Source organism: Streptomyces sp. NPDC001450 (assembly GCF_053597295.1).
Genome location: NZ_JBSFHY010000012.1, coordinates 57,578 through 114,238, shown reverse-complemented (window position 1 = coordinate 114,238; position 56,661 = coordinate 57,578). Strand labels below are relative to the sequence as shown.

General features: G+C 71.2%; 51 protein-coding genes and 1 riboswitch (1 of these 52 running past the window's edge). Of the genes, 37 read left to right on the top strand and 14 right to left on the bottom strand.

Features of this window, described 5'->3' with window-relative positions; all coding sequences use genetic code 11:
* From ACWC5O_RS15810 to ACWC5O_RS15785, 6 genes are all read left to right on the top strand, one after another.
* Positions 1–1,132, top strand: partial view of a DNA gyrase/topoisomerase IV subunit B gene (locus ACWC5O_RS15810; RefSeq protein ID WP_450586956.1) — the 3' portion only. Its footprint begins 992 nt before the window's first position; only the last 1,132 of its 2,124 coding nucleotides appear in the window; its start codon lies off the left edge, out of view; its stop codon occupies positions 1,130–1,132.
* A 286-nt stretch (positions 1,133–1,418) separates the two neighbouring features.
* A complete protein-coding gene (locus tag ACWC5O_RS15805) occupies positions 1,419–1,940 on the top strand; it encodes a DUF1453 domain-containing protein (protein WP_450586958.1) in 522 nt (173 codons plus the stop codon).
* Positions 1,937–3,088 carry a sensor histidine kinase gene (locus ACWC5O_RS15800; RefSeq protein ID WP_450586960.1) on the top strand — a complete coding sequence of 384 codons (1,152 nt, stop codon included), beginning with the start codon at positions 1,937–1,939 and terminating at the stop codon, positions 3,086–3,088. Before ACWC5O_RS15805 ends, ACWC5O_RS15800 begins: the two co-directional genes overlap by 4 nt.
* Positions 3,085–3,786, top strand: coding sequence for a response regulator transcription factor (locus ACWC5O_RS15795; RefSeq protein WP_450586962.1), 702 nt, complete (start codon positions 3,085–3,087; stop codon positions 3,784–3,786). The genes ACWC5O_RS15800 and ACWC5O_RS15795 overlap by 4 nt, the downstream gene beginning before the upstream one ends.
* A gap of 69 nt (positions 3,787–3,855) precedes the next feature.
* The gene (locus ACWC5O_RS15790; RefSeq protein ID WP_450586964.1) at positions 3,856–4,410 is read left to right on the top strand and encodes a DUF485 domain-containing protein; all 555 of its coding nucleotides are present in this window, start codon (positions 3,856–3,858) and stop codon (positions 4,408–4,410) included.
* A complete protein-coding gene (locus tag ACWC5O_RS15785) occupies positions 4,407–5,999 on the top strand; it encodes a solute symporter family protein (RefSeq protein WP_450586965.1) in 1,593 nt (530 codons plus the stop codon). The genes ACWC5O_RS15790 and ACWC5O_RS15785 overlap by 4 nt, the downstream gene beginning before the upstream one ends.
* Before the next feature lie 48 nt (positions 6,000–6,047).
* Here the strand turns inward: ACWC5O_RS15785 and ACWC5O_RS15780 are convergent, their stop codons facing one another.
* Positions 6,048–6,740 carry a response regulator gene (locus ACWC5O_RS15780; protein ID WP_450586967.1) on the bottom strand — a complete coding sequence of 231 codons (693 nt, stop codon included), beginning with the start codon at positions 6,738–6,740 and terminating at the stop codon, positions 6,048–6,050.
* A 159-nt stretch (positions 6,741–6,899) separates the two neighbouring features.
* Here ACWC5O_RS15780 and ACWC5O_RS15775 point away from each other — a divergent pair, with 159 nt between their 5' ends.
* From ACWC5O_RS15775 to ACWC5O_RS15765, 3 genes are all read left to right on the top strand, one after another.
* Positions 6,900–7,715, top strand: coding sequence for an ABC transporter ATP-binding protein (locus ACWC5O_RS15775; protein WP_450586969.1), 816 nt, complete (start codon positions 6,900–6,902; stop codon positions 7,713–7,715).
* Positions 7,705–8,583, top strand: a complete 879-nt coding sequence (locus tag ACWC5O_RS15770) for an ABC transporter permease (protein WP_450586971.1) — start codon at positions 7,705–7,707, stop codon at positions 8,581–8,583. The genes ACWC5O_RS15775 and ACWC5O_RS15770 overlap by 11 nt, the downstream gene beginning before the upstream one ends.
* An 84-nt stretch (positions 8,584–8,667) precedes the next feature.
* Positions 8,668–9,729: an ABC transporter substrate-binding protein gene (locus tag ACWC5O_RS15765; RefSeq protein ID WP_450586973.1), complete on the top strand. Its 1,062-nt coding sequence runs from the start codon at positions 8,668–8,670 to the stop codon at positions 9,727–9,729.
* An 18-nt stretch (positions 9,730–9,747) separates the two neighbouring features.
* On the opposite strand, the gene ACWC5O_RS15760 is transcribed toward ACWC5O_RS15765, so the two are convergent.
* The 4 genes from ACWC5O_RS15760 to ACWC5O_RS15745 form a co-directional block, all read right to left on the bottom strand.
* Positions 9,748–10,428 carry a response regulator gene (locus tag ACWC5O_RS15760; protein ID WP_450586975.1) on the bottom strand — a complete coding sequence of 227 codons (681 nt, stop codon included), beginning with the start codon at positions 10,426–10,428 and terminating at the stop codon, positions 9,748–9,750.
* Entirely contained in the window at positions 10,425–12,137 is a 1,713-nt protein-coding gene (locus tag ACWC5O_RS15755) for an ATP-binding protein (RefSeq protein ID WP_450586977.1), read from the bottom strand. The genes ACWC5O_RS15760 and ACWC5O_RS15755 overlap by 4 nt, the downstream gene beginning before the upstream one ends.
* Positions 12,138–12,258: 121 nt before the next feature.
* On the bottom strand, positions 12,259–13,200 hold the full coding sequence (locus tag ACWC5O_RS15750; protein WP_450586978.1) for a sucrase ferredoxin: 942 nt from the start codon (positions 13,198–13,200) through the stop codon (positions 12,259–12,261).
* 54 nt (positions 13,201–13,254) lie between these two features.
* Positions 13,255–14,511 (bottom strand): citrate synthase, encoded by a 1,257-nt coding sequence (locus ACWC5O_RS15745; protein WP_450586980.1) that lies wholly within the window; start codon positions 14,509–14,511, stop codon positions 13,255–13,257.
* 113 nt (positions 14,512–14,624) lie between these two features.
* Here ACWC5O_RS15745 and ACWC5O_RS15740 point away from each other — a divergent pair, with 113 nt between their 5' ends.
* Together ACWC5O_RS15740 and ACWC5O_RS15735 are read left to right on the top strand one after the other, a co-directional pair.
* Positions 14,625–15,788, top strand: a complete 1,164-nt coding sequence (locus ACWC5O_RS15740) for a citrate synthase/methylcitrate synthase (protein ID WP_450586981.1) — start codon at positions 14,625–14,627, stop codon at positions 15,786–15,788.
* A gap of 122 nt (positions 15,789–15,910) precedes the next feature.
* The gene (locus ACWC5O_RS15735; RefSeq protein ID WP_450586983.1) at positions 15,911–16,975 is read left to right on the top strand and encodes a CobW family GTP-binding protein; all 1,065 of its coding nucleotides are present in this window, start codon (positions 15,911–15,913) and stop codon (positions 16,973–16,975) included.
* Here ACWC5O_RS15735 and ACWC5O_RS15730 read toward each other — a convergent pair.
* Positions 16,972–19,431, bottom strand: coding sequence for a DNA gyrase/topoisomerase IV subunit A (locus tag ACWC5O_RS15730; RefSeq protein WP_450586985.1), 2,460 nt, complete (start codon positions 19,429–19,431; stop codon positions 16,972–16,974). The genes ACWC5O_RS15735 and ACWC5O_RS15730 overlap by 4 nt on opposite strands.
* A gap of 270 nt (positions 19,432–19,701) precedes the next feature.
* Between ACWC5O_RS15730 and ACWC5O_RS15725 the strand changes: the two genes are divergently transcribed.
* The 4 genes from ACWC5O_RS15725 (at position 19,702) to ACWC5O_RS15710 (ending at position 24,556) form a co-directional block, all read left to right on the top strand.
* Complete coding sequence (locus ACWC5O_RS15725) at positions 19,702–21,105, top strand: M16 family metallopeptidase (protein ID WP_450586986.1); 1,404 nt, start codon at positions 19,702–19,704, stop codon at positions 21,103–21,105.
* Positions 21,102–22,505, top strand: a complete 1,404-nt coding sequence (locus tag ACWC5O_RS15720) for a M16 family metallopeptidase (protein ID WP_450586988.1) — start codon at positions 21,102–21,104, stop codon at positions 22,503–22,505. Before ACWC5O_RS15725 ends, ACWC5O_RS15720 begins: the two co-directional genes overlap by 4 nt.
* 224 nt (positions 22,506–22,729) lie before the next feature.
* Positions 22,730–22,894: riboswitch (cyclic di-AMP (ydaO/yuaA leader) on the top strand.
* Between the two features lie 12 nt (positions 22,895–22,906).
* Positions 22,907–23,662 carry a M23 family metallopeptidase gene (locus ACWC5O_RS15715; RefSeq protein WP_450586990.1) on the top strand — a complete coding sequence of 252 codons (756 nt, stop codon included), beginning with the start codon at positions 22,907–22,909 and terminating at the stop codon, positions 23,660–23,662.
* 198 nt (positions 23,663–23,860) lie between these two features.
* Positions 23,861–24,556, top strand: a complete 696-nt coding sequence (locus ACWC5O_RS15710; protein WP_450586992.1) for a GntR family transcriptional regulator — start codon at positions 23,861–23,863, stop codon at positions 24,554–24,556.
* A 183-nt stretch (positions 24,557–24,739) separates the two neighbouring features.
* On the opposite strand, the gene ACWC5O_RS15705 is transcribed toward ACWC5O_RS15710, so the two are convergent.
* Positions 24,740–25,021, bottom strand: a complete 282-nt coding sequence (locus ACWC5O_RS15705) for an HPr family phosphocarrier protein (RefSeq protein WP_071381868.1) — start codon at positions 25,019–25,021, stop codon at positions 24,740–24,742.
* A 177-nt stretch (positions 25,022–25,198) separates the two neighbouring features.
* Between ACWC5O_RS15705 and ACWC5O_RS15700 the strand changes: the two genes are divergently transcribed.
* The 9 genes from ACWC5O_RS15700 (at position 25,199) to ACWC5O_RS15660 (ending at position 35,806) form a co-directional block, all read left to right on the top strand.
* Positions 25,199–28,072, top strand: coding sequence for a bifunctional acetate--CoA ligase family protein/GNAT family N-acetyltransferase (locus tag ACWC5O_RS15700; protein ID WP_450586994.1), 2,874 nt, complete (start codon positions 25,199–25,201; stop codon positions 28,070–28,072).
* Between the two features lie 16 nt (positions 28,073–28,088).
* Positions 28,089–28,502 (top strand): hypothetical protein, encoded by a 414-nt coding sequence (locus tag ACWC5O_RS15695; RefSeq protein ID WP_450586996.1) that lies wholly within the window; start codon positions 28,089–28,091, stop codon positions 28,500–28,502.
* Position 28,503: 1 nt separating this feature from the next.
* Complete coding sequence (locus tag ACWC5O_RS15690; protein ID WP_450586997.1) at positions 28,504–29,100, top strand: DUF5998 family protein; 597 nt, start codon at positions 28,504–28,506, stop codon at positions 29,098–29,100.
* Positions 29,100–30,344, top strand: coding sequence for an alkaline phosphatase family protein (locus ACWC5O_RS15685; protein ID WP_450586999.1), 1,245 nt, complete (start codon positions 29,100–29,102; stop codon positions 30,342–30,344). Before ACWC5O_RS15690 ends, ACWC5O_RS15685 begins: the two co-directional genes overlap by 1 nt.
* 45 nt (positions 30,345–30,389) lie before the next feature.
* The gene (locus ACWC5O_RS15680; protein WP_450587001.1) at positions 30,390–31,040 is read left to right on the top strand and encodes a thymidine kinase; all 651 of its coding nucleotides are present in this window, start codon (positions 30,390–30,392) and stop codon (positions 31,038–31,040) included.
* A 227-nt stretch (positions 31,041–31,267) separates the two neighbouring features.
* Positions 31,268–32,476 carry an ROK family transcriptional regulator gene (locus tag ACWC5O_RS15675; protein WP_450587003.1) on the top strand — a complete coding sequence of 403 codons (1,209 nt, stop codon included), beginning with the start codon at positions 31,268–31,270 and terminating at the stop codon, positions 32,474–32,476.
* 395 nt (positions 32,477–32,871) lie between these two features.
* On the top strand, positions 32,872–33,075 hold the full coding sequence (locus ACWC5O_RS15670; RefSeq protein WP_450587005.1) for a lasso RiPP family leader peptide-containing protein: 204 nt from the start codon (positions 32,872–32,874) through the stop codon (positions 33,073–33,075).
* A 17-nt stretch (positions 33,076–33,092) separates the two neighbouring features.
* On the top strand, positions 33,093–34,976 hold the full coding sequence (locus ACWC5O_RS15665) for an albusnodin/ikarugamycin family macrolactam cyclase (protein WP_450587007.1): 1,884 nt from the start codon (positions 33,093–33,095) through the stop codon (positions 34,974–34,976).
* Positions 34,976–35,806, top strand: coding sequence for a lasso peptide biosynthesis B2 protein (locus ACWC5O_RS15660; RefSeq protein ID WP_450587008.1), 831 nt, complete (start codon positions 34,976–34,978; stop codon positions 35,804–35,806). Before ACWC5O_RS15665 ends, ACWC5O_RS15660 begins: the two co-directional genes overlap by 1 nt.
* A gap of 197 nt (positions 35,807–36,003) precedes the next feature.
* Here the strand turns inward: ACWC5O_RS15660 and ACWC5O_RS15655 are convergent, their stop codons facing one another.
* Both ACWC5O_RS15655 and ACWC5O_RS15650 read right to left on the bottom strand, forming a co-directional pair.
* Entirely contained in the window at positions 36,004–36,162 is a 159-nt protein-coding gene (locus tag ACWC5O_RS15655; protein WP_450587010.1) for a hypothetical protein, read from the bottom strand.
* A gap of 498 nt (positions 36,163–36,660) precedes the next feature.
* Positions 36,661–37,449 (bottom strand): VOC family protein, encoded by a 789-nt coding sequence (locus ACWC5O_RS15650; protein WP_450587012.1) that lies wholly within the window; start codon positions 37,447–37,449, stop codon positions 36,661–36,663.
* 317 nt (positions 37,450–37,766) lie between these two features.
* On the opposite strand from ACWC5O_RS15650, the gene ACWC5O_RS15645 reads away from it, so the two are divergent.
* Positions 37,767–38,618 (top strand): sulfurtransferase, encoded by an 852-nt coding sequence (locus tag ACWC5O_RS15645; RefSeq protein ID WP_450587013.1) that lies wholly within the window; start codon positions 37,767–37,769, stop codon positions 38,616–38,618.
* Between the two features lie 60 nt (positions 38,619–38,678).
* Here ACWC5O_RS15645 and sepH read toward each other — a convergent pair whose 3' ends face one another.
* The 3 genes from sepH to ACWC5O_RS15630 form a co-directional block, all read right to left on the bottom strand.
* Positions 38,679–39,719, bottom strand: coding sequence for a septation protein SepH (gene sepH, locus ACWC5O_RS15640; protein WP_450587015.1), 1,041 nt, complete (start codon positions 39,717–39,719; stop codon positions 38,679–38,681).
* A gap of 879 nt (positions 39,720–40,598) precedes the next feature.
* A complete protein-coding gene (locus tag ACWC5O_RS15635; protein ID WP_450587016.1) occupies positions 40,599–41,927 on the bottom strand; it encodes a D-arabinono-1,4-lactone oxidase in 1,329 nt (442 codons plus the stop codon).
* Positions 41,887–43,125, bottom strand: coding sequence for an MFS transporter (locus ACWC5O_RS15630; protein ID WP_450587018.1), 1,239 nt, complete (start codon positions 43,123–43,125; stop codon positions 41,887–41,889). Before ACWC5O_RS15630 ends, ACWC5O_RS15635 begins: the two co-directional genes overlap by 41 nt.
* Before the next feature lie 169 nt (positions 43,126–43,294).
* Here ACWC5O_RS15630 and ACWC5O_RS15625 point away from each other — a divergent pair, with 169 nt between their 5' ends.
* Positions 43,295–44,416 carry a ferrochelatase gene (locus ACWC5O_RS15625; RefSeq protein ID WP_450587020.1) on the top strand — a complete coding sequence of 374 codons (1,122 nt, stop codon included), beginning with the start codon at positions 43,295–43,297 and terminating at the stop codon, positions 44,414–44,416.
* Positions 44,417–44,652: 236 nt separating this feature from the next.
* Complete coding sequence (locus ACWC5O_RS15620; protein WP_450587021.1) at positions 44,653–45,468, top strand: inositol monophosphatase family protein; 816 nt, start codon at positions 44,653–44,655, stop codon at positions 45,466–45,468.
* 87 nt (positions 45,469–45,555) lie between these two features.
* Here ACWC5O_RS15620 and ACWC5O_RS15615 read toward each other — a convergent pair whose 3' ends face one another.
* On the bottom strand, positions 45,556–45,729 hold the full coding sequence (locus tag ACWC5O_RS15615; RefSeq protein ID WP_186581674.1) for a hypothetical protein: 174 nt from the start codon (positions 45,727–45,729) through the stop codon (positions 45,556–45,558).
* 413 nt (positions 45,730–46,142) lie between these two features.
* Here ACWC5O_RS15615 and ACWC5O_RS15610 point away from each other — a divergent pair, with 413 nt between their 5' ends.
* From ACWC5O_RS15610 to ACWC5O_RS15595, 4 genes are all read left to right on the top strand, one after another.
* Positions 46,143–46,796, top strand: coding sequence for a response regulator transcription factor (locus tag ACWC5O_RS15610; protein ID WP_130438183.1), 654 nt, complete (start codon positions 46,143–46,145; stop codon positions 46,794–46,796).
* Positions 46,797–46,802: 6 nt separating this feature from the next.
* The gene (locus ACWC5O_RS15605) at positions 46,803–48,071 is read left to right on the top strand and encodes a sensor histidine kinase (RefSeq protein WP_450587023.1); all 1,269 of its coding nucleotides are present in this window, start codon (positions 46,803–46,805) and stop codon (positions 48,069–48,071) included.
* A 393-nt stretch (positions 48,072–48,464) separates the two neighbouring features.
* On the top strand, positions 48,465–48,761 hold the full coding sequence (locus ACWC5O_RS15600) for a DUF4193 domain-containing protein (RefSeq protein ID WP_005481602.1): 297 nt from the start codon (positions 48,465–48,467) through the stop codon (positions 48,759–48,761).
* 13 nt (positions 48,762–48,774) lie between these two features.
* Complete coding sequence (locus tag ACWC5O_RS15595; RefSeq protein WP_450587025.1) at positions 48,775–49,695, top strand: hypothetical protein; 921 nt, start codon at positions 48,775–48,777, stop codon at positions 49,693–49,695.
* Positions 49,696–49,711: 16 nt separating this feature from the next.
* On the opposite strand, the gene ACWC5O_RS15590 is transcribed toward ACWC5O_RS15595, so the two are convergent.
* On the bottom strand, positions 49,712–50,200 hold the full coding sequence (locus ACWC5O_RS15590; protein WP_450587026.1) for a DUF3093 domain-containing protein: 489 nt from the start codon (positions 50,198–50,200) through the stop codon (positions 49,712–49,714).
* Positions 50,201–50,312: 112 nt separating this feature from the next.
* Here ACWC5O_RS15590 and ACWC5O_RS15585 point away from each other — a divergent pair, with 112 nt between their 5' ends.
* The 6 genes from ACWC5O_RS15585 (at position 50,313) to ACWC5O_RS15560 (ending at position 56,518) form a co-directional block, all read left to right on the top strand.
* The gene (locus ACWC5O_RS15585) at positions 50,313–50,897 is read left to right on the top strand and encodes a PaaI family thioesterase (protein ID WP_450587027.1); all 585 of its coding nucleotides are present in this window, start codon (positions 50,313–50,315) and stop codon (positions 50,895–50,897) included.
* Between the two features lie 23 nt (positions 50,898–50,920).
* Positions 50,921–51,472, top strand: a complete 552-nt coding sequence (gene dut / locus ACWC5O_RS15580) for a dUTP diphosphatase (RefSeq protein WP_390855243.1) — start codon at positions 50,921–50,923, stop codon at positions 51,470–51,472.
* 1 nt (position 51,473) lies between these two features.
* Positions 51,474–52,235: a DUF3710 domain-containing protein gene (locus tag ACWC5O_RS15575; RefSeq protein WP_386575855.1), complete on the top strand. Its 762-nt coding sequence runs from the start codon at positions 51,474–51,476 to the stop codon at positions 52,233–52,235.
* 192 nt (positions 52,236–52,427) lie between these two features.
* A complete protein-coding gene (locus ACWC5O_RS15570) occupies positions 52,428–53,120 on the top strand; it encodes an ABC transporter ATP-binding protein (protein WP_450587028.1) in 693 nt (230 codons plus the stop codon).
* A gap of 126 nt (positions 53,121–53,246) precedes the next feature.
* Positions 53,247–55,805 (top strand): ATP-binding protein, encoded by a 2,559-nt coding sequence (locus ACWC5O_RS15565; RefSeq protein WP_450587030.1) that lies wholly within the window; start codon positions 53,247–53,249, stop codon positions 55,803–55,805.
* Positions 55,799–56,518 (top strand): response regulator, encoded by a 720-nt coding sequence (locus tag ACWC5O_RS15560; RefSeq protein WP_450587031.1) that lies wholly within the window; start codon positions 55,799–55,801, stop codon positions 56,516–56,518. Before ACWC5O_RS15565 ends, ACWC5O_RS15560 begins: the two co-directional genes overlap by 7 nt.
* The last annotated feature ends 143 nt before the right edge of the window (positions 56,519–56,661 follow it).

Below are 56,661 nucleotides of genomic sequence, written 5' to 3'. Positions count from 1 at the left end.
CGCCACCCCCAAGGGCGGCACCCACGTGACCGGCTTCGAGCAGGCCATCACCCAGACGCTGAACGACGTGCTGCGCGCCAAGAAGATGCTTCGGGTGGCCGAGGACAACATCGTCAAGGACGACGCCCTGGAGGGCCTCACCGCCGTCGTCACCGTGCGCCTGGCCGAGCCGCAGTTCGAGGGGCAGACCAAGGAGGTCCTCGGCACCTCGGCGGCCCGCCGCATCGTGAACAACGTGGTGACCAAGGAGCTGAAGGCGTTCCTGACCGCCACCAAGCGTGACGCCGCCGCCCAGGCCCGGGTCGTCCTGGAGAAGGCGGTCGCCGCCGCCCGTACGCGCGTCGCGGCCCGCCAGCACAAGGACGCCCAGCGGCGGAAGACCGCTCTGGAGTCCTCGTCCCTGCCGGCCAAGCTCGCCGACTGCCGCAGCGACGACGTCGACCGCAGCGAGCTGTTCATCGTCGAGGGCGACTCCGCGCTCGGCACGGCGAAGCTCGCCCGGAACTCCGAGTTCCAGGCGCTGCTGCCGATCCGCGGCAAGATCCTCAACGTGCAGCGGTCGTCGGTGACGGACATGCTCAAGAACGCCGAGTGCGGCGCGATCATCCAGGTCATAGGAGCCGGGTCGGGCCGTACGTTCGACATCGACGCGGCCCGCTACGGCAAGATCATCATGATGACCGACGCCGACGTGGACGGCTCCCACATCCGGTGCCTGCTGCTGACGCTGTTCCAGCGCTACATGCGGCCGATGGTCGAGGCGGGCCGGGTCTTCGCCGCGGTGCCGCCGCTGCACCGCCTCGAGCTGATCCAGCCGAAGAAGGGCCAGGACAAGTACGTCTACACGTACTCGGACCGTGAGCTGCGCGACAAGCTCATGGAGTTCCAGAGCAAGGGCATCCGGTACAAGGACTCCATCCAGCGCTACAAGGGTCTGGGCGAGATGGACGCCGACCAGCTGGCCGAGACCACGATGGACCCGCGCCACCGCACCCTGCGCCGGATCAACCTCTCCGACCTGGAGGCCGCCGAACAGGTCTTCGACCTGCTCATGGGCAACGACGTGGCACCGCGCAAGGAGTTCATCTCCAGCTCGGCGGCGACACTGGACCGGTCCCGGATCGACGCGTAGCCGCTGCGCCGGGCTTCGGCCGACCGGGCCGCTCACCAGGAGCGGGCCGGTCGGCCGGTGCGCGGGGCCGCTCCGTGCACCGGCACATCGCACTCGGCCGGCCGCCCCGACGTCGCGACCAGCGCCCCACCACTGGTCTCTCCACCCGTAGGTGGAGGTGGGCCGGTCGCCGGATTCCACCCGCGATCCACCCCTGCTCCGATCTCCTGACGTGCGGATTTCCGTAACTTCGAAGGCGTCGGCAGCACTCGCTCCCGACACCACCTTCTCGCTTACGGAGGCTGTGATGTCCGGGCTCGTCAACGTGTTGATGATCGTGGCCGTCGTCGCCGTGGTGCTCGTGCGGCAGTTCCGTGCCCGCGCGATCGACACCGACCGGCGCTGGTGGCTGCTGCCCGTGATCCTCGCGGTCGTGGCGCTGCGCGAGCCCGGCATACTCGACGCCCACCACCGCGCCGAATCCGCGGTGCTGCTCGCCGTGGAGGTGCTCATCGGCCTGGCCACGGGCGCCGGCTGGGCCTGGACCACCCGGATCTGGACGGCGTCGGACGGCGTCGTGTGGAGCAAGAGCACCAAGGCCAGCGTCATGGTGTGGCTCGTCGGCATAGCCCTCCGGGTCGGCGTCTTCGTCCTCGGCAGCGCGTTCGGCGTGCATCAGGACAGCTCGGCGCTGATGCTCGGCCTCGCCGGCACCCTGCTCGTCCGCGCCGGGGTCCTGGCCTGGCGGGCCCAGTCCCTCGGCTCCACGAGCCGCCCGGCCCCGGCGTACGGTGACGAGATGCGGTCGGCGTGGAAGGAGCGGGTGTGAAGGACAGCGCTTGGACGCGCTGGCCGTCGCGAGAGGCGCTCGGCCGGGAGGGGACCAGTCGGCCCCGGCGCATGATCGCCTGGGCCGTCAGGCTGCTCGTGATCGCCCTGCTCCTGTGGAGCGCCTTCAGTCAGAAGCACGTCGGCATCTGGGGAGCGCTCGCGGCCGCGTCGGGAGTCGTACTGGCCGGCTTCGTCTCCTGGGCCTTCTTCCACACCACCTACGAACATCGGTTGGTGCCGTCCCTGGGGCTCATCGGGGTGCTCCTGGGTATTGCGCTCGCGGCCCAGGCCGCCGGGTTCAAGGCACCGGCCCTGGTGATCTGGTGCGGCTGCGGGGTCGCCGCCCTGGAGCGACTGCCTCTCGGGGCCGCCCTGCCGGTGACGTCGGTGGCCCTGGCCTCGTACTCCGCGTCCAACAACGACGTGTGGCTGACCACGGCCGCCACGGTGGCGGGCATGGCCCTCGCCGGATATGTCCTGCGACTGGACGCGGAGGCCCGGGGCAGCGCGCAGCGGCTGCTCGCCCAGGAGCGGGCCGCCAGGGCCGCAGAGGCGGAGTCGGCGGCGCTGGGCGAGCGGGCGAGGATCGCCCGGGAGATCCACGACGTGCTGGCCCACAGCCTCTCGGCACAGCTCGTTCACCTCGAGGCGGCCCGGCTGCTGATCGAGCGCGGCGCCGACCGCGAGCAGATCCTGGAGCGGGTGGTGGCCGCCCGGGGCATGGCCCGCGACGGCCTCGCCGAGACCCGGCAGGCACTGTCCGCGCTGCGTGGCGAACTGACACCGCTGGAGGACTTCCTGACCGAACTCGTCAGCGGGGCCGACGGTGCCGAGGTCACCGTCACGGGTGAGCGCAGACCCCTGCCGGCCGAGGCGTCCCAGGCTGTGCGCCGGGTGGCGCAGGAGGCAGTGACGAACGTCCGTAAGCACGCCCATGGCGCCAAGGTGCACGTGCGGCTCGACTACGGCCCGCACGAAGTGACGCTGGACGTACGGGACTCGGGCGGTCCGCCGGGTGAACTGACCGGGTCCGGCGGCGGGTACGGTCTGCTGGGGATGCGCGAGCGCGCCGAACTGCTGGGCGGCTCGCTCGACGCGGGACCGGACGAGGAGGGGTTCTTGGTGACGTTGAAGGTTCCGGTATGACCGAGACGGAGGGGGAGAGGAAACCGGCGCGGGTGGTCGTCGCCGACGACCAGACCGTGGTCCGGGAAGGCATCGTGATGCTGCTCGGGCTGCTGCCCGGTGTGGAGGTCGTGGGTTCCGCGGGGGACGGCGAGGAGGCCGTGCGGTTGGTTGGGGAACTCGCCCCGGACGTGGTCCTGATGGACCTGCGGATGCCCCGCTGTGACGGCGTGGAGGCCACGCGGCGGATCCGGGCCCAGTACCCGGGGACCCAGGTCGTGGTGCTCACCACGTACGCGGACGACGAGTCACTGTTCCCCGCGCTGCACGCGGGAGCCCGGGGCTATCTCACCAAGGACGCGGGTGGCGACGAGATCGTGCGCGCCGTGGAGAGCGTCCTGTCGGGGGACGCGGGACTGTCGCCGAGTGTCCAGCGCCGGCTGCTGGAAAGGCTGTCGGAGCCCGAGCCCGAGCCCGAGCCCGAGCCCAAGCCGGCGCCGGCCGAGGCGCCCGACGGGCTGACCGCCCGTGAGACCGAGGTCCTGGTGCTGATCGCCGAGGGGCTGAGCAACCAGGAGATCGCCCGCAAGCTGCATGTCTCCACCGCGACCGTGAAGACGCACATCAACAACCTGTTCGCCAAGACGGGCCTCAAGGACCGGGCGCAGGCGGTGCGGTACGCGTACGGGAAGGGGCTGGTGCGGCCCCGCGCGGAGTGAATCACCTGATGGGGTGAAGAGCCGGGGGAAGAAGAGTCAGGGATCTTCCCGATCTGTCCATCCTTGGGCATGCAGTCAAGCAACGATCGTGTCTGCGGGGCCGGGGACGGGGACGGTTCCGGGGACCCGGCCGAGAGCCAGGAAGACCCCGGCGCGGTGTCCCGCGACGTGAGGTACGAGGACCCTTGGTACGACACGCTGGCCACCGGCTGGGGCGAACTGGACGGCACCGGTGTGCCGGCACGGGCCGTACCGTCCGCGCGCGGGGAGCAGCACGCAGCGGAGGTTCGCGCTCGTGACGCGTACGTCGAGGTGCAGCGCAGCGAGGCCTTCCAGGAGGTGCGCCGCAGGTACCGAAGGTTCGTGGTGCCGGGGGTCGCCGCCTTCCTCGCGTGGTACGTGGGGTACGTGGTCACCGCGACGACCGCTCCCGGACTCATGGCCCGTCCCGTGGTGGGAGCGGTGAACGTGGGGATGCTGGCGGGATTCGGGCAGTTCCTCACCACGTTCCTGTTCACCTGGGCCTACGCCCGGCATGCACGGCTGCGCCGGGACCGGGCGGCGCTGGAGCTGCGCTGGGACACCCAGGAACTGACGCGCGGAGCCCAGGGAGGCGCCTTGTGACCGGCGATCACCAGATGCTGGCGCTGCTGTTGTTCAGCGGCTTCGTGGCCGTCACCCTGGGGATCACGACATGGGTGAGTCGCAGGCGGCAGGGTTCGGCGGAGGAGTTCTACGCCGGCGGGCGGCTCTTCTCCCCGATGGAGAATGGTTTTGCCATCGCGGGTGACTACATGTCGGCCGCCTCCTTCCTGGGGGTGACCGGGCTCATCGCGCTGTTCGGCTACGACGGGCTGCTGTATGTGGTGGGCTTCCTCGTGGCCTGGCTGGTCGTGCTGTTCCTGGTGGCGGAACTGGTGCGCAACTGCGGGCGGTTCACCCTGGCCGACGTGGTGGCCGCGCGGATGAACGAGCGGCCGGTGCGGATCGCGGCGGGAACTTCCTCGGTCACGGTGTCCGTTCTGTATTTGGTGGCGCAAATGGTGGGCGCGGGCAGCCTGGTGGCGCTGCTGCTGGGGCGGACGAGCGGGGCGGCCCAGGCCTGGACGGTCATCGGGGTGGGCGCTCTGATGGTGATCTATGTGTCCCTGGGAGGTATGCGGGCCACCACCTGGATCCAGATCGTGAAGGCGGTCCTGCTGCTCAGCGGGACGGTCGCGCTGACCGTGCTGGTGCTGGTGCGGTTCCACGGCGACTTCGACCGGCTGCTGGTCACGGCCGCGGAGCGCAGCGGCCACGGGAGCGCGTTTCTGGCGCCGGGCCTGAAGTACGGCGGGAGCTGGACCGCCCGTCTCGACTTCATCAGCCTGGGGCTCGCGCTGGTGCTGGGCACGGCAGGACTGCCGCACATCCTGTCCCGCTTCTACACGGTGCCGACCGCGCGGGCGGCCCGCCGCTCGACGGTGTGGTCCATCGGGCTGATCGGTGGCTTCTACCTGATGACGATCGTCCTCGGCTTCGGGGCCGCCGCCGTGGTGGGACCCGACGTCGTGAGCCGCTCGAACGCGGCCGGGAACACGGCGGTACCGCTGCTCGCGCTCGATCTGGGCGGCGGCGCCGGTTCCACTGGTGGAACGGTTCTGTTCGCGGTCGTCGCGGCCGTCGCCTTCGCGACGATCCTCGCGGTGGTAGCCGGGATCACGCTCGCCTCCTCGGCGTCCGTGGCGCACGATCTGTACGCGTCGCTGCGGCGGCGGCACGTCAGGGCGCGCAGTGAGGTGGCGGTGGCGCGCATCGCGGCGGTCGGCATCGGCGCCGTGGCGATCGCCCTGGGCCTGCTGGCCCGCGACCTCAACGTCGCCTTCCTGGTCGGCCTGGCCTTCGCCGTGGCCGCGTCGGCGAACCTGCCGGCGCTGCTCTACTCGCTGTTCTGGCGTGGCTTCACCACACGCGGCGCGGTGTGGGCCGTGTACGGCGGGCTGATTCCCGCGCTCGGTCTGGTGCTCCTGTCCCCGGTGGTGTCCGGCAGTCCGGACTCGCTCTTCCCGGCCGTCGACTTCCAGTACTTCCCCCTGCAGAACCCGGGCATCGTCTCCATCCCGCTCGGCTTCCTCGCCGGCTGGCTCGGCACGGTCACCTCGGACGAGGCCGCGGACGAGGCCAAGTACGCGGAGACCGAGGTGCGGTCGCTGACCGGGGCCGGAGCCGCCTAGCCGCAGCGTCCGCACGCCTGGGTCCCGGCAGACGGCCACCCGGCCGCCCTACGGCGCGACCCACGCGTAGCGGTGTTCCGGGCGGCCGGTGTCGCCGTACTTCAGGGAGAGGCGGAGGCGTCCCGCCTGTTCCAGGTGGCGGAGGTAGCGCTGGGCCGTGGAGCGGCTCAGGCCGGTTCGGGTGGCGACCTCGTGGGCCGACAGCGGCTGGTCCGCGCGGTGCAGGACGCCGCAGATGAGGTCCGTCGTGGGCTCCGAGTGGCCGCTGGGCAGGCCCGGCGCGGAAGGTGCGGGGGACGTACGCAGGGCGCCGAAGATCCGGTCGACCTGTTCCTGGCCGGTCAGACCCCGGCCGCCCACCCGGTCGACGGTTCGGCGCAGGGCCGCGTAGGAGTCCAGCCGGGTGCGCAGGGCGGCGAAGGTGAAGGGTTTGACCAGGTAGTGCAGGGCGCCCAGGCGCATCGCCTGCTGCACGGTCGTCACATCGCTGGCCGCCGTGATCATGATGACGTCGGTGCCTAGGCCCTGCTCCCGCATGCGGTGGACGAGTTCGAGGCCGGTCTGGTCCGGCAGGTAGTGGTCGAGCAGGACGAGGTCGACGGCGCCGCGTTGGACGGCGGCCAGGGCCTGGGCGGCGCTGTGCGCGCGGGCGGTCACCCGGAAGCCGGGAACCTTCCCCACGTACTTGGCGTTTATCTCAGCGACGCGGAAGTCGTCGTCCACCACCAGGACGTCAATCATCAGGCCTCTCCTTCAAGGCCGGCGAGCGTTAAGCCCGTGTTTCGTGCTCCGCAGTTGTAGCGCGAGCAAAATGAGCACAACAGGCTCTTGCGAGCAAAAGAACGGCTTGTGCTCACAAGACTGCAGCTGTGGCCGGGGCCACACCTACCGTCCCGGTCCATGAGCACAGACACCAGCCCCGCCATCGAGCTACGGGGCGCGAGCAAAACCTTCAGGACCCCGTCGGGAGGTCTGCACACGGCCGTGCGCGACCTGGACCTCACCGTGCGGCGCGGCGAGTTCGTGGCCGTCGTCGGGCCCACCGGCTGCGGGAAGTCCACCACGCTGACCCTGGTCAGCGGCCTGGAGGAGCCCACCGAGGGCGAGGTGCTGGTGGCCGGGCAGCCGGTCGACGGCGTCGGCGACAAGGTCGGCTTCGTCTTCCAGCAGGACGCCACCTTCCCCTGGCGGACGGTCCTGTCGAACGTCATGGCCGGCCCCCGCTTCCGGGGCGTGCCCAAGGCGGAGGCCAAGCAGAAGGCACGCGAGTGGCTGGCCCGCGTCGGACTCGCGGCCTTCGAGGACCGCTACCCGCACCAGCTCTCCGGCGGCCAGCGCAAGCGCGTCGCCCTCGCCGCCACCTTCGTCAACGACCCCGAGATCCTGCTCATGGACGAGCCGTTCTCGGCGCTCGACGTGCAGACCCGTGCGCTGATGTCGGACGAGCTGCTGGAGCTGTGGGAGGGCACCGGCGCCTCCGTCGTCTTCGTCACCCACGACCTGGAGGAGTCCATCGCGCTGGCCGACAAGGTCGTCGTGATGACCGCCGGGCCCGCGACCGTGAAGCAGGTCTTCGACATCGACCTGCCGCGGCCGCGCAAGGTCGAGTCGGTACGCCTGGAGCCGCGGTTCATCGAGATCTACCGCGAGATCTGGGAGTCCCTCGGCGAAGAGGTCCGCATCACCCGCGAGAGGGGTGCCGCCCATGTCGCCTGACGTCATGCCCGAGGCCCAGGTCGCGCTGACGATGACCGAACCCGGCAACAAGACGGACCGCACGCAGTCACGCGCGCGTGCCGCCCGCAGACGCAGGGCCGTCGTCATGGGCGCCCGTGTACTGCTCCTGGTGGCCGTCCTCGGCCTGTGGGAGATGCTCTCCCGGGCCAAGACCATCGATCCGTTCAACTTCTCGATGCCCTCGAAGATCTGGGACCAGATCTGGACCTGGGTGATGCACGGGACCGCCCAGGGCTCCCTCGGCGAGCAGATCTGGGCCACGGTGCACGAGGCGCTGCTCGGCTGGGTGCTCGGTGTGGTCGCCGGTGTCGTGTTCGGTATCGCCCTCGGGCGGATCACCTTCCTCGCAGACGTCCTTGGTCCATACATCAAGGTGCTCAACTCGATACCCAGGATCGTCCTTGCCCCGATCTTCGTGATCTGGTTCGGACTCGGCCCCGCCTCCAAGGTCGCGTCGGCCGTCGTGCTGGTGTTCTTCCCGGTGTTCTTCAACGCCTTCCAGGGCGCCCGTGAAGTCGACCGCAACCTGGTCTCCAACGCCCGGATCCTTGGCGCGAGCGACCGCAGGGTGACGCTCCAGGTCGTCATCCCGTCGGCCACCTCATGGATCTTCACCAGCCTCCACGTCAGCTTCGGCTTCGCCCTCATCGGCGCCATCGTCGGCGAGTACATCGGCGCGACCAAGGGCATCGGCCTGCTCGTCGCGCAGTCGCAGGGCACCTTCAACGCGGCCGGTGTCTACGCCGCGATGGTCATCCTCGCCGCCGTCGCGCTCGTCGCCGAAGGGCTGCTCACCTTCGCCGAGCGCCGCATCTTCCGGTGGAAGCCGGCGGGCGCCGACAGCTGAACACCCCCGAGCCACCCCCTCTCGAACGCTTCTCCGAGCCACCCCCGATCCCCGCACCGCCCTCTCACAAGGACGTGAACCGCCATGCGCAAGTCCGCCCGATACACCACCCTGGCCGCCGCCGGTCTGCTCGCCCTCTCCTCCCTCACCGCCTGTGCCAATGACGCGGCGAGCACCGCCTCGGCCGGCTCCGGCAGCAAGGGCGACGGCAAGGGCACGAAGGTCAAGATCATGGTCGGTGGCCTGGACAAGGTCATCTACCTGCCCGCGATGCTCACCCAGCGGCTCGGCTACTTCGACGCCGAGGGCCTCGACGTGGAGCTGCTGAGCGAGCCCGCCGGCGTCCAGGCCGAGACCGCGCTCGTCTCCGGCCAGGTGCAGGGAGCGGTCGGCTTCTACGACCACACCCTCGACCTCCAGGTGAAGGGCAAGTCGGTGGAGTCCGTGGTGCAGTTCTCGCACGCACCCGGCGAGGTGGAGGTCGTCTCCGACAAGGCTGCCGGCGACATCACTTCGCCCAAGGACTTCAAGGGGAAGAAGCTCGGCGTCACCGGGCTCGGCTCCTCGACCGACTTCCTCACGAAGTACCTCGCCGTCAAGAACGGCGTGAAGGTCAGCGAGTTCACCCCGGTCGCCGTCGGCGCCGGACCGACCTTCATCTCGGCACTCCAGCAGGGCGCGATCGACGGCGGCATGACCACCGACCCGACCGTCGCCACCATCCTGGACAAGAAGGCCGGCAAGGTCCTCCTCGACATGCGCACCCCCGAGGGCTCGCAGGCGGCGCTGGGCGGGCCGTACCCGTCGTCGAGCCTGTACATGCAGACGGACTGGGTCAACAGTCACAAGGACACCGTCCAGAAGTTGGCCAATGCATTCGTCAAGACGCTCAAGTGGATGTCCACCCACAGCGCGGACGAGATCGCGGCCAAGATGCCCGCCGACTACTCCCAGGGCGACAAGGCGCTCTACGCCGAGGCGATCAAGAGCACGCTGCCGATGTTCACCAAGGACGGCGTGATGCCCGCGAACGGTCCCGAGACCGTCGAGAAGGTCCTCAAGTCGTTCAACCCCGCCATCCAGAACGCCAAGGTGGACCTGGGCAGGACGTTCACGACCGAGTTCGTCGAGAAGGCCGGCAGGTGACGGCTCGCTGAAGCCCGCTCAGGCGCGGGTCGCCCACACGTAACGGTGTTCCGGGCGGCCCGCGTCGCCGTACTTGAGGGTCAGCCGGGCTCGTCCGGTGCGTTCCAGGAGCTTGAGGTAGCGCTGGGCGGTCTGGCGGCTCACCCCGGTCCGCTCGGCGATCTCCTGGGCCGACAGCGGCCCCTCGGCGCTCATCAGGGACTGGCGCACCAGCTCGGCCGTGGTGGGGGAGTGCCCCTTGGGCAGCTCCGGCTCCGACGGCGCCGACAGGGCGCCGAAGATGCGGTCCACCTCGGCCTGTTCGGCCTCGCCGCCGCCGTCCAGCGTGCGGCGCAGCTGGGCGTACGCCTCCAGCTTGGCCCGCAGCCCGGCGAAGGCGAAGGGTTTCACCAGGTACTGCAGGGCACCGTGCCGCATGGCCGCCTGGACCGTCGACACGTCCCGCGCGGCGGTCACCATGATCACGTCGGTCTGGTGGCCGCGCCGGCGCATCTCGTGGACGACCGCGAGCCCGGTGTCGTCGGGCAGGTAGTGGTCCATGAGGACCAGGTCGAGCCGCGGGAGCGTCTCCAACTGACGAAGTGCCTCGGCCGCGTTGTGCGCCTCGCCGGCCACATGGAAGCCGGGCACCTTCTCGACGTAGGCGGCGTTGACCCGAGCGACCCGCACGTCGTCGTCCACGACCAGGACCTCGATCATCGCGCCTCCTCGGCAGTGGTGGGGACATCCCCGGGGGCCTGCTCCCCGGACCCCGTGAGGGCCTGCTCCCCGGACCCCGTGAGGGCCGGCTCCAGTTCCGGCTCGGTCAGTGCCTCGGGCAGGACGACGGCGAACTCCGCGCCTCCGCCGTCCGCCGCGCCCACCGTCGCGCTCCCGCCCTGCCGTTCGGCGAGCCGGCGCACCAGCGAGAGCCCGAGGCCGCGCTTGCCGTGCGCGGGCGGCTTTTTGGTGGACCACCCGTCCGTGAAGATCAACTCCCGTTGCTCCTCCGGGATCCCGGGCCCGGTGTCGCGCACGCGGAGGACGACCGTACGTCCCTCGGCGCGCAACTCGGCCTCCACGCGCGCGTGCGGGGTGCCCGCGACCGCGTCGAGCGCGTTGTCCACGAGGTTGCCCACGACCGTGACCAGCCCCCGGGGGTCGATCAGCCGGTCCGGGAGCCGGGTGCGCTCCGACACCCACAGGGCGACGCCTCGTTCGGCCGCCACGGTCGCCTTGCCGACCAGCAGGGCGGCGAGCAGCGGGTCCTGGATCTTCTCGGTGACCTGCTCGGCGGTGACCCGATGGTCCCCGACGACCTCGCCGACGAACTCCACGGCGTCGTCGTACATCTCCAGCTCCAGCAGGCCGAGCAGGGTGTGCATGCGGTTGGCGTGCTCGTGGTCCTGGGCGCGCAGGGCGTCGATCAGGCCGCGCGTGGAGTCGAGTTCGCGCCCCAGCTGCTCCAGTTCGGTGCGGTCGCGCAGGGTGGCCACGGCGCCGCCGTCGTCCGTGGGCATGCGGTTGGCGACCAGGACGCGCTGGCCGCGCACGGTCAGCAGGTCGGTGCCGGTCACCCGCCCGGCCAGGACGTCCGCCGTCCGCCCCTCGCCCAGCGCTTCGTCCAGGGACTTGCCGACGGCCTCGTCGCCGATGCCCAGCAGCCGCCGTGCCTCGTCGTTGAGCAGGCGGATGCGGCCGCCGCGGTCGAGGGCGACCACACCCTCGCGGATGCCGTGCAGCATCGCCTCGCGCTCGGCGAGCAGCGCCGAGATGTCGGAGAAGGCCAGGTCCCGGGTCTGTCGCTGCACCCGCCGGGAGATCAGCCAGGCGGCCAGCGCGCCCACCGCGAGAGCGCCGCCGGCGTAGGCGAACAGCCCCGGGATCGCGCTGATCAGCCGGGCGCGCACGCTGTCGTAGGCGATGCCGACCGAGACCGCGCCGATGATCCGGTGGTCGGCGTCGTACAGGGGCACCTTGCCGCGGGCCGAGCGGCCCAGGGTGCCCTTGTCGATCTCCATGACCTCCTTGCCGGCCAGGGCGTCGCTGGGGTCGGTGGAGACGCGGTGGCCGATCTGCCCGGGGGTGGGGTGCGACCAGCGCACCCAGTGGCGGTCCAACACCACGATGTACTCGGCGTGGGTGGCGTGCCGGATCCGCTCGGCCTCCTTCTGCACCGGGCCGTTCCTGGTCGGCGGGGTGTGCTCGACGCCTTCGGCGATCTGCGGATCCTGTGCCGTGGTCTGGGCGATGGCCAGCGCGCGGCGCATCGCCTCCTGGTCCAGCTGTTTGCTCAGCGGAGCCAGGAAGAGCCCGGTCGCGAGCACGGCTACTCCCGCGGCGATCGCCACCTGCATCAGCAGCACCTGCGAGAAGACCCGCCGCGGCAGACCGAGGCGCAGGCGGCGTGCAGGGGGAGTGGGGCTCATACCCACGACGGTACGTGGGGGGATGCGGTCGCCGTAGCGGGTGTGGCGTGGATCTCTTGACCGTTTCTTGAAGGAGCGGGTGCGGGAGTTCATGAAGAAGCGGGCACGGAAGCGGCCCGGATCAGCTCGCCAGCGCCGTCGTCCGCAACTCGCGCACGGCCACCACGTTCATCCGCGCCGGCGTCCCGAGCACCTCCGCGCCGCAGCTCTCCTGGCGCGGCGGCAGGGACGCGCCCTGGGCCACGGTGACGAGCCAGTGGCGGCCGTCGGTGTGGGCGATCAGGACCTCCCAGCGTGGTGCCCTGCCCTCGGTCCGCAGGACGCTCAGCGCGCCGGCCGCGTACTCGCCCACCGTCGAGCGCACGGTCAGTTCGGCCGCCTGGCCGGGCCGGTCCCAGGCCGAGCACCCCCGGCACCCCTCGACCACCACGCGGCCATCCTGGACCCCGTGCAGGGCCTCCTTGATGGTGTGCGCCTCCGCGCGGCCGTACGCGTAGCCGTACGGCAGGACGAGCACCGTGGGCGCGAAGCGATGACCACCCAGATGGGTGACCTCCCAGACGCCCCGCACGCCGGACGAGGCCAGCTCGGCGGCGAGGGGACGGCCCAGGAGGGCGCAGCAGCGGTCGCGCTTGCCGTTGGTGCACACGAGCGCGAGCGGGTCGCCCGTGTGCGGCCGGCCGCCCAGTGCCGCGCCGAAGGAACGGTGGTCGCCCGCGCCCAGAGCGGCGAAGTCGAGGCCGAGCAGCCGGTACGGATCGCGGGTGGTGGCGCTGTGCAGCCAGACGTTCCCGGGGATGGTGTGGGCCACGTACACCTGCCGGAGCGCGGGCGTGCCGGGGTCGGCGTGGCGGCCGGGGCGCCGAATGAGCGCGACGCGGACGCCGGTTCCCTTGGCGGCGGCCTCCAGGGCACGGCCCAACGCGGGGTCGAGATGGCTCGAAGTGAGCGCCTTGACGCCCCACGGGCCGGGCTGTTCCAGCAGCAGCCACGTCGTCGCCGTGGTAGCCGTGCCGGAAACGGGCTCGTCGAGGCTCCGGGAGACGGTCGCACACCTACTCACAGAGGTGAGCCTAACCTGACTTTCCCTGGGGTGACTTCCGGCCGTGTCTGTGCGCTACTCCGGGAGGGGCTGCGGAGGGCGTGGTCCGACGTAGTGACCGCTGGGGCGCATGCGTAGCGGGCGCTCGCCGTACTCCTCCAGGGCGTGGGCGATCCAGCCCGCCGTGCGGGCCACGGCGAAGATGGTCTCGCCGGCCGTGGCGGGCATGCCGCAGGAGGCGGTGAACACGGCGAGGGCCAGGTCGACGTTGGCGTGCAGCGGGGTGTGACGGGCGGTCGTGGCGACGATGTCGCGGGCCGCGAGCAGGGCGGGTTCTGCTCGCGGGAGCTGCTCCAGGAGGCCGAACAGGACCCGCGCGCGCGGGTCCTCGCCGGGGTAGAGCCGGTGGCCGAGTCCGGGGATACGGCGTCCCGCGCGCAGCTCGTCCGCGATCACCGGGACGGCGGTGCCCTGGTCGAGCACGTCGAGCAGCATCCGGTGGGCCAGGCCGCTTGCGGCGCCGTGCAGGGGGCCCTCCAGGACGCCGAGCCCGGCCGAGACGGCCGCGTAGGCGTGTGCGCGGGCCGAGGCGGCGACCCGGACGGCGAGCGTGGAGGCGGCCAGGTCGTGGTCGACGAGCAGGGCGAGGGCGGTGTCCAGGACGCGCAGTGCCGCCTCGTCGGCGGGGCTGCCGGTCAGCCGGCCCCACAGCCGGTGGGCCAGCGGGCCGTCGTCCTCGGGTGCGTGCAGGACCGGCGGCAGCGCGGCGACGAGCGTGGGGATGAGGATGCGCGCCGTGCTGAGCACGGCTTCCTCGGACAGGTCGAAGCGCAGCGGGTCCTCGGCCGCCGCGGCGATCGCCGCCACCCGCAGCCGGTCGGTGGGGGAGGTGTGTTCGGGCAGGGCGCGCACGGCGTGGCGGGCGACCTCGACGGTCTCCCCGGGGGCGGTGAAGGTCACGCCCCGGGTCATCCGGCCCGTCCACAGCCACTCCGCGACCTCCTCGTAGGAGTGGCGGGCGGCCAGTTCCGTGGCGTCGACGCCACGGAAGTAGTACCGGTCCTTGTCGATGAGGGTGATCCGGGTCCGGACGGACAGATCCCCACCGGAGCCCGGACTCCCCGCCGCTTCCCGCCGGTTGCGCCGGGCGAGGGTCTCGACTTCGCGCGCCTCGAAGGTGCTGGCGCGGCCGCCGGGTTCGCGCCTGCTGCTGAGCAGGCCGCGGCTTACGTAGGCGTACACCGTCTCCGGCTTCACGCCGAGCAGTTCGGCGGTCTCCCTGGTGGTCAGCCTTCGCCCGGGACGGTCAGGAGCGGGTTCGTGATCGCGCATGGAGGTCACCGTAGCCGCCTCTGCACACATTGATGCCAATACATTGATTCAATCAACATTGACAGGAAAGTCGTCAAGCGTGGACAGTCGGATCAAGTCCAGGGAGGAACATCATGTCCATCAACAGGACCGCACCCCGTGTCGACGTACCGCGCGGCCTCGCGGGAGTCGTCGTCACCGACACCGGGATCGGAGACGTACGAGGACTCGAGGGCTTCTACCACTACCGCCAGTACTCGGCCGTCGAACTCGCGCGGACCCGCGGCTTCGAAGACGTCTGGCACCTCCTCGTCCACGGCGCTCTCCCGGACGCGGAGCGCCGTGCCGCCTTCACCGCCGAGACCGCGGGACTGCGCCGGCTGCCCGAGGAGGTCCGCGCGGCCCTGCCCGCCATAGCGGCGGCGAGCCGCATCTCCGGTCCGCTGGCCGGGCTGCGCACGGCGCTGTCGCTGCTGGGCGCGGCACAGGGGTTCCGGCCGGTGTACGACATCGACGCCGACCGGCGCCGCGCGGACACCGTCGCCGTCTGCGCGGCCGTGCCGACCCTGCTGACCGCGCTCCACCGGCTGGGGCAGGGCCTCGACGCGGTGGAGCCGCGCGAGGACCTGTCGTACGCGGCCAACTACCTGTACATGCTCACGGGCGAGGAGCCGGACCCGCGGCGGGCCCGCGCGGTCGAGCAGTACCTGATCTCAACCATTGACCACGGATTCAACGCATCAACCTTCACCGCACGGGTCATCGCGTCCACGGGTGCCGACGTGGCGGCCTGCCTGGTCGGGGCCGTGGGCGCACTGTCCGGGCCGCTGCACGGCGGAGCGCCCAGCCGCGCCCTCGACACCCTGGACGCGATCGGAACGCCCGACCGCATCGACTCCTGGATCCGGGAGCGGGTGCTCGCCGGCGACCGCATCATGGGCTTCGGGCACGCCATCTACCGCACGGAGGACCCCCGTTCGCGGATGCTGCGCGAGATCGCCCAGGACTTCGGAGGTTCACGCGTCGCCTTCGCCGTCGAGGTCGAGCGGCAGGCCGAGGCGATCCTCGCCGAGCTGAAGCCCGGCCGCGAACTGCACACGAACGTCGAGTTCTACGCGGGCGTGGTCATGGAACTGTGCGGCCTGCCCCGGGAGATGTTCACCCCCACCTTCGCGGCGGCCCGGGTGGTGGGCTGGAGCGCCAACATCCTGGAACAGGCCGAGGACTCGAAGATCATCCGGCCGGTCGCGAGGTACGTGGGCCCGGAGCCGCCGGTGGCGGTGCCGGCACAGCCCTGAGGGACCCCCGCAAGCCGTCGGCGCCCGCCCTGGTGCGCACCCGGGCCCCGGCGGCACCCCGCCCCGGGGCGCCCCGCTCTTATCCTGGTCCGGCAGTCGGTCCACGTGAGAGAGGGCGCCCGTTGGGCAACAGCCGCACCCCGCAGCAGATCCCCGTCGTCGTGCTCGCCGGATTCCTCGGATCGGGGAAGACCACGCTCCTCAACCACCTGCTGCACCGCAGCGGAGGCAGCCGCATCGGGGCGATCGTCAACGACTTCGGCGCCATCGAGATCGACGCCATGGCGGTCGCCGGCGCCCTCGGCGACTCGACCGTCTCGCTCGGCAACGGCTGCCTGTGCTGCGCCGTCGACGCGAGCGAACTCGACGTCTACCTGGAGCGGCTCGCCGCGCCCGCCGCCGGCATCGACGTCATCGTCATCGAGGCCAGCGGACTCGCCGAGCCGCAGGAACTCGTGCGGATGGTGCTCGCCAGCGAGCATCCCGGCATCGTCTACGGCGGCCTCGTCGAGGTCGTCGACGCCGCCGAGTTCGACGGCACCCGCGCCCAGCATCCCGAGATCGACCGGCACCTCGCCCTCGCCGACCTCGTCGTGGTCAACAAGCTCGACCGGGCGCCGGACGCCGACCGCGTCCTCGGCCTGGTCCGCTCGCTGACGGACCGGGCCGTCGTCGTCCCCGCCACCTACGGCCGCGTCGACCCGGAGTTCTTCTTCGACTGCAGGCCGAGCGAGGAACGCATCGGGCAACTGTCCTTCGACGACCTGCACGAGCACGGCGAAGACGACCACCACGGCCACCTGCACACACGCTACGACAGCCTGTCCTTCACGTCCGACGTGCCGATGGATCCCCGCCGGCTGATGCAGTTCCTGGACGGCCGTCCGCAGGGGCTGTACCGGATCAAGGGGTACGTGGACTTCGGGCCGTACGACACCGTCAACCGGTACGCCGTCCATGCCGTCGGCCCGTTCCTGCGCTTCTACCCCCACCCGTTGTCGCCGGCCGACGCCCGTCTCACCCAGCTCGTACTGATCGGCTCCGGCATCGAGGCGGACGCCCTCGGCAAGGAACTGGAGGGGTGCAAGAACGACACCCCACACGCCGACGAGCACGGCATGTGGGGCGTCCTGCGGTACGTGCAGGGCTCCGAGGAGGAGCCCGACGCAGTGGCGTACGAGGTCTAGAACACCGGTCCCGCGACCACCGACACCGTCTTCGCCAGCGACGTGCCCGAGCCGTCCCGGCGCGGGTCCAGCTCCGGCAGCTCCGCCGGGGTGCCGTTCTTCTGCGCCGCCCGGGCCGGGACGGGGCCCGCCCAGGCCAGCGACAGGCAGTCCTCGCCCTTCAGGAACCGCTGGCAGCGCACGCCGCCGGTGGCCCGGCCCTTGCGCGGGTACTGGTCGAACGGGGTCAGCTTGGCCGTCGTCTGCACGGAGTCGTCCAGCGTGCCGCGCGAGCCCGCCACCGTGAAGACCACCGCGTCGGCGGCCGGGTCGACCGCCGTGAACGAGATGACCTTGGCGCCCTCGGTGAGCTTGATGCCCGCCATACCGCCGGCCGGGCGGCCCTGCGGACGGACGATGGACGCCTGGAAGCGCAGCAGCTGCGCGTCGTCCGTGATGAACACCAGGTCCTCCTCGCCGGTGCGCAGCTCCACCGCGCCGACGATCCGGTCGCCCTCCTTCAGCGTGATGACCTCCAACTCGTCCTTGTTGGACGGGTAGTCGGGCACCACACGCTTGACGACGCCCTGCTCGGTGCCGAGCGCCAGACCCGGGGACGACTCGTCCAGCGTGATCAGGCAGACCACCGTCTCGTCGTCCTCCAGGGAGACGAACTCCGTCAGCGGCGCCCCTCCGGCGAGGTTCGGCGGGGTCGCCGTCCTGGGCAGCTGCGGCAGGTCGACCACGTTGATCCGCAGCAGGCGGCCCGCCGAGGTCACCGCGCCGATCTCACCGCGCGCGGTCGCCGGGACCGCCGAGACGATCACGTCGTGCTTGGCGCGTCTGGCGCCGGCGTCCTCCGTGAACGGCTCGTTGTCCGCCGTACGGGCCAGCAGGCCCGTGGAGGACAGCAGCACCCGGCACGGGTCGTCGGCGACCTGGAGCGGCACCGCGGCCACCGGAGCGCCCGCAGACTCCAGCAGGATCGTGCGCCGGTCGGTGCCGAACTGCTTGGCCACGGCGGCCAGTTCGGCCGAGACCAGCTTGCGCAGCTCCGCGTCCGAATCCAGGATCCGGGTCAACTCCGCGATCTCCGCGGTGAGCTTCTCCTTCTCCGCCTCCAGCTCGATGCGGTCGTACTTGGTGAGCCGGCGCAGCGGCGTGTCGAGGATGTACTGCGTCTGGACCTCGCTCAGCGAGAACCGCTCCATCAGGCGCTGCTTGGCCTGCGCGGAGTTCTCGCTGGACCGGATCAGCCGGATGACCTCGTCGATGTCGACCAGCGCGGTCAGCAGACCCTCGACCAGGTGCAGACGGTCACGGCGCTTGCCGCGGCGGAACTCGCTGCGGCGCCGCACGACGTCGAAGCGGTGGTCGAGGTAGACCTCCAGCAACTCCTTGAGGCCGAGGGTGAGCGGCTGACCGTCCACCAGGGCCACGTTGTTGATGCCGAAGGACTCCTCCATCGGGGTGAGCTTGTACAGCTGCTCCAGGATCGCCTCCGGCACGAAGCCGTTCTTGATCTCGATGACCAGGCGCAGGCCGTGCTCGCGGTCGGTGAGGTCCTTGACGTCGGCGATGCCCTGGACCTTCTTCGCGTTGACCAGGTCCTTGATCTTGGCGATCACCTTCTCCGGACCGACCGTGAACGGCAGTTCGGTGACGACCAGGCCCTTGCGGCGGGCGGTCACGGTCTCGATCGAGACCGTCGCGCGCATCTTGAAGGTGCCGCGGCCCGTCGCATACGCGTCCCGGATCCCGTCCAGGCCGACGATCCGGCCGCCGGTGGGCAGGTCGGGGCCCGGGACGTGCCGCATCAGTGCGTCCAGGTCCGCGTTCGGGTACCTGATCAGATGGCGGGCGGCCGCGACGACCTCGCGCAGGTTGTGCGGCGGCATGTTCGTCGCCATGCCGACCGCGATGCCCGAGGAGCCGTTGACCAGCAGGTTCGGGAAGGCGGCGGGCAGCGCCACCGGCTCCTGCTCCTGGCCGTCGTAGTTGGGCGTGAAGTCGACCGTGTCCTCGTCGATCGACTCCGTCATCAGGCTCGTCGCCTCGGCCATCCGGCACTCGGTGTACCGCATGGCGGCCGGCGGGTCGTCGTTGCCCAGCGAGCCGAAGTTGCCGTGGCCGTCGACCAGCGGGAGGCGCATCGAGAACGGCTGGGCCATGCGCACCAGGGCGTCGTAGATCGACGCGTCGCCGTGCGGGTGCAGCTTGCCCATGACCTCGCCGACGACCCGGGCGCACTTCACGTAGCCGCGGTCGCGGCGCAGGCCCATCTCGTTCATCTGGTAGACGATGCGGCGGTGCACCGGCTTGAGGCCGTCACGGGCGTCCGGCAGAGCGCGCGAGTAGATGACCGAGTACGCGTACTCGAGGTAGGAGCCACGCATCTCGTCCACGACGTCGATGTCGAGGATCTTCTCCTCGTACGAGTCCTCGGGCGGCGGGGTCTTCGTGCTGCGGCGGGCCATCCTGCCTGGCTCCTTGCTGAAGCGTTTGACGGATCTGACGCGGACCATTGTGGACCGAGGCACTGACAACCCGGGCCACGACCCGGTCCGCGCGGTCCTGCCCGGTGCCGGAAGGCCGTCCCACGGCACGCCTGACGCAGGCTACGCGATCCGCTGTGGGCGTACGTCCGGCGGGAACTTCGCCGAGGCCTCGCACGCTTTGCATACAGTGGCAGGACCGGCAGGAAATCCGCGGTTTCGACGACCGCCTCCGCTCGCGAAGGGACGTACATGCCCATGGGTCACACGACCACGGCCGAGGCAGGCTCCGGGGGCCTGACAGCGACCGAGCACCGCCTGGCCAACGGTCTGCGCGTGGTGCTCTCCGAGGACCACCTGACCCCGGTGGCGGCGGTGTGCCTCTGGTACGACGTCGGCTCCCGCCACGAAGTCAAGGGACGTACCGGCCTGGCTCACCTTTTCGAGCACCTGATGTTCCAGGGCTCAGCACAGGTCAAGGGCAACGGCCACTTCGAGCTGGTGCAGGGCGCCGGCGGCTCCCTGAACGGCACCACCAGCTTCGAGCGCACCAACTACTTCGAGACCATGCCCACCCACCAGCTGGAGCTCGCCCTCTGGCTGGAGGCCGATCGTATGGGCTCCCTGCTCGCCGCCCTGGACGACGAGTCCATGGAGAACCAGCGGGACGTCGTCAAGAACGAACGCCGCCAGCGCTACGACAACGTGCCCTACGGCACCGCCTTCGAGAAGCTGACCGCCCTCGCCTACCCGGAGGGCCACCCCTACCACCACACGCCGATCGGCTCGATGGCGGACCTGGACGCGGCCACCCTGGAGGACGCGCGCCAGTTCTTCCGCACCTACTACGCGCCCAACAACGCGGTGCTCTCCGTGGTCGGCGACATCGACCCCGTGCAGACCCTCGCCTGGATCGAGAAGTACTTCGGGTCCATCCCCTCCCACGACGGCAAGCCCGAGCCCCGCGACGGCTCCCTGCCCGAGATCATCGGCGAGCAGCTGCGCGAGGTCGTCGAGGAGGAGGTCCCGGCGCGCGCCCTGATGGCCGCCTACCGGCTCCCGCAGGACGGGACCCGCCGGGCGGACGCGGCCGACCTCGCCCTGACCGTCCTCGGCGGCGGCGAGTCCTCCCGCCTGTACAACCGGCTCGTGCGCCGCGACCGTACGGCCGTCGCGGCCGGCTTCGGCCTGCTGCGCCTGGCCGGTGCGCCCTCGCTCGGCTGGCTGGACGTGAAGACCTCCGGTGACGTCGAGGTGCCGGTGATCGAGTCCGCGATCGACGAGGAGCTGGCCCGGTTCGCCGAGGAGGGCCCCACGGCCGAGGAGATGGAGCGCGCCCAGGCCCAGTTGGAGCGCGAGTGGCTGGACCGGCTCGGCACGGTCGCCGGGCGCGCCGACGAACTGTGCCGGTTCGCCGTCCTGTTCGGCGACCCGCAGCTCGCCCTCACCGCCGTCCAGCGCGTTCTCCAGGTGACCCCCGAGGAGGTCCAGGAGGTCGCCAAGGCCTGCCTGCGCCCCGACAACCGCGCGGTCCTCGTCTACGAGCCCAAGCACCCGGAGACCGTCCAGGACGCCGACGTCCCCGAAGACCCGGAGCAGGAAGCCACCGTAGAGGCGGGCGCCGACCAGAGCGACAACGAGGAGACGGCCAAGTGACCGAGCTCGCCACGATGGACTTCCACCCCCAGCCGCAGCCGGGCGAGGCCAGGCCCTGGGCGTTCCCGGCCCCCGAGCGCGGCACGCTGGACAACGGCCTGACCGTGCTGCGCTGCCACCGCCCCGGCCAGCAGGTCGTCGCCGTCGAGGTGCTGCTGGACGCGCCCCTGGACGCCGAGACGCCCGCTCTGGAGGGCGTCGCCACGATCATGGCGCGGGCCTTCTCGGAGGGCACCGACAAGCACTCCGCCGAGGAGTTCGCCGCCGAGCTGGAGCGGGCCGGCGCCACGCTCGACTCGCACGCCGACCACCCCGGCGTCCGCCTCAGCCTGGAGGTCCCGGCCTCCCGCCTGGCCAAGGGCCTCGGCCTGCTCGCCGACGCCCTGCGCGCGCCGGCCTTCGACGAGAGCGAGGTCGAGCGGCTGGTCCGCAACCGTCTGGACGAGATCCCGCACGAGCTGGCCAACCCCGCCCGCCGCGCCGCCAAGGAACTCTCGAAGGAGCTGTTCCCGGCGACCTCGCGCATGTCGCGGCCGCGCCAGGGCACCGAGGAGACGGTCGAGAAGATCGACGCGGCGGCCGTACGCGCCTTCTACGACCGTCATGTGCGGCCCGCCACGGCCACCGTGGTCGTGGTCGGCGACCTCACCGGCACCGACCTGGACGACCTGCTCGCCGACACCCTGGGCGCCTGGACCGGCACCGCGGGCGCGCCGCGGCCCGTGCCGCCGGTGACCGCCGACGACACCGGCCGGGTGGTCATCGTCGACCGGCCGGGCGCCGTCCAGACCCAGCTGCTCATCGGCCGGATCGGACCCGACCGGCACGACCGCGTGTGGCCCGCCCAGGTGCTCGGCACCTACTGCCTCGGTGGCACCCTCACCTCCCGCCTGGACCGCGTCCTGCGCGAGGAGAAGGGCTACACCTACGGCGTGCGCTCCTTCGGGCAGGTCCTGCGCTCCGCGGCCCCCTCTTCCCCCGGAGGGGCTACGGGCGCCGCGATGCTCGCCATCAGCGGCTCCGTGGACACCCCGAACACAGGTCCCGCGCTGCAGGACCTGTGGAGGGTGCTGCGCACGCTCGCGGCGGAGGGCCTGACCGACGCCGAGCGGGACGTCGCCGTGCAGAACCTGGTCGGTGTGGCGCCGCTGAAGTACGAGACCGCGGCGGCCGTCGCGAGCACGCTGGCGGACCAGGTCGAGCAGCACCTGCCCGACGACTTCCAGGCGACGCTGTATCAGCAGCTCGCCGGCACCGGCACCGTGGAGGCCACCGCGGCGGTCATCAACGCCTTCCCGGTGGACCGCCTCGTGACCGTCCTCGTCGGTGACGCGGCCGAGATCAAGGCGCCGGTCGAGGCGCTCGGCATCGGCGAAGTCACCGTCGTGGCAGCCGAGTAGCGGCCTTACGGCGCCTCGCGCGCGTGGGGGCCCTGACGACCCGACGGGTCGTCAGGGCCCCTTGCTGTGCGGAGCCCTTCCCCAGATGTCCGAATTGGGGCAGAGGTTGCCTGTCTGGCCTGTGGGATGCGCTACAAAAGCCCGGATCCGTTTGGGGATCGAAAGTCGGGCCGCATAGCGTCTTCCGGGCTGTCCGTCAGGCAGTGCGCCGCGCCCGCGGCACCGGACAGCCATCGCCGAGTCCCCGTACGGCGCGAGCCAGGGGAGCCGGGGACCCACCGTAGTCCCCTGGGGTGAATCGGACGCCCGCGCGTGAGCGAGGGGGCCCGTAGGAGACCTTCCTGCTCCGAACCCGTCAGCTAACCCGGTAGGCGAGAGGGAAGGAAAGGACCAACCACTTCATGGCGTTCATCTGCGCCACCGGGAAGCACCGCAAGCCCGGCCGGGTCAAGCGCACCACCGCTCAGGCGGCCGGTCTCGCGGCCCTCACCACCACCGGTGTCATCGGCACCCTCGCGGCCACCCCGGCGCTCGCCGCGGAGAACCCCGTCGAGGAGACCGGCCTCACCCCGGTCATCACCGTCAGCGACACGGTCGCCGAGCAGATCGACGCGCAGGCCGAGGCCCAGCAGGTGGCCGCCCGGCAGAAGGCGGCCGAGGAGGCCGCGGCCAAGGTGGCCGCCGAGGAGGCGAAGAAGGAGCGCGAGGCCCAGGCCCGCGCCGCCCGCGAGGCCGAGCGCAAGCGCCTGAACGCCTTCGTCGCCCCGATCGCGCACTCGTACGTCTCCACCGGCTACAAGGCCAGCAGCTCCCTGTGGTCCTCCGGTTCCCACACCGGCATCGACTTCCACGCGGCCAGCGGGACGTCCGTCCACGCGGTCGGCTCCGGCACGGTCGTCTCCACCGGCTGGGGCGGCGCGTACGGCAACCAGATCGTGATCCGGATGGCCGACGGCATGTACACCCAGTACGGCCATCTGTCGTCCATCGGCGTCGTCGTGGGCCAGAAGGTCCTCCCGGGCCAGCAGATCGGCCTGTCCGGCGCGACCGGCAACGTCACCGGACCGCATCTGCACTTCGAGGCCCGTACGACCCCCGAGTACGGCTCGGACGTCGACCCGATCGCCTACCTCCGCCAGCACGGCGTGAACGTCTGACGCTCCGGCGCACGCCATCCCGAAGCCCCGGCTCGCGAGCCGGGGCTTTCGCCGTTTTTCGCGGTGCCTGTCGCATCCGCTGTCCAAAAAATATCCATGGATTCCAGCCTGCCGTCGGAAATTCCGGCTCATTGCAATAGAGTCACGGAACACGCGTCCATCGTCGACGTTTCACGGGGATTAAGGCGGAGGTCGGTCATGCGTATTCCGGCGCACTCGGTGTGCACGGCGATCCGGGACGACATCGTCGCGGGTGTCTACGAGCGCGGCGGCCGCCTCACCGAGGAAGTCCTCGCCCGCCGCTACGGAGTCTCGCGCGTCCCCGTCCGCGAGGCCCTGCGCACCCTGGAGGCGGAGGGCTTCGTGGTGACCCGGCGGCACGCGGGCGCGTGCGTGGCCGAGCCGACCGAGCAGGAGGCCGCCGACCTGCTGGAGATGCGCACGCTCCTGGAGCCGCTCGGTGCCTCCCGGGCCGCCCAGCGGCGCACCGAGGCCCATCTGAAGGTGCTGCGGGGTCTGGTCAGGCTGGGCCAGGAGCGGGCCAGGCGGGGCAACAGCGAGGATCTGCGCTCGCTGGGCGGCTGGTTCCACGAGACGCTGGCGCAGGCCTCGGGGAGCCCCTCGCTGAGCTCGATGCTGACCCAGCTGCGGCACAAGATCGCCTGGATGTACACGGTGGAGGCGCCGCTGAGCCCGGTGGACTCCTGGGCGGAGCACGGCGCGATCGTGGACGCGGTGGCACGCGGCGACAGCGAGCGCGCGCGGGCGATCACGGCCATGCACACCGAGCGGGCGACGGGCGGGCACCGGTTGCGGTTCACCTCGGGCGGGGACCGTTCCGAACGTGTGAGGAACTCGCAACATGCCGTAAACATGTCGAGTCTGCGGCATTAACACGGGCGCCGTATACAAAGGGGAGATATTCGGTGGGCGGGTATTTCCGCTGCCCTTTTCTCGGCGTGCCGTGAATTCCCGGTCGCGGGCCTTCGGTGTGCCTGCGTCGAATTCCTCGGACTGGGCGCGAAAAACGCGGAAGCCGCGCCACCCGGAAAGGGTGACGCGGCTTCCTGGCACACCTCAGACGGTCTCGGGGAGTTCTTCCAGGCCCTCGGAGACCAGCTTGGCCAGTCGGTCCAGGGCGATGTCCGCGCCCTCGGCGTCGGAGGCGAGGACGATCTCCTCGCCGCCCTGGGCGCCCAGGCCCAGGACAGCCAGCATGGAGGCCGCGTTGACGGGGTTGCCGTCAGCCTTGGCGATCGTCACCGGGACACCTGCGGCCGTGGCGGCCCGGACGAAGATGGAAGCGGGGCGGGCGTGGAGGCCCTCGGCCCAGCCGACGTTGACGCGGCGCTCAGCCATGTGTTGCTGCCCTTCAGTGTTCAGGGTTGTCTAGACCAGTTTCCCATATCGCGAAGCGTGCCCGGAGCGGTTCTGCGTCCCGCTCCGGTGTGCCGTCGGACCGCGGCCTCGGTCCGACTTCCGTCCCCCACAGACTGCCTCGCGCCGTTGTCGTACGCGAGCCTTACTCTGGGGCCCATGCAGAGCCCGGCGGACCGGCACGACCGGCACGAGTACCCCGCCCACTGGGAGGCGGACGTGGTGCTGCGCGACGGGGGTACCGCGCGCATCCGGCCCATCACCGTTGATGACGCCGACCGCCTGGTCAGCTTCTACGAGCAGGTCTCGGACGAGTCGAAGTACTACCGCTTCTTCGCGCCGTACCCACGACTCTCCGCCAAGGACGTCCACCGCTTCACGCACCACGACTTTGTGGACAGGGTGGGACTTGCCGCCACGATCGGCGGCGAGTTCATCGCCACCGTACGCTATGACCGCATTGGCGCCGACGGTCTGCCCGCCTCCGCGCCCGCCGACGAGGCCGAGGTCGCCTTCCTGGTGCAGGACGCCCACCAGGGCCGCGGGGTCGCCTCCGCCCTTCTGGAACACATCGCGGCCGTCGCCCGCGAGCGCGGCATCCGCCGCTTCGCCGCCGAGGTGCTGCCCGCCAACACCAAGATGATCAAGGTGTTCACGGACGCCGGGTACACGCAGAAGCGCAGCTTCGAGGACGGCGTCGTACGCCTGGAGTTCGACCTCGAACCCACCGACCGCTCCCTCGCGGTCCAGCGCGCGCGGGAGCAGCGCGCCGAGGCCCGCTCGGTACGGCGGCTGCTGGCACCCGGCCCCGTCGCGGTCGTCGGCGTCGGCCGCGCGCCCGGCGGGGTGGGCCGAAGCGTCCTCGACAACATCCGGGACGCCGGCCATCCCGGCCGTCTGTACGCCGTGAACAAGGCCTTCCCCGAGGACCTCAACGAGGTCGACGGGGTGCCCGCGTACCGCTCGGTGCGGGACATCGAGGGCCCGGTGGACCTCGTCGTCGTCGCCGTACCGGCCGAGTACGTACCCGCGGTGGTCTCCGAGTGCGGCGAGCACGGGGTGCAGGGACTGGTCGTGCTGTCCGCCGGGTACGCCGAGAGCGGGCCCGAGGGGCGCGAGCGGCAGCGGGCCCTGGTCCAGCTCGCGCGTGCCTATGGCATGCGGATCATCGGCCCGAACGCCTTCGGTGTCATCAACACCGCGCCGGACGTCCTGCTGAACGCCTCGCTCGCCCCCGAGATGCCCCGCCCGGGCCGCATCGGGCTGTTCGCGCAGTCCGGGGCCATCGGCATCGCGCTGCTGTCCCGGCTGCACCGGCGCGGAGGAGGCGTCACCGGGGTCACCGGGGTGTCCACCTTCGTGTCCGCCGGGAACCGGGCCGACGTCTCCGGCAACGACGTCCTCCAGTACTGGTACGACGACCCGGAGACCGACGTCGTCCTGATGTACCTGGAGTCCATCGGGAACCCGCGCAAGTTCACCCGCCTCGCCCGGCGCACGGCGGCGGCGAAGCCGCTGGTCGTGGTGCAGGGGGTCGGCTCCGCGCCGCAGGGGCACGCGGTACGGGCGACACGGCTGCCGCATGCGACCGTCTCCGCGCTGCTGCGGCAGGCCGGGGTGATCCGGGTCGACACGATCACCGAACTGGTCGACGCGGGGCTGCTGCTCGCCCGGCAGCCGCTGCCCATGGGGCCGCGCGTGGCGATCCTCGGGAACTCCGAGTCGCTGGGGGTGCTGACGTACGACCGGTGTCTTGCGGAGGGGCTGCGGCCGTCGCCTCCGCTGGACCTGACCACCGGGGCGACGGCGGAGGACTTCCATCGGGCGTTGTCGCGGGCGCTGGCGGATGAGACGTGCGACGCCGTCGTCGTCACGGCGATCCCGGCGATCGGGGAGGGGACGCCCGGCGACGCGGAGCTGGCGGAGGCGCTTCGGTCGGCTGCGGCTGCCGTTCCGGGAAAGCCGGTGCTGGTGGTGCACGTGGAGCTCGGGGGGCTTGCGGAGGCGTTGTCGGCCGCGGCCAGTACGTCACCACAGGCCCTCGCGAAGGCACCCGGTGCTGAGGGCGGTGCCCCTTCCCCACTCTCGGCTTCGCTCGAGCGGGGGGACCCCCATCGCCCTGCGGAACGACCGCCCACCGCCGTGCAGGCCCCCTCGGAGGACGCTCCCTCTCGTCTCATCCCCGCCTACCCCGCCGCCGAGCGCGCCGTCCGGGCCCTCGCCGAAGCCGTGAAGTACGGGCAGTGGCGGCGGGAGGCCGCCGATCCGGGCAGGGTGCCGGAGTACGACGACATCGACGAGAGGGGGGCAGCCGAGCTGATCGAAGGGCTGCTGGAGCGTGGGCAGGGGCTCACGATCGGGCAGGCGGAGACCTGCGAGCTGCTCGAGAAGTACGGCATCCACGTGCGCCGGGCGCTGGCCGCTCCCACCCCGGACGCCGCCGCCGAGGCCGCCCGCACCCTCGGCTACCCCGTGGCCCTCAAGGCCACCGCCCCGCACCTCAGGCACCGGGCCGACCTGGGCGGCGTACGCCTCGACCTGGCGGACGAGGAGCAACTGCTCAGGGCCTACGCCGAGTTGACCGAGCTGTTCGGGCAGCCAGAGGAGCTGCGGCCGGTGGTGCAGGGGATGGCGCCCCGGGGTGTCGACACGGTCGTACGGGCGGTGATCGATCCGGCCGCCGGGGCCGTGCTCTCCTTCGGCCTGGCCGGGGCCGCCTCACAGCTGCTCGGGGACATGGCGCACCGGCTGATCCCGGTCACCGACCGGGAGGCGACCTCGCTGGTGCGGTCGATCCGGACGGCGCCGCTGCTGTTCGGCTGGCGCGGCTCCACGCCCGTGGACACGCCCGCGCTGGAGGAGCTGCTGCTGCGGGTGTCCCGGCTCGTGGACGACCACCCCGAGGTCGTCGCCGTCACCCTGGAGCCGGTCGTCGTCGCCCAGCACGGCGTGAGCGTCCTCGGTGCCACGCTACGGCTCGCCCCGCCACCCGCCCGCGACGACCTCGGCCCGCGCACACTGCCGGCCTACTGAGGGGGGAGGGGGCCACATGGAGATCGCCGGCCAGTTGCTGCCCGAGGGCAGCTGGTGGGACTGGGAAGTGATCGTCTGGGACGGCGGGCAGCTGCGCCTGGCCGCCGGTTACGACCTCACCTACCACCACGGTCTGGAGCTGGTCTTCGTCGACCCGTTCCTCGTCTCCTGCCCGCCCAGCTTCCAGGACCCCGTCTTCCGCGCCCCGACGGCCGGGGAGACAGCGCGCCTCGTGCGCGCCCTGGGCGAAGCACCGGCCGTCGTCGTCGCGTTCGAAGCGGATGCGGGCGGGCGCGAACCCCTCTCCTGTCTGATCGCCGCCGAGCGCCTGGACATCCTGTCGGGGTTCGTCCCTCGGCACTCGCGCACGGGTGCGAAGGCCGCCACAGGTGCTCGCGACTGGCCCGGACCCCCCTTGCCCACGGATTAAGATGGACGCCATGGCCAAGACCAGTACGACGACCCAGGGGCTGCGCACGGCGATCGAGCGCAGCGGCTACTACCCGGCCCTCGTGTCCGAGGCGGTGGAGGCCGCCGTGGGCGGCGAGCCGATCCGGTCGTACCTGGTCCATCAGGAGACGACGTTCGACCAGAACGAGGTGCGGCGGCATGTGACCGTGCTCGTCCTCACCGGCAACCGGTTCATCGTCAGCCACACCGACGAGCAGGCCGCCGACAGCACCTCCCCGACGCCGTACGCCACGACGTCCACGGAGTCCGTGAAGCTCGGCCGGATCTCGTCGGTCGTGGTCAGCCGGGTGGTCGCGAACCCGGAGCAGTACACGCCGGGCACGCTGCCCCGCGAGGTCGTGCTGACCATCGGCTGGGGCGCGGTCAGCCGCATCGACCTGGAGCCCGCCGCCTGCGGCGACCCCAACTGCGAGGCCGACCACGGCTACACGGGCAGCTCCACGGCGGACGATCTCAGCCTGCGTGTCAGCGAAGCCGGGGACGGCCCGGAGACGGTGCGCCAGACGCTCGCCTTCGCGCAGGCCATCTCCGAGGCGACCGCGGACATCACGCGCTGATGTCCCACCCGTCTCCCTCCGCCGCCCATGATCGAGGGCGCTCCGCGCCCACCCCTCCCGGTCCTTACTCCTGGGACCACCCGGAACCGCTCGCCCTGGACACCGCGCCGCTGCCCGAGTACGGCACCGGCTCCCTCGCCGACCTCCTCCCGACCCTGGCCGCCGGCCTCGGAGTCCCCGGCACGACCGCCGCGATCACGGAACTGACCCCGGTGGACCGGGCCTGTGTCTTCCTGGTCGACGGGCTCGGCTGGGAGCAGCTCCGGGCGCACCCCGACGAGGCCCCCTTCCTCACCTCGCTGCTCGACAGCTCGCGCGGCGGCACCGGACGCCCGCTCACCGCCGGCTACCCGGCGACCACCGCGACCTCCCTGGCCTCCGTCGGCACCGGCCTGCCCCCGGGCGCCCACGGACTGCCCGGCTACACCGTCCGCAACCCGGCCACCGGGCAGCTGATGAACCAGCTCCGCTGGCAGCCGTACACCGACCCCCGCCCCTGGCAGCCGTACCCCACGGTCTTCCAGCTGGCCCACGAGGCCGGGGTGCACTCCGCCCAGGTGTCCTCGCCCACCTTCCAGCACACCCCGCTGACCAAGATCGCGCTCAGCGGCGGCACCTTCCACGGACGGCTCACCGGCGAGGACCGCATGGACCTCGCCGCCGAGCAACTGGCCGCCGGTGACCGCTCCCTGGTGTACACGTACTACGCCGAGCTGGACGGCGCCGGACACCGTTACGGCGTCGCCTCCGACACCTGGCGCGGACAGCTCATGTGCGTCGACCGGCTCGCCCAGCGCCTCGCCGAGCAGCTGCCCCCGCGCAGCGCCCTGTACGTCACCGCCGACCACGGCATGGTCGACGTCCCCTTCGACGAGCAGCACCGCATCGACTTCGACGAGGACTGGGAGCTGCGCGCCGGAGTCGCCCTGCTCGGCGGGGAGGGGCGGGCGCGGCACGTGTACGCGGTGCCGGGCGCCGAGAACGACGTGCTGACCGTCTGGCGCGAGGTGCTCGGCGAGCAGTTCTGGGTGGCCTCGCGGGACGAGGCGATCGCGGCGGGCTGGTTCGGGCCGCAGGTGGACGACCGCGTGTACGCGCGCATCGGGGACGTGGTCGCGGCCGCGCACGACGACGTCCTGATCATCGCCACCGAGCAGGAGCCCAAGGAGTCGTCGCTGGCCGGCAACCACGGTTCGATGACCCCTGCCGAGCAGCTGGTCCCGCTGCTCGAAGTACGCTCCTGAACCTCCCTGCCCTGTGACTACTCGCCGAAAGGTGCTCAACTCCTCATGCCCGAGCTGGTGTTCTTCTCCGGAACGATGGACTGCGGGAAGTCGACGCTGGCTCTGCAGATCGAGCACAACCGCTCCGCGCGCGGCCTCGCCGGCATGATCTTCACCCGGGACGACCGGGCGGGCGAGGGCAAGCTGTCCTCCCGGCTGGGCCTCGTCACCGACGCGGTGGAGGTCGAGGACGGCCAGGACCTGTACGCCTACCTCGTCGAGCACCTCTCGCAGGGCGGGCGCGCGGACTATGTGATCGCGGACGAGGCGCAGTTCCTCGCGCCCGAGCAGATCGACCAGCTCGCCCGCGTGGTGGACGACCTCGGCATGGACGTCTTTGCCTTCGGGATCACCACCGACTTCCGTTCCAAGCTCTTCCCGGGCTCCCAGCGACTGGTGGAGCTGGCCGACCGCATCGAGGTGCTGCAGGTCGAGGCGCTGTGCTGGTGCGGCGCCCGCGCCACGCACAACGCCCGCACGATAGGCGGCGAGATGGTCGTGGAAGGCGCCCAGGTGGTCGTCGGCGACGTCAACCAGTCCGCGGGCGAGGTCGGCTACGAAGTGCTGTGCCGCCGCCACCACCGGCGCCGGATGACCGCCGCGTCGTCCCGCGCGGCGGCCCTGTCCCCGGACGTCCTGCCGGTGTCCTCGGCATAGGCTCAGAGACCGACGGCCCGCCCTGGCTGATCTTTTCCGCTTGCGAAACTGGCATTTTCGGTCAGTTTCAATCGGCATCATTGATTGTTTTCGTATGCCGGACGTCGTACGCCCGTAATGGTCGTCGAACCAATTGAAGTCGTCCCACCTTCGAATCGAAGATCCACCTGCTACGGTCGGGGCAGGGAAAGTCAACCTGCGGGGGCAGGCGACGACCGGGGGGCGCCATGGCTGACGTTCGTGAAGTCTTCGACCGGTTACCGGGGTCGGCCACACGGAGCGCCAACCGGAGGAAGGTCTTTCTGGCCGTCGCGATCAAAGCGGACACCCAGGTCGGCATCGCACGGCGCACCCACCTGTCCCAGGCCACGGTTTCCGCCGCGGTGAAGGAGCTCGAAAGGGCCGGCCTCGTGCGCGGCGCCAAAACCGATGGGAAAGGGCGCGGCGGCAAGGTTTTCCTCATTCCCACAGAACAGGTGGGAGTGGGCGTGCACCTAGGGTTCAACCACGTCACGGTGGTTGCCCGAAGGCTCGACAAGGTATTCGACGACGTGGCGGTACGGGTGAACGCCGAAGGGGTCGCGAGAGGCTGGAACCGGGCCCTTCCCGTCGTCCGGGACATGATCCTCGACGTGATCGAAGCGACCGGGCGTGAGCGGAGCGACGTGTTCTCGCTCGGTGTCGCCGTACCCCGGATGATCGATCCGCGCACGAACGAGTTCACCCGGCCCGTCCTGCATCCCTGGCGGCCGGGGGACAATCCCGCGAAGGACCTGGGGGACCTCCTGGGGGTCCGTGCGGTCATCGACAACGACGCCAACCTCGGCGCGCTGGCCGAGCAGACCTACGGCACGCGCGAGCACGCCGAGACCGTGGTCTACGTGAAGGTGTCCACGGGTGTGGGAGCAGGGATCATCGTCCACAACAGCGTGCTGCGGGGGCACCGAGGGATGGCCGGGGAGATCGGCCACCTCACTGTGGACCCGGACGGCGCGATGTGCCAGTGCGGCGGACGTGGCTGCCTGGAGACGGTGATCGGCGCCGAAGCGCTCGTGCAACAGGTCCGGTTGGCACGCCCCAGGGCCGGCGCGGACTTCGAGCACCTGGAGGATGTCATCCGAGCCGCCAAGGAGCACGACGCTGTCTGCACGCGGGTGGTCAAGGACGCGGGCCGGACCCTGGGTCGCTTCCTCGCCCAGCTGTGCAACCTCTTCAACCCTGACGTCGTCGTGGTGGGTGGCCAGCTGGCCGAGTGCGACCTGCTGCTCGGCGGCTGCAAGGAGTCGCTGTACCGCTTCGCTCTCCCCGGCGCGGTCGACGACAGCTCAGGGTTCGATCTCACGTTGAGCGAGCTGGGAACACGCGCGGAGGCACAGGGAGCGCTCGTCCTGGGACTGCGCGGGCAGGAGAACCCGGCGAGCACCGCAAAAGGATGAGACGTCCGGACGGCCGGCCGGGGACGGCCGTGGCTCGAGACATGACACCGCAGCGCTGCTGATAGTCCTGACGCCGTTTCCGCGATGGGTTTTCTTCGAAATGACGAGCAAGCGGAGGCGAGTACCTATCCTCGGCTTCGAATAGGCGAACCCCGTTCATCGACTAGGAAGAGGGCCGCGCCAGGAGAGGTATCGCACACGACGGACCTGAGCCGACACCCCGCAGGGTTATGGCAAAGTGCCAGGCCAGCGGGGCGTCGACGACTTTCCGGTTCACGACCTTGCGGGACGGGCGAGTGGCTACACTGCGGGGGCGCGCTCGAGTGGCCTGAAGAAGTCATTCGAGCCATCCGGTTTTTTCCGAGGCAGTCGCGCCCTTGACTCAAGGTGGCCCGATGACACATGACGTATTCTCCGAATTCCTGTCCGACCATGTGGAGGACGGCAGGCAGGGAAAGCACCCCGACGGGGCGCCCTCTTCCGGTGAGAGCCTCGCCTACGTGCCACCGGAGCTCATCGACCTCGGTCATGTCCGTGAGGTGACCTTGGGCAGTTCGCCCAACGGCAACGCCGATGCCAATGCGCAGTACTACTGGTAGAGGTCTTCGTGGCCGCCATGCCCGTCCCTCCGTGCACCGACCGTCAGCCAGTCAGGGACGGTCGTCACGAGGTTCGTCTGCCGCGGGGGCCGGCCCTCGCCGGGGTCCTGCCACCGGGCCCCGCACTGCCGGCTCCGGCTGCCCAAGTCTGGCCCGGAGAGCCAGTGCTGTGGTCCTGGGGCTCTTGGCACGACGGTGAGGTGCGCACTGTCGAGTGCCCGCAGGCTCGAGTCCTCGCGGTCGGCCAGTGTCTGGCCGACCCGGAGCGGATGCGGCACGATCTCGTGTGTTCGGCCCGGGACGGTCACTGGGAGAGACTGACTCGATGGCCGGGTGCCTATCTGCTCCTGGTACTGGAGGACGGTGGTCGCCTCACCGCCTACACCGACCTGGCCGGGCAGTTCCCGCTCTACTACGAACGGTGCGACGGCCGCACGATCGTCTCCACGCTCGCGACGGCAGTGGCAGCGATGGCGGGCAGGCACGGCGCCGTCGACACGACAGCGCTCGCCGCACACATCTTCTGCCCCTCGGTACCCGAACTCGCCGAGGGGCAGTCGGCGTTCGCGGGCGTGCGTCGTCTGCAGCCGGGAGAAGCATTACGGATCGACTCCGCGGGCGCCGTCACACATGGCCCGTACGAACGGCTCGAAGCCGACAGTGGGGCCCGCTTCGAGGAGAGCGCGGCCCGCCTGCGGACATCTCTGCAGCGGGCCGTCGCACTGCGCGCCCATGGCGCAGGCCGGATCAGCTGCGATTTCAGCGGAGGAATGGACTCCACCGCCCTGGCCTTCCTCGCCGTCGAGGAGGCCGCGGAACCGCTGGACGCCTTCGTCTATCACCACCCCGACGCCCCGGCGGGCGACCTGGAACACGCCGTTCGGTACGCCGGCCAGTCATCCGGAATCCGGCTCCATGTCACGCGGGGCGGCGACGCGTCACTGCCGTACCGCAGCTTGGAGTCACGGGGAGCCGCAGACCAGCCCGATCCGTCCACCGCCGCCGTGGCGCGACTGCGGTTGCGTCTCGCGCACATCGCGCAGCAGGGCGCGGGAGCCCATCTGACGGGGGAAGGCGGTGACGCCCTGCTGACCGCGCCGCCCGTCCACCTCGGCGAAGTGGCGGCCTCGGGCGAACGGCGCCGGCTGGCGCACGACGCACTCGCCCTCGGTCGACTGCGCCGCGTCTCCCCGGCAAGCATCGCGTGGCGGGCACTGCGCCTGGCTCGCACACCCCTGGACCGGATGCTGCGGGAACTGGCCGTCCAGTTGGAGAACCCTCAGCCGCATCCGCCGCAATGGCTGGACGCGATCGCCTGGTGGCCGAGCCCAGGGCCGGAGGCCTCCTGGTTGACACCTCGTACCCGCCGCGACCTCGCCGAGCTGGCCGCCGAGCGCGCCGCGCAGATCCGTCGGGACGGGGCACGGCCGAGCCCCGGCACTCGCGCCGCCCTGTGCGATCTGAGAGCCTCCGCAAAGATGCAGAGCCAACTCGTGGCAGTGGGGCGTCCGTACGGAGTGTGGACACAGGCACCCTTCCTCGACGGGGACGTCGTGCGTGCCTGCATGAGTCTGCCGACGCCGCAGAAGGCGGACCCGTTCACCGCGAAGCCACTGCTGGCGGCCGGACTGGCCGGGTTGGTCCCCGACGCCGTGCTGCACCGGCGCACCAAGGGTGACTACGCGGCCGAGGACTACCTGGGTGCCCGCTTCTCCGCGCCGGCGCTCCGGGCCCGCCTCACCGGGTCGCCGCTCGCCGATCTCGGCATCGTGGAACCAGCGCGGGTCATCGCATCACTCGACAGAGCGGTGACCGGGCTCGCCGCCCCCTTCCCGGCGTTCAACCGTCTGCTGGGCGTGGACGTGTGGTTGCGGACCCACGCCGGGGGTGAGGAGACGTGATGACCCGGTTGGACGTGCCCGGCCACGTACGCGAGAGTCAGGGAGTACACGGAGGCGCCGTGTTGCTCGACGTCCGCTCGGGTCACTGCTTCGCCATGAACTTCGTGGCGAAGGTCCTGTGGCAGGAGTGGCGGCGCAGCCGGGACTTCGATGCCGGAGTACGCGTGACGGCACAGCTCTTCCCGGAGGCTTGTCACGAGCGAATCCAGGAGGACGCCCGGGAACTCGTCGATGCTCTCGTGAGCCGGGGGCTGCTCGCCACCGGCTGCCACGACACCGAACGTGCGGGATCGGCATCGGCCGGCTCGACCGGCGCACCGGCAGCGGAAACAGGGCACCGCCCACCCGACCGTCCCGGTGCGGCCGGAGCAGTGCACAACCCCGTCAGCGCGGAAGTCCCCATGGCCGCCGTTCCGTTACGGCCGCGCCGTACCGGCGGAAGTGCGCGCACCGTCGCCCTCGGACTGCTCGGACTGCTCGGACTGCTGGGCGCGCTCCTGCTGATCCGCCTGCCGTTCCGGACCGTCCTGCGCGTGGTGGAGTGGACCGGACACCGTTGGTGCCGAAGGGAAGCAACTCCCTCGCAGGGGGCGGCCTCGCTGGCGGCGGTACGCCGTGCCGCCGTGCTGTACCCGGGTCGCGCCGCCTGCCTGGAAACCTCCCTGGCCACTTTCATGATGCTCGCACTCAGCAGGCGCAGGACCGATTGGTGCATCGGAACGGCCGTCGATCCCTACCGTTTTCACGCCTGGATCGAGGCCCAGGGGACTCCGGTCAGAGCATCCGACGACTACGGCGCAGAAGCCTTTCGCAGAATTCTCTCCGTGTGATCTTGACGTGCCCGTCCCGTGCCTTCGATTCGCACAATCGCGGTCGCCGACCGCGGAGTTACCGGGCGGTTCCAAGACGGATATTCGAGTGGCGACGGAAATACCTTCAACTGTCGCTGGTCCTGCGCTAGCCTGACAATGCGATGGGGCGGCCGCCGGTTCCGGCAACCGCCCCCCGTGAGGGATCACATCCTCCCTCAGACCCGATGCATCAGCGCATCGATCGGCGTCGTACCACCGTGTCCCTGAGCCAGCACGCTCCAGAGCACGAGGACGATGACGATGATGACCATCCGCACGTGCCACCACCGCACGGAGATCGAGCAGCGGGTGGTCATCGTCATTTTCATGCCCATGTCCGGTCACCTCCTTCCCGATGGGAGCCCGGTGCCCCGGTCGGCTGATCCGGAATTTCGGCGCCGGCTCCATCGCGATCCAGTGTTGTCTGCAACCGGCTTTAATTCAACGGCACTTCGATGCTAACGGCGTGCTTACATCCAGCATCTGAAGGCCACTTGTCGCGGTCTGCCATTCAATTCGCAGAAGTCTTGCCCGGAAAGTGCCATGCCCCGGGGAGAATTGAAATGTGCAGCCACTTCCCGACGATCCCCCTGCTGTCCGCCACGGCCCGGTCGGGCAGAGCCCCGGCGGCGCGGTCCGCGGCGGCCCGCGGGGACTCCGAAGGGGCGCCGGAGGCCCCGGTCGCACCAAATCGAAGGCGCGCGGCCGGATGGCGCCCGCCCCCTGCCGCGAATGGAGCTCCGGGTGGACAGCTCAAGAGGCTTTGCTGCGTCCGGAGAGGACCCGATTCCCCTCATGTGATATGCGTCACACGGGCGGTGTGTGGTCGAGCGTCAGCGCGGCTCCTGTACCACCGAGAAGACCGCTCCCTCCGGGTCCGCCACCGTGGCTACCCGCCCGTGCTCGCTGTCATGGGCCGGCCTGAGCACCCGGCCGCCCAGCTCGGCGACCTGCCGCAGCGTCTCGTCGGCGTCCGCGACCTCGAAGTACGTCAGCCAGTGCGGTCCCTGGTCCCGGGGCAGACCGTGGCCGACGCCGTGGATGCCGGCCACCGGGCGTCCCCCGATGCGCAGGGTCAGGTAGTCGAAGCCGGCGGACACCACCGGCTCCTCCTCGTAGCCGAACACGACTTCGTAGAACTTGCCGACGCTCTCCGTCTCGAAGGTGAGCAGCTCGTTCCAGGCGGGGGTACCGGGGACGCCGCTGAGCGTCGTGCCGAGGTGGGCGGCCGCCTGCCAGATCCCGAACACCGCCCCGGTGGGGTCGGCCGCGATGGCCATCCGCCCGGCCTCGGCCGCGTCCAGCGGTCCGACGGCCACCGTGCCGCCGCACAGCCGCACCTGGTCGGCCGTCTGGTCCACGTCCTCCGAGGCGAGGTAGGGCGTCCAGGCGACCGGCAGCCGGCGGTCCGGCGGCAGCTGACCGATACCCGCCACCTCATGCCCGTCCAGCAGCGCCCGCACATAGGGCCCGAGCTGGTGCGGGCCCGGCCGGAACTCCCAGCCGAACAGCTCCCCGTAGAACTCCTCGGTCGTGGCCAGCCCGTGCACCATCAGGCTCACCCAGCAGGGCGTGCCCGGCGTGCGCGCGTGCGGACCGGCCGACTCCCGTGCCTCGGTCATCGATCACTCTCTCCCCGGCCCCTCGCGGTGGCCGTGTCGCTTCCGCTCCCCGGAAGGGGTGTGCCGCTGGCGCGTGCACGCCCGTACCGGTACCCGCATCCTCCGGCGTGCCGCATGCCGTGCGCCGACGCCCGGGCGGTACCCCTGGGAGGATGTCCGATCTGCCGTCTTGGGACGCTTCCTGACGGTGGCCGACGGGTGTCCGTCAGCTGTACAGCGTGTGCCCGATCCCGTACGCCTCGTGATCGAACCTGCCCGGCGGAGCAGAGTAGCCGGACCTGGACGCCTCGGCCACCCCTGACGTAAGGATGGACCCCATGACAGCCATCATCACCGCAACCGAACTCGCCGCCGACCTGACCGGGGGGCGCCCGCCCGTCCTGCTGGACGTCCGCTGGCAGCTGACCATGGCCAAGGCCGCGGGCGCCCCCGCCTTCGACGGCCGGGCCGAGTACACGGCCGGGCACCTCCCCGGCGCGGTCTTCGTCGACCTGGACCGGGAGCTGGCCTCGGCCCCCGGGGAACACGGTCGCCATCCGCTGCCCGACCTCGAGGAGTTCGGCGCGGCCATGCGCCGCGCGGGCGTGTCGGCCCGCCGTCCGGTCGTCGTCTACGACGGCGGACAGGGCTGGGCGGCGGCGCGCGCGTGGTGGCTGCTGCGCTGGACGGGTCACCCGGACGTGCGGGTCCTCGACGGCGGGTTGCCGGCCTGGCGGGGTCCGCTGTCGACGGAGGTACCCGACCCGGCGGAGGGAGACTTCGAACCGGCGCCCGACGCGGCCGGGTTGCTCGACGCGGCCGGGGCCGCCGCCCTGGCCCGCTCGGGCGTGCTGCTCGACGCGCGCGCGGGGGAGCGGTACCGCGGCGAGGTGGAGCCGATCGACCGGGTCGGCGGGCACATCCCGGGCGCGGTGTCGGCGCCGACGAACGAGAACGTGGGCCCGGACGGCCGTTTCCTGCCCGCGGCGGACCTCCGGGACCGCTTCAAGGCCCTGGGCGTGTCCGAGGAGGCGCCGGTGGGCGTCTACTGCGGCTCGGGCGTCTCGGGCGCGCACGAGGTGCTGGCTCTCGCGGTCGCGGGCGTCCCGGCGCAGCTGTACGTCGGCTCCTGGTCGGAGTGGTCCTCGGACCCGTCTCGTCCGGTCGCGGTGGGTCCGGACCCGCAGTAGGCAACGGAAGAAGTGGGGGCACGCAGGCGTGCCCCCACTTCATACGGCCGTACGGCCGGTTTACTCCTGCTTCTTGCGCCGGGTCCCGAACACGATCTCGTCCCAGCTCGGTACCGCGGCGCGACGGCCGGGGCGGACGCCGTCGGCCTCGGCCTGGCGGTCGGTGGCACCGATGAGCCGGTCGCGGTGGCTGCCCACCGAGCGCGGCATGAGAACGTCCGCGTAGGCGGAGCCGGCCGAGGCGGCGGGCGCCGGGGGCTCCTCCGCCGCAGGTTCCTCGGCGGGCTCCTCCGTGGACTCCGCGGGCCGTTCCGGGACCACCAGGTCGCCCCGGAAACTCGGCACGGCCTCCAACAGGCTGGTGAGCGAATCGCGTTCGCCCGTGCTCTCCTCGGCGGGCTCGGAGGACTGAGCCGGCAGGCTCGGCCGCTCCCGGTCGCCCCGGTCGAGGGCACGGTCCATCGAACGCTCGCGCGGCAGCCGGGCGATGCGCGGGACGAACGGGAAACTCGGCTCCGGTACGGCGAGGTCGTCGGACTCGCCGATCAGGGAGCGCGCCTCGTCGTCCACGGCCTGGACGAGCCGCCTGGGCGGGTCGTAGGTCCAGCTCGCCGAGTGCGGTTCGCCCGCGACCCGGTAGACGAGGAGGACTTCCCAGGTGCCGTCGTCGCGACGCCAGGAGTCCCACTGCACGGTGTCCTTCTCGGCACCGCGCAACAGCAGCCGCTCCTGGACGGTCTCGCCGAGCAGCGGGCCGGAGTTCTCGCCGGGGCGGCGGACCGGGGTCTTGCGGGCCCGCTCGGCCATGAAGGCGCGCTCGGCCAGTACCGGACCCTCGAAGCGTCGCACCCGGTCGACGGGGATGCCGGCGAGCTGGGCCACCTCTTCCGCGGTGGCACCCGCACGTATGCGGGCCTGGATGTCGCGGGGGCGGAGATGGCTCTCCACCTCGATCTCGATCTGACCGAGGCGTGGCCGGTCGCCGCGCACGGCGGCGCGCAGCCGTTCGTCGATCGGAAGCGTGTACTCCGTAGAGTCGGCAGCCTTGAGCACCAGCCGTGTGCCGTCATTCGAGACGGCCACGACACGCAGTTCGGGCATGGGGACCTCCCGGGTGGTGCCTGCCGACGTCACGTGCGTCGCTGCTTCCGCTAGTCGAGTGTGGCCTGCCCGGGTGCAGCCTGCCACAACCTTGCCGAGTTGCCCGGCGTGTCGGGCACGGGCCCTGGGTCGCCGTTATGGCACGGTTACCTATTCGCAACGCTAAGTGACGAACTTCATCACCCTGTGCAACAAGCCCCCTCCCGGCGGTCCTGCAAGGCCGCGGACACCCTGGTGGGAGACCGGACCCAGGGCTCGCAACAGTACTCCATTTGGACCACGTGCGTGGATTGGCGCGCCGCCCAACTTCTGGCAAGGGATGCGACTTGGCCTTACGCGACCCGGTTTGCCGATCATGAACGTGGCGAACTTCACGCAATCCCCAGAAACGGAACTAAAGGTTTCGTCCGTACGTCCCTTTCCGGCGCAGTCGATCCATCAAGTCCTTCAAGTACGGGAAAGGAAGGCTTCCGGCGGGCCGGGGAACAGATCCGGGAGGCCACGGGCCCTACCCGGCAGAGAGGCGGGAGTCCGGCGATCAAGTGCCACCGGCTCCGGGCGAGTTCACCGAGGGGACCGTCTGCCGCGCACGGGTGAAGAGCTGGAAGCGCCCGGTCCTCGCGGCCGCTCTGGCCTTCGGTATCGCCATGGCGGTCAGTGTGACGCCGTCGGCGGACGGGGCCCATTCTCCTCGAAATCCGGTGAGGGCGCGGCCCCTTCGGCTCCTTCGGCCCACTCTCCATATTCGGACGCACCGTCGACGGGTGCCGGCGGTGGCGGTACGGCTGACAGCGCGACCGCCGAGCGACTCGGCGAACCGGGAGCCGAGCGGCGACCCGGCCGCCCCGACCCCCCACGCCAGCGGATCCACGGCGACGCCTACGCCCCCAGAACCCTCCGCAAGTAGTCGTTCTGGAACAGCCGTTCCGGGTCGAGACGGTCCCGCAACGCCGTGAACTCGCCGAAGCGCGGGTACACCTCGGCGAAGTACTCCGCGTCCCGCGTGTGCACCTTGCCCCAGTGCGGCCGGCCCTCGTGCGCCGTGAAGATGCGCTCGGCGGCGGTGAAGTAGGCCTGGTACGGGGTGCCCCGGAACATGTGGACGGCGATGTACGCGCTGTCCCGGCCGGAGGCGGTGGACAGGGTGATGTCGTCGGCCGGGGCGGTGCGCACCTCGACCGGGAAGCTGACGCGCAGGCCGGAGCGGTCGACCATGGCCTTCAGTTCGCGCAGCGTGTCCGTCAGGGCCGCGCGCGGGACGGCGTACTCCATCTCCACGAAGCGCACCCGGCGCGGCGAGGTGAAGACCTTGTAGGGGATGTCGGTGTACGTCCGCGCGGACAGCGCCTTGCTGGAGATCCGGGCGATCGTCGGAATGGTCGCGGGGGCGGCGCGGCCGACCCACTGGGCCACCTGGAAGACGCCGTTGGAGAGGAACTCGTCCTCGAACCACCCGGCCAGCTGCCCCACGGGCTGCTCGGGGCCCGCGCTGCGGTTGTTCCGCTTGGTGTTGGTGTTGCCGGTGTGCGGGAACCAGTAGAACTCGAAGTGCTCGTTCTCGGCCCACAGCTGGTCGAACTCGGCCAGCACCCGCTCGAAGGACATCGGCTCCTCGCGCGCGGTGAGCAGGAAGAGCGGCTCGACGGCGAAGGTGATCGCGGTGACGATGCCGAGCGCGCCGAGACCTATCCGGGCCGCAGCGAAGACCGCGCGTTCTTCTTCGGTCCCCTTCTCGGAGCAGCTCAGCACCGAGCCGTCGGCGGTGACGAGTTCGAGTGCTCTGATCTGGGCGGCGATGGAGCCCGACTCGCGGCCCGTGCCGTGGGTGCCGGTGCTGGTGGCCCCCGAGACGGTCTGCTCCATGATGTCGCCCATGTTGGCGAGCGACAGGCCCTCGCGCGCCAGGACCGCGTTGAGTCGCTTGAGCGGGGTGCCCGCCTCGACCGTGACGGTCATGGCGTCCCGGTCAATGTTGCGAATGCCGGTCAACAGTTGAGGGCGGATCAACACACCGTCGGTGGCGGCGATGGACGTGAAGGAGTGCCCGGTGCCGACCGCCTTCACCTTCAGGCCGTCCTCGGCCGCCTTGCGCACGGCTGCGGCCAGTTCCTCCACCGAGGCCGGCTCGACCTGCCGGGCGGGGCGGGCGGCGACATTGCCACCCCAGTTACGCCAGGTGCCGTTCTTCGCGCTCGCTGTGGTGCTCAACGGTGCCTCCCCGACCCGCGGCCGGCTTGCGGAGCCGGCGGTACCCGAGAAAACCGACCGCGACCGCGACGGCTCCGGACACGACCGGAACCCCGTACCCGGCACGCGCGCCGGCTGCGTCGATCACCCAGCCGGCTGCGCAGGAGCCGAGCGCGACGCCGACCGCGAGGCCGGTGCTCACCCAGGTCATGCCCTCGGTCAGCTTCGCGCGAGGTACGTGCTCTTCGATGAGGGACATCGTCGTGATCATCGTCGGTGCGATGGACAGCCCCGCAACGAACAGCGCCACGGCCAGAAGCGGCAAGTTTCCGACCAGTAGGAGGGGGATCATACTCACGGCCATCGCCCCCACGCCCAGCAGCCAGCGACGTTCCGGTGCTCCCGAGAAGCGCAGCAGCCCGAAGACGATGCCGGCGACGCAGGAACCGGCCGCGTACAGCGCCAGCACCACGCTCGCGGCCGCCTTGTGACCGTGCTCGTCGGCGAAGGCGACGGTGACAACGTCGACCGCCCCGAAGATCGTTCCCGTGGCCACGAACGTCGCCACCAGGACCTGGAGCCCGGCCGAGCGCAGCGCGCTGCCGCCGCTGTGCCGCTCGCGCGGGTGCGGCTCCGGCTCGGTGGCGCGCTGGGCGGTCAGCCAGAAGACGCCGACGGCCAGGAAGCAGGCCGCCAGCAGGGGGCCCGCCTCCGGGAACCAGGCCGTGGACAAGCCGATGGAGATGATCGGCCCGAAGATGAAACACACCTCGTCCACCACCGACTCGAACGAGTAGGCGGTGTGCAGCTTCGGCGTGCCCCGGTACAGGGCCGCCCAGCGGGCCCGGATCATCGCGCCCAGGCTCGGCACCGTGCCGATGCCGGCCGCGCAGACGAACAGCATCCGGTCCGGCCACTCGAGATGCGCGGTGAGCAGCAGCCCGGCGGCCGCCAGGAGCGCCACCAGGGTCGCGGGCCGCAGCACCCGGCGCTGGCCGTGTCGGTCCACCAGCCGGGATATCTGCGGCCCGATCGCGGCGGCGGACAGGGCGATGGTGGCCGACAGCGCGCCCGCGAGGCCGTAGCGCCCGGTGAGCTGGGAGACCATCGTGACCACGCCGATGCCCATCATCGACAGCGGCATCCGGCCGAGGAAACCCGCGGCGGAGAAGCTCTTGGTGCCGGGCTCGGCGAACAGGGCGCGGTAAGGGCTGGGCACGTGGTCTCCGGGCATGGGTAAGGTGCGAATGCGGCTGATACAGCTTACGAGTTAGGTGACCCTAATTGCATCAGGAATCACAGCTGGAAATACCGGACTAAACCGACTGGAACTCGACTCTTCACCTCGCTGTTGCCCGGTTGTCGGAGCCGGGTGGCAGGATCGACCCATGCCAGACGCGCTCGATGCCACCCCGTACGACGCCCTGCTCCTGCTCTCGTTCGGCGGCCCCGAAGGCCCCGACGACGTGGTCCCGTTCCTGGAGAACGTCACGCGTGGACGTGGCATCCCCAAGGAACGGCTCAAGGAAGTCGGGCAGCACTACTTCCAGTTCGGCGGGGTCAGCCCGATCAACGGCCAGAACCGCGCCCTGCTGGAAGCCCTGCACAAGGACTTCGCCGAGCACGGCCTGGACCTGCCGGTCTACTGGGGCAACCGCAACTGGGCGCCGTACCTGACGGACACCCTGCGCGAGATGGTCGCCGACGGCCGGCGCCGCATCCTGGTGCTCGCCACCAGCGCCTACGCCTCCTACTCGGGCTGCCGCCAGTACCGCGAGAACCTCGCCGACGCGCTGGCCGCCCTGCAGGCCGAGGGCCTCGACCTGCCGAAGATCGACAAGCTGCGGCACTACTTCAACCACCCCGGCTTCGTCGAGCCCATGGTCGACGGCGTGCTGCGCTCCCTCGCCGACCTCCCCGAGGACGTCCGCGACGGCGCCCACATCGCCTTCAGCACCCACTCCATCCCGACCGCCGCGGCCGACACCTCCGGCCCGGTCGAGGCCCACGGTGAGGGCGGCGCGTACGTCGAGCAGCACCTGGACGTGGCCCAGCTGATCGCCGACGCGGTCCGTGAGCGTACCGGCGTCGACCACCCCTGGCAGCTCGTCTACCAGTCCCGCTCCGGCGCCCCGCACATCCCCTGGCTGGAGCCGGACATCTGCGACCACCTCGAGGAGCGGCACGCCGCCGGCGCCCCGGCCGTCGTCATGGCGCCCATCGGCTTCGTCTCGGACCACATGGAGGTCCTCTACGACCTCGACACCGAGGCCACGGCCAAGGCCGGGGAGCTGGGCCTGCCGGTGCGCCGCTCGGCCACCGTGGGCGCCGACCCGCGGTTCGCCGCGGCGATCCGCGAGCTGATCCTGGAGCGGGCCGCCGTGGAGCGCGGGCAGGAGGTCACGCCCTGCGCCCTGGGCGCGCTCGGCGCGAGCCACAACCTCTGCCCGGTCGGCTGCTGCCCGGCCCGTGCCCCCCACCCGGCCGCCGCGGGCGCCGACAGCCCTTAGGGGGTGTCGTATGGACCATGCCGGCGACGCGGGGTCTGGCACGCGCATCTGCCGCGTTGTCGTCGGTTGCCGACTCCCCCACGCTCGGCTGCGCTCGCGCGGGGGGACCCCCATCGCGTCGACGCCCTCCTCCGCCTTGCAGCTGCACGCACCAGACCCCGCTCAGGCCGGCGCCAACGCGCCGTCGCTTTCCGCCGACCTGATCCAGAAGACACTCTCTACGCGTGAGGAGACCCGTGACCGACGCCCTGCACAGGGAACTGCTCGACCTGGCCCAGGAGGCCGCCCGCCGGGCCGGCGAGCTGCTGCGTGACGGCCGCCCCGCCGACCTGGCGGTGGCCAGGACCAAGTCGAGCCCGATCGACGTCGTCACCGAGATGGACATCGCGGCGGAGAAGCTGATCACCGGCCTGATCTCCGACCGCCGCCCGGCCGACGGCTTCCTCGGTGAGGAGGGCGCCGACACCGAGGGCACGAGCGGCGTCCGCTGGGTGATCGACCCGCTCGACGGCACCGTCAACTACCTGTACGGGCTGCCGACCTGGGCCGTGTCCATCGCGGCCGAGCAGGACGGCGAGACCGTCGTCGGGGTCGTCGCGGCACCGATGCGCGGCGAGACGTACCACGCGGTGCGCGGCGGCGGTGCCTGGGCCAGGGGCGCATGGGAGGGCGAGCGGGCGCTGTCCTGCCGCCCCGCGCCCCCGCTGGACCAGGCGCTGGTCTCCACGGGCTTCAACTACGTCGCCGAGGTCCGCGCCCACCAGGCCGAGGTGGCCGGCCGGCTGATCCCGCTGCTGCGGGACATCCGGCGCAGTGGGTCGGCCGCGGTCGACCTGTGCGACGTGGCCTGCGGCCGGCTGGACGGGTACTACGAGCGGGGACTCAACGCCTGGGACTTCGGCGCCGGGGACCTGATCGCGCGGGAGGCGGGCGCGCTGACCGGTGGACGGCCCGGAGAGCGCCCGTCACGTGATCTGACGGTCGCGGGTACACCGGGCGTCTTCGAGCCCCTTCAGCGCCTGCTGGAGGAGCTTGGGGCCTGGCACGACTGACGGGCCCGCGCCGACGCGGGAGAAAGAACGACGGAACCCCCCGGCGCTGGATTCGCCGGGGGGTTCCGCTGTTGTGCTGCGGGCCGATCAGACGCGTGACGCGCCGACCTCCACACCGTGTTCGGCGGCGAGGCGGCGCAGGTCGTCGAGCTCTGCCTGCTCCACCTCGGCGAGGAAGTCGTCGCCCTCGTCACGAGCCCGCGACAGGTCGGACTCGGTCGCCCTTATGCGCTGCAGAAGTCCTGCGGTGAATGCGTCCATGCTGCGCCCCCTCGTCCTGGGTCGTGGGTCGGTGGCACGGGGGTGTGCCGTTCGGAAGGGGCGATCACGTCTCTCGCGGGTGCCCAGCGCTGCCCTGCCGGGCGGCGACGGTGCCGGACATCCACGTCCGCTCTGCGGAAGCGAACTGTGACGTACCGCATGGTGTTGCGGCACATGCAGAGCGTGATCGCGGGGTGTAAAGCCGTCCTCCCCCCACGCCCTTCCGCGGAAACCTCAACCGCCGGAGAAAATCCCGCATTCCCGCCCCGGGAGCCGGATCCCTGCGGCCGGGACCCCGCCTTACAGCCGACTTATGGCCGAAAAGGGCAGGATGGAGGTCACATCCCACGGACACCCCTGCTCGCGCGCGCTCACCGGGCGCTACGCGGGTGGACACAGGAAGGACAAGCGACGTGCGCGTACTCGTCGTCGAGGACGAGCAACTGCTCGCCGATGCGGTGGCCACCGGACTGCGCCGGGAGGCCATGGCCGTCGACGTCGTGTACGACGGTGCGGCCGCCCTGGAGCGCATCGGCGTCAACGACTACGACGTGGTCGTCCTCGACCGCGACCTCCCGCTCGTGCACGGCGACGACGTCTGCCGCAAGATCGTGGAGCTGGGCATGGCCACGCGCGTGCTCATGCTCACCGCGTCCGGCGACGTGAGCGACCGCGTCGAGGGCCTGGAGATCGGCGCCGACGACTATCTCCCCAAGCCGTTCGCGTTCAGTGAGCTGATCGCGCGCGTGCGCGCCCTCGGACGCCGTACGAGCGTGCCTCTGCCCCCGGTCCTGGAGCGCGCCGGTATCAAGCTCGACCCCAACCGCCGCGAGGTCTTCCGCGACGGCAAGGAGGTCCAGCTCGCGCCCAAGGAGTTCGCGGTCCTGGAGGTGCTGATGCGCAGCGAGGGCGCGGTCGTCTCGGCCGAGCAGCTGCTGGAGAAGGCCTGGGACGAGAACACCGACCCGTTCACCAACGTGGTCCGTGTGACGGTCATGACGCTGCGCCGCAAGCTCGGCGAACCGCCCGTGATCGTCACCGTGCCCGGCTCCGGCTACCGGATCTGATCCGCCGTGGCCACGACACCCACGTCGGCCCAGGCGCCCCCGAAACCCACCTGGGACCCCCGGCGGCCGCAGCCCCCCTTCCCATGGCTGCGCCCGACCATCCGGATACGGCTCACGCTGCTGTACGGCGGCATGTTCCTGATCGCCGGCATCCTGCTGCTGTCGATCATCTACCTGCTGGCCGCGCAGGCGATCACCACCGGCAACATGCCGCCGTTCAGGATCGTCAGCTTCTCGCAGGGCTCCCAGTTGAAGATCACCAGCGACTACTGCCCCGCGATCAACATGGCCGGCAACACGTCCGGTCTGTCGCTCCAGGACTTCAACGACGCGATCAGCCACTGCGTCGACCAGCGGCGCCGGTCGGCCCTGGACGACCTGCTCAGCCGCTCGCTGCTGGCCCTGCTGGGCCTCGCCGTGATCGCCTTCGCGTTCGGCTACGCGATGGCCGGCCGCGTGCTCTCCCCGCTCGGCCGCATCACCCGCACCGCGCGCCAGGTGGCCGGATCCGATCTGTCCCGCCGGATCGAGCTGGACGGCCCGGACGACGAGCTGAAGGAGCTGGCGGACACCTTCGACGACATGCTGGAGCGCCTGGAGCGCGCCTTCACGGCCCAGCAGCGCTTCGTCGGCAACGCCTCCCACGAGCTGCGCACACCGCTCGCGATCAACCGCACGCTCCTGGAAGTGCACCTGTCCGATCCGAACGCCCCCGTGGAGCTGCAGCAGCTCGGCAGGACGCTGCTGGCCACCAACGAGCGCAGCGAGCAGCTGGTGGAGGGCCTGCTGCTGCTCGCCCGCAGCGACAACCAGATCGTCGAGCGCAAACCGGTCGACCTCGCCGAGGTGGCCGGCCAGGCCATCGACCAGGTGCACGGCGAAGCGCAGGCCAAGGGCGTCAAGATCCGCGGTGAGCGCAAACCCGCCGTGGTGCAGGGCAACGGCGTGCTGCTGGAGAGGATCGCGCTGAACCTCGTACAGAACGCCGTGCGCTACAACGTGGCCGAGAACGGCTGGGTCGAGGTGACCACGGAGGTAGAGCACGGGCAGGCTGTGCTGACCGTCTCGAACACCGGGCCGGTCGTGCCGGCGTACGAGATCGACAACCTCTTCGAGCCCTTCAGACGGCTCCGAACGGAGCGCACGGGGAGCGACAAGGGGGTGGGCCTCGGCCTGTCCATCGTCCGGTCCGTGGCCCGCGCGCACGGCGGCCACATCGTGGCGCAGCCCCGCGAGGGCGGCGGCCTGGTGATGCGCGTCACCCTGCCGCTGTGACAAGGATCCGACACACGCGGAGGATGTTCGCTTTGCGCGGAATTTTCTGGGCGCCCGATCAGGTTGACCCTGTGTGATCGATCACATGGGCGGATTTCCGGCCATGTACTCTCCGTGATCATGACAGGGGCCGTAAAGCCGGGAAAATCCTGGTTTTCAGGGCTCTTGATCACGGGAAGTACACGATGAGGCGCCTTTGAGGTGCGGCATTCGAACCGTGTACGGTCCTCACCGCCATCCAAGCCGATCACTCTTGAGGGGTCGGGTTGGGTGTCGATTGAGTAACAGACCTTGATGTGAGGCAAAATCTCCGCCTCAGGTCGGGCACAAGTCCGGCCTCTCACGCGTTACGTGCGCTGGAGACACCGCAGACACCCAGAGGGGGAGAGCGACATGGCAACCGATTACGACACTCCACGCAAGACCGACGACGACGTCGACTCGGACAGCCTTGAAGAGCTGAAGGCTCGCCGGAACGACAAGTCCACCTCCGCGGTGGACGTCGACGAGTTCGAGGCCGCCGAGGGCCTCGAACTGCCGGGCGCCGACCTCTCGAACGAGGAGCTGGCCGTCCGTGTGCTGCCCAAGCAGCAGGACGAGTTCACCTGCATGAGCTGCTTCCTGGTGCACCACCGCAGCCAGCTGGCCCGGGAGAAGAACGGTCAGCCGATCTGCCGCGACTGCGACTGAGGACGGGTCGGCCGTGACTGGCTCGACCCCTCCACGGAAGCGCCGCTTCCCCCTGCGGGGAGCGGACAAGGGGCCGCACGGCGGCCCGCACGGCGCGCGTGACGACGAGCGGGGCTCACCCGGTGTGGGAGCCTCGCTCGAACCGGCGTCGGGCCCAGAAGGCCTGCCGACGCCGGAGCGGCAGCCCGCGCCCGTCGCCAGGCGACGGGCCGCGGTGATCCGTGACAAGGCCCGGGCTCTGGCCCGGGAAGGTGCCCGTATGGGCGGCAGCCGCGCGCGGGCGGGGCTGGCGTACCTCACGGACCGGATCATCGAGATCGCCCCGCGTATCCCCGTACGCGACCTCGCGATGCTGCGCGGGCAGTTCCCGGGCCTCGGGCCCGAGGAGATCGCCGACAAGCTCGTGGCGGGCGCGGCCGGCGCGACCTCGACGGTCGGGGCCGGGATCGGGGCTGCGGCGATGCTGCCGGTGCCGCCGGCCATGCCGACCGAGCTGGCCGCGGAGATCACCGGGGTCGCGGCGATCGAGCTCAAGCTGATCGCCGAGCTGTACGAGGTGTACGGCGTGCGGCCGCCGGGGAACCTGATGGCCCGCAGTACCGCGTATCTGTCCTCCTGGTCGGGGGAGCGCGGGATCGACGTGATGAAGCCGTCGACGGTCAACACGGCCCTCGGGGGCCAGATGAAACGCGAGCTGCGTCAGCAGATCATGAAGCGGATGGTCAGGGACCTGCCCAGCCTCATGCCGTTCATGGTGGGCGCGGCGGTGGGGGCGGTCATGAACCGCCGGGACACCAAGAAGCTCGCCGGGCGGGTCCGGGCGGACCTGCGGAAGATCCAGGTGCCGTGGGACGCGCTGCCGGAGCTGCCGCCGCTGGAGAAGCCCGCGAGGCCCCTGAAGCTGGACGAGCCTCCCGAGGACTGGGGGGACTGACGTCCCCCGCACCCGGTTATGCCTGCTGGTCCTTCGCCTGCTCCGCCGCTTGGTGCTTCGCCGCCTCGATGGCCGCAGCCAGCCGTTCCGGCTCGCGCGTCGACAGGTACAGGTACGGCGTCGGGTCCTGCGGGTCCGTGACCTCCACGCGCAGAGCCCTGGGGATGTAGGCGCGCAGCAGCAGGAACGCGCGGGTGTCGGCCTTGTACGTGCGCCAGGCCCGGGCCTCCTCCGGGTCCAGGATCTCCGCGTCCCCGAGCGCCGACACCGGGATCTTCGCCTCGCCCGCGATCAGGGAGTCGCCCACGACGCGGATGCGCAGGGAGCCGTATGCGCTGGCCACCACCGCGGCCGCGGCCGTACCCCCGACCAGGCCGCCGAGCAGCGGCAGGGTGCCGAACGGGAGCAGGATCAGGGCGAACGAGACGCCCACGAGGAAGCTGATCAGCCACCACGAGCGGGGGGCGGTGAGGCGTTCTTCGTAGGGGGAGGCGGAGAGCTGCATGGGGCCAAGCTTGGCACGGTATCCGGATATCGCCGGAGTCGGGGCAGTCAGCGCGAAGCGCTGTCGGGTGGGGCGGTGGTGGGTGACGGGCGGGCGGGTAAGGTCTGCGCCTGTGAGTGGTAGTTCCGCAGCTCTTCAGCCCCCTGCCGACGCGGTGAAACCGGTACGGCACCCCGATGCTCCCGCACCCGGCGAGCTTCTCGGCGCCCACTACGAACACTGTTTCGGCTGTGGCCCCGCGCAGTCGCACGGCCTGCACCTGGAGGCGCGTGCCGGCGAGGGCGTCTCGCTGACCGCCGGGTTCACCGTCCGGCCCGCCCACCAGGGCGCCCCCGGCCTCGCGCACGGCGGAGTGCTGGCCAGCGCCCTCGACGAGACCCTCGGCTCGCTGAACTGGCTGCTGCGGACCATCGCCGTCACCGGCCGGCTGGAGACCGACTTCGTGCGGCCGGTCCCGGTGGACACCACGCTGTACCTGGAGGCGGAGGTCACCGCCGTGGCCGGGCGGAAGATCTACTCCACCGCGACCGGCCGGATCGGCGGCCCCGACGGGCCCGTCGCCGTCCGTGCGGACGCCCTCTTCATCGAGGTGAAGGTCGACCACTTCATCGACCACGGCCGCGAGGAGGAGATCCAGGCCGCCATGAGCGACCCGGACCAGATCCGCCGTGCTCGCGCCTTCGAGGTGAACCCGTGACCTTCGAGCACTCCCTCGCCCCGCTGCGCCGCGACCCCCTGAACGTGCTGATCCGCCGTGTCGACCCGGATGTACCGCTTCCGGCGTACGAACACCCCGGGGACGCCGGAGCCGATCTGCGCACCACCGAGGCCTGCGAACTGAAGCCCGGTGAGCGGGCCGTGCTGCCCACGGGAGTGTCGATCGCCCTCCCGGAGGGGTACGCGGCCTTCGTGCACCCACGTTCGGGCCTCGCCGCCCGCTGCGGTGTCGCCCTCGTGAATGCCCCGGGGACGGTTGATGCCGGGTACCGTGGGGAGATCAAGGTGATCGTGGTGAATCTCGACCCGCGCGAGGCAGTGCGGTTCGAGCGCTTCGACCGGATTGCCCAACTGGTCGTCCAGCAGGTCGAGAGGGTCCGCTTCCAGGAGGTGGCGGAACTTCCCGGCTCGGCGCGGGCCGAAGGGGGCTTCGGGTCCACCGGTGGCCACGCCTCGGTGGGCGGCGAAAGCGGCACAAGCGGTCCGGCCGCCATGGGCGGCGGGACGGGTGGGAATCGATACGCTTCGGTCGTATCCGACCGGGAAGGACAGTGACGTGTTCGGACGTCGCAAGAAGAAGGGTGCCGCCGAGGACGCGGCCGGCGAGGCCGAGCAGGTCGTCGACAGCGTCGACACCGAGGCGGACGAGGAAGAGGCCGAGCGCGAGCGCGTCCGGCTGGAGCCCGAGCCCCGGCCCGACGGGCCGTGGGACAGCAGCGAGGTACGCGACCCGGGCGAGGGCCGCGTGGACCTCGGCGGTGTTTTCGTGCCGGGCGTAGACGGCATGGAGCTGCGGGTCGAGGTCGCCGGTGACGCGATCGTCGCGGCGACCGTCGTGCTGCGCGACAGCGCCATCCAGCTCCAGGCCTTCGCCGCGCCCAAGCGCGAGGGCATCTGGGGCGAGGTCCGCGAGGAGATCGCGGGCGGCATCACCCAGCAGGGCGGCATCGTCGACGAGGTCGAGGGTCCGCTGGGCTGGGAGCTGCGCGCCCAGGTGCCGGTACAGCTGCCGGACGGCACCGGCGGCTTCCAGGTTGTGCGGTTCGTCGGTGTGGACGGCCCGCGCTGGTTCCTGCGCGGTGTGATCTCGGGTCAGGCCGCCGTGCAGCCGCAGGTCGCCGGCCTGCTGGAGCAGATCTTCCGGGACACCGTCGTGGTCCGTGGTGAGGGCCCGATGGCGCCCCGCGACCCGATCGTCCTCAAGCTGCCGAACGACGCCCAGATGGTTCCCGAGGGCGTCCAGCAGGAGGAGGGCTCGCGCTTCTCCGGCGGCATGGGCCAGCTGCAGCGTGGACCGGAGATCACCGAGGTCCGCTGACAACGCGACGACGAAGGGCCGCATCCCGGACGGGGGTGCGGCCCAGTCGTGTTCGTGGGCGTCGGTGCTGCATGGAGGCCGCAGACCCTCACCCACGGCGACAACCCGAACCCAACCGTTGAACGGCCGGGCGTCCCACGGCGATACTGGCGCCCGGCCCACGGGGGACACGGGGGACACGGGGGAGGCGGAATGAGTCAGGTGCTCACCGAGACCATGGTGCGCGTCGAGGACGTCCACAAGTCGTACGGGCGCGGCGCCGCCGCCGTCCACGCCCTGCGCGGGGTCTCCTTCGAGGTGCCGCGCGGCGAGCTCGTCGCCCTCAAGGGGCGCTCGGGCTCCGGCAAGACCACCCTGCTGAACATCGTCGGCGGACTCGACACGCCTGACCGGGGTCGGGTCGAGGTCGACGGGCAGGATCTGGCCGGGCTCGGCGAGAGCGGGCTGCTGGAGCTGCGCCGGGACCGGATCGGGTTCGTCTTCCAGTCCTTCGGGCTCATCCCGATCCTCACCGCCGCCGAGAACGTCGGCGTACCGCTGCGGCTGCGCCGGGCCGAGCCACGCGAGCGCGAGGAGCGCGTCGACCTGCTGCTCTCCCTCGTCGGGCTCGCCGACCACGCGGCCCAGCGGCCGGGCGAGCTGTCCGGTGGCCAGCAGCAGCGCGTCGCCATCGCCCGCGCCCTCGCGAACCGCCCGGCCCTGATCGTCGCCGACGAGCCCACCGGCCAGCTGGACGCCGAGACCGGCCACGCGGTCATGGAGCTGCTGCGGGCCGTCGTCCGCAGCGAGGGGGCCACCGCGCTGGTCGCCACGCACGACGCGACCCTGCTCGACCTCGCCGACCGGGTGCTGGAGCTGGGCGACGGGGAGATCGTCGAGCGCTGAGCGCCTCGGCCTCCATCAGAGTTGCGTCAAAGACCCCTGCTGACCGGGCCTTAGTCCCCTTTGTTCGCATCGCTGGCCGTAAGGTCGACGCTGCGTACGCAGCAGTCACCGGAAGACAATGGGGCCATGGCACGCGGCAAGCTTCGGATCTACCTCGGCGCGGCACCGGGCGTGGGCAAGACCTACGCCATGCTGTCCGAGGCGCACCGCCGGGCGGAGCGGGGCACCGACTGTGTGGTCGCCTATGTCGAGCACTACGGCCGGCCGCGTACCGAGGTGATGCTGCACGGCCTGGAGCGGATACCGCCCCGGGAGCTGGAGTACCGGGGCGCGACCTTCGGCGAGATGGATGTCGACGCGGTGCTGCGCCGCGCCCCCGCCGTCGCCCTCGTGGACGAGCTCGCCCACACCAACATCCCAGGCTCCCGCAACGCCAAGCGCTGGCAGGACGTCGAGGAGCTGCTCACGGCCGGGATCGACGTGATCTCGACCGTCAACATCCAGCACCTGGAGTCGCTCGGCGACGTGGTCGAGTCGATCACGGGGGTGCGGCAGCGGGAGACGGTGCCCGACGAGGTCGTACGACGGGCCGACCAGATCGAGCTGGTCGACATGTCGCCGGAGGCGCTGCGCCGTCGTATGGCGCACGGGAACATCTACAAGCCGGACAAGGTCGACGCGGCCCTCTCGAACTACTTCCGGCCCGGGAACCTGACCGCGCTGCGCGAGCTGGCGCTGCTGTGGGTGGCCGACCGGGTCGACGAGTACCTGACCGAGTACCGGACCGAGCACCGGGTGTCGACGATCTGGGGTTCGCGCGAGCGGATCGTGGTCGGGCTGACCGGCGGCCCCGAAGGACGCACCCTGATCCGGCGGGCCGCACGGCTCGCCGAGAAGGGCGCCGGCGGCGAGGTCATGGCCGTCTACATAGCCCGCAGCGACGGGCTGACCTCGGCCTCCCCGAAGGAGCTGGCGGTCCAGCGCACCCTGGTGGAGGATCTGGGCGGCACCTTCCACCACGTGGTGGGCGACGACATACCGGCCGCGCTGCTGGACTTCGCGCGCGGTGTCAACGCCACCCAGATCGTCCTCGGCTCCTCGCGCCGCAAGGCCTGGCAGTACGTCTTCGGGCCCGGCGTCGGCGCCACGGTCGCCCGGGAGTCCGGCCCCGATCTCGACGTCCACATCGTCACCCACGAGGAGGTCGCCAAGGGCCGCGGACTGCCCGGGGCCCGGGGCGCGCGGCTCGGCCGGACCCGGATCGTCTCGGGCTGGCTGGTGGGTCTGGGCGGCCCGGCGATCCTGGCGGTGTGGCTGAACACCGTCGACCTCGGCCTCGCCAACGACATGCTGCTGTTCCTGGCCGTCACCGTCGCCGCGGCCCTCCTCGGCGGTCTGCTGCCCGCCCTGGCCTCGGCGGCCTTCGGCTCGCTCCTGCTGAACTACTTCTACACCCCGCCCCTGCACCGGCTCACCATCGCCGACCCCAAGAACATCGTCGCCATCGCGATCTTCTTCGGGGTCGCCGTGTCGGTCGCCTCGGTGGTGGACCTCGCCGCCCGGCGCACCCACCAGGCCGCCCGGCTGCGCGCGGAGTCCGAGATCCTCTCCTTCCTCGCCGGCAACGTGCTGCGCGGCGAGACCGGTCTGGAGGAGCTGCTGGAGCGGGTCCGGGAGACCTTCGGCATGGAGTCGGCCGCCCTGCTGGAACGGGCGAGCGACGTCGAGCCGTGGACCTGCGCGGGCCGCGCCGGATTCGGCCCGGCCCTGGAGCGGCCCGAGGACGCCGACGTCGACGTGCCGATCGGCGACCACATGGCGCTCGCCCTCACCGGCCGGGTACTGCCCGCCGAGGACCGCCGGGTGCTCGCCGCGTTCGCCGCGCAGGCCGCGGTGGTGCTGGACCGCCGGCGCCTCCAGGAGGAGGCCGACCAGGCCCGGGCGCTCGCCGAGGGCAACCGCATCCGCACCGCCCTGCTGGCCGCCGTCAGCCACGACCTGCGCACCCCGCTCGCCGCGATCAAGGCCGCCGTCTCCTCGCTGCGCTCCGACGACGTGGCCTGGTCCGAGGAGGACCAGGCGGAGCTGCTGGAGGGCATCGAGGAGGGCGCCGACCGGCTCGACCACCTCGTGGGCAACCTGCTCGACATGTCCCGGCTGCAGACCGGCACCGTCACCCCGCTCATCCGCGAGATCGACGTGGACGAGGTGGTCCCGATGGCGCTGGGCGGCGTACCGGAGGACAGCGTCGAGCTGGACGTCCCCGAGACGCTGCCCATGGTCGCCGTCGACCCCGGGCTGCTGGAGCGCTCGGTGGCCAACCTGGTGGAGAACGCCGTCAAGTACAGCCCGCCCGGAGAGCACGTCCTGGTGTCCGCCAGCGCCATAGCCGACCGCGTCGAGGTGCGCGTCGTGGACCGGGGGCCCGGGGTCCCGGACGAGGCGAAGGACCGTATCTTCGAGCCCTTCCAGCGCTACGGCGACGCCCCGCGCGGCGCCGGGGTCGGCCTCGGCCTCGCGGTCGCCCGCGGCTTCGCCGAGGCCATGGGCGGCACCCTGAACGCCGAGGACACGCCGGGCGGAGGGCTCACCATGGTGCTCAGCCTCCGTGCGGCAGGATCGCGTCCCGAGCCCCTCCCCCTCGGGGAGTCCAGCACAGAACCGGAAAGGCAGACCCAATGCTGAGCCCCACTGGGGGGACCCCCCAGACCCCCACGAGGGTGCTCGTGGTCGACGACGAGCCGCAGATCGTGCGCGCGCTCGTGATCAACCTCAAGGCGCGTAAGTACGAGGTCGACGCGGCTCCCGACGGCCGGACCGCCCTCGAACTCGCCGCCTCCCGCCACCCCGACGTGGTCGTCCTCGACCTGGGTCTGCCGGACATGGACGGCGTCGAGGTGATCAAGGGGCTGCGCGGCTGGACCCGAGTCCCGATCCTGGTCCTGTCCGCCCGCCACTCCTCGGACGAGAAGGTCGAGGCACTGGACGCGGGCGCCGACGACTACGTCACCAAGCCCTTCGGCATGGACGAGCTGCTGGCCCGGCTGCGGGCCGCCGTACGCCGGGCCGAGCCGGTCGGGCCGGGCGAGGACGACGTGACGACCGTGGAGACCGAGGGCTTCACCGTCGACCTGGCCGCGAAGAAGGTCAACCGCTCCGGCAGGGACGTCCGGCTCACCCCGACCGAGTGGCACCTGCTGGAGGTGCTGGTCCGCAACACCGGCCGCCTGGTCGGCCAGAAGCAGCTGCTGCAGGAGGTGTGGGGGCCGTCGTACGGGACGGAGACCAACTACCTGCGGGTGTACATGGCCCAGCTGCGCAGGAAGCTGGAGACGGACCCGTCGCACCCGAAGCACTTCATCACGGAGCCGGGGATGGGGTACCGGTTCGAGAAGTGAGCTGCAGGGCGGCCGGGGGTCCGGGGGTTGCCTCCCGGGGGATGCAGCATCACGGAGCCGGGGATGGGGTACCGGTTCGAGAAGTGAGCTGCAGGGCGGCCGGGGGTCCGGGGGTTGCCTCCCGGGGGATGCAGCATCACGGA

Bases quoted from the DNA above. Each gene is read 5' to 3' on its own strand.
- ACWC5O_RS15805 (WP_450586958.1), top strand. From the start codon at position 1,419: ATGTCCGGGCTCGTCAACGTGTTGATGATCGTGGCCGTCGTCGCCGTG.
- ACWC5O_RS15795 (WP_450586962.1), top strand. From the start codon at position 3,085: ATGACCGAGACGGAGGGGGAGAGGAAACCGGCGCGGGTGGTCGTCGCC.
- ACWC5O_RS15790 (WP_450586964.1), top strand. From the start codon at position 3,856: ATGCAGTCAAGCAACGATCGTGTCTGCGGGGCCGGGGACGGGGACGGT.
- ACWC5O_RS15780 (WP_450586967.1), bottom strand. From the start codon at position 6,740: ATGATTGACGTCCTGGTGGTGGACGACGACTTCCGCGTCGCTGAGATA.
- ACWC5O_RS15775 (WP_450586969.1), top strand. From the start codon at position 6,900: ATGAGCACAGACACCAGCCCCGCCATCGAGCTACGGGGCGCGAGCAAA.
- ACWC5O_RS15770 (WP_450586971.1), top strand. From the start codon at position 7,705: ATGTCGCCTGACGTCATGCCCGAGGCCCAGGTCGCGCTGACGATGACC.
- ACWC5O_RS15765 (WP_450586973.1), top strand. From the start codon at position 8,668: ATGCGCAAGTCCGCCCGATACACCACCCTGGCCGCCGCCGGTCTGCTC.
- ACWC5O_RS15760 (WP_450586975.1), bottom strand. From the start codon at position 10,428: ATGATCGAGGTCCTGGTCGTGGACGACGACGTGCGGGTCGCTCGGGTC.
- ACWC5O_RS15755 (WP_450586977.1), bottom strand. From the start codon at position 12,137: ATGAGCCCCACTCCCCCTGCACGCCGCCTGCGCCTCGGTCTGCCGCGG.
- ACWC5O_RS15745 (WP_450586980.1), bottom strand. From the start codon at position 14,511: ATGCGCGATCACGAACCCGCTCCTGACCGTCCCGGGCGAAGGCTGACC.
- ACWC5O_RS15740 (WP_450586981.1), top strand. From the start codon at position 14,625: ATGTCCATCAACAGGACCGCACCCCGTGTCGACGTACCGCGCGGCCTC.
- ACWC5O_RS15730 (WP_450586985.1), bottom strand. From the start codon at position 19,431: ATGGCCCGCCGCAGCACGAAGACCCCGCCGCCCGAGGACTCGTACGAG.
- ACWC5O_RS15725 (WP_450586986.1), top strand. From the start codon at position 19,702: ATGCCCATGGGTCACACGACCACGGCCGAGGCAGGCTCCGGGGGCCTG.
- ACWC5O_RS15715 (WP_450586990.1), top strand. From the start codon at position 22,907: ATGGCGTTCATCTGCGCCACCGGGAAGCACCGCAAGCCCGGCCGGGTC.
- ACWC5O_RS15710 (WP_450586992.1), top strand. From the start codon at position 23,861: ATGCGTATTCCGGCGCACTCGGTGTGCACGGCGATCCGGGACGACATC.
- ACWC5O_RS15705 (WP_071381868.1), bottom strand. From the start codon at position 25,021: ATGGCTGAGCGCCGCGTCAACGTCGGCTGGGCCGAGGGCCTCCACGCC.
- ACWC5O_RS15700 (WP_450586994.1), top strand. From the start codon at position 25,199: ATGCAGAGCCCGGCGGACCGGCACGACCGGCACGAGTACCCCGCCCAC.
- ACWC5O_RS15695 (WP_450586996.1), top strand. From the start codon at position 28,089: ATGGAGATCGCCGGCCAGTTGCTGCCCGAGGGCAGCTGGTGGGACTGG.
- ACWC5O_RS15690 (WP_450586997.1), top strand. From the start codon at position 28,504: ATGGACGCCATGGCCAAGACCAGTACGACGACCCAGGGGCTGCGCACG.
- ACWC5O_RS15685 (WP_450586999.1), top strand. From the start codon at position 29,100: ATGTCCCACCCGTCTCCCTCCGCCGCCCATGATCGAGGGCGCTCCGCG.
- ACWC5O_RS15680 (WP_450587001.1), top strand. From the start codon at position 30,390: ATGCCCGAGCTGGTGTTCTTCTCCGGAACGATGGACTGCGGGAAGTCG.
- ACWC5O_RS15675 (WP_450587003.1), top strand. From the start codon at position 31,268: ATGGCTGACGTTCGTGAAGTCTTCGACCGGTTACCGGGGTCGGCCACA.
- ACWC5O_RS15670 (WP_450587005.1), top strand. From the start codon at position 32,872: ATGACACATGACGTATTCTCCGAATTCCTGTCCGACCATGTGGAGGAC.
- ACWC5O_RS15665 (WP_450587007.1), top strand. From the start codon at position 33,093: ATGCCCGTCCCTCCGTGCACCGACCGTCAGCCAGTCAGGGACGGTCGT.
- ACWC5O_RS15660 (WP_450587008.1), top strand. From the start codon at position 34,976: ATGACCCGGTTGGACGTGCCCGGCCACGTACGCGAGAGTCAGGGAGTA.
- ACWC5O_RS15655 (WP_450587010.1), bottom strand. From the start codon at position 36,162: ATGGGCATGAAAATGACGATGACCACCCGCTGCTCGATCTCCGTGCGG.
- ACWC5O_RS15650 (WP_450587012.1), bottom strand. From the start codon at position 37,449: ATGACCGAGGCACGGGAGTCGGCCGGTCCGCACGCGCGCACGCCGGGC.
- ACWC5O_RS15645 (WP_450587013.1), top strand. From the start codon at position 37,767: ATGACAGCCATCATCACCGCAACCGAACTCGCCGCCGACCTGACCGGG.
- sepH (WP_450587015.1), bottom strand. From the start codon at position 39,719: ATGCCCGAACTGCGTGTCGTGGCCGTCTCGAATGACGGCACACGGCTG.
- ACWC5O_RS15625 (WP_450587020.1), top strand. From the start codon at position 43,295: ATGCCAGACGCGCTCGATGCCACCCCGTACGACGCCCTGCTCCTGCTC.
- ACWC5O_RS15615 (WP_186581674.1), bottom strand. From the start codon at position 45,729: ATGGACGCATTCACCGCAGGACTTCTGCAGCGCATAAGGGCGACCGAG.
- ACWC5O_RS15600 (WP_005481602.1), top strand. From the start codon at position 48,465: ATGGCAACCGATTACGACACTCCACGCAAGACCGACGACGACGTCGAC.
- ACWC5O_RS15590 (WP_450587026.1), bottom strand. From the start codon at position 50,200: ATGCAGCTCTCCGCCTCCCCCTACGAAGAACGCCTCACCGCCCCCCGC.
- ACWC5O_RS15570 (WP_450587028.1), top strand. From the start codon at position 52,428: ATGAGTCAGGTGCTCACCGAGACCATGGTGCGCGTCGAGGACGTCCAC.
- ACWC5O_RS15565 (WP_450587030.1), top strand. From the start codon at position 53,247: ATGGCACGCGGCAAGCTTCGGATCTACCTCGGCGCGGCACCGGGCGTG.
- ACWC5O_RS15560 (WP_450587031.1), top strand. From the start codon at position 55,799: ATGCTGAGCCCCACTGGGGGGACCCCCCAGACCCCCACGAGGGTGCTC.